43 protein-coding genes, 2 pseudogenes and 1 riboswitch (1 of these 46 running past the window's edge) are annotated in these 57,671 nt (G+C 45.7%); of the genes and pseudogenes, 10 read left to right on the forward strand and 35 right to left on the reverse strand.

The annotated features are described in order from the left end of the window. Positions 1-230: 230 nt before the first annotated feature. The 8 genes and pseudogenes from AC58UW_RS20710 to AC58UW_RS20745 all read right to left on the reverse strand — a co-directional run. Entirely contained in the window at positions 231-1,886 is a 1,656-nt protein-coding gene (locus AC58UW_RS20710) for an FAD-binding dehydrogenase (protein ID WP_497422504.1), read from the reverse strand. Positions 1,887-2,027: 141 nt separating this feature from the next. Further along, positions 2,028-2,456, reverse strand: coding sequence for a cell wall hydrolase (locus tag AC58UW_RS20715; protein WP_497422505.1), 429 nt, complete (start codon positions 2,454-2,456; stop codon positions 2,028-2,030). Between the two features lie 181 nt (positions 2,457-2,637). Next, the gene (locus AC58UW_RS20720) at positions 2,638-4,386 is read right to left on the reverse strand and encodes a hypothetical protein (RefSeq protein ID WP_497422506.1); all 1,749 of its coding nucleotides are present in this window, start codon (positions 4,384-4,386) and stop codon (positions 2,638-2,640) included. 22 nt (positions 4,387-4,408) lie between these two features. After that, positions 4,409-6,037, reverse strand: coding sequence for a DHA2 family efflux MFS transporter permease subunit (locus AC58UW_RS20725; protein WP_497422507.1), 1,629 nt, complete (start codon positions 6,035-6,037; stop codon positions 4,409-4,411). Between the two features lie 14 nt (positions 6,038-6,051). Next, positions 6,052-7,368, reverse strand: a complete 1,317-nt coding sequence (locus tag AC58UW_RS20730; protein WP_497422508.1) for an efflux RND transporter periplasmic adaptor subunit — start codon at positions 7,366-7,368, stop codon at positions 6,052-6,054. A gap of 9 nt (positions 7,369-7,377) precedes the next feature. After that, positions 7,378-8,037, reverse strand: coding sequence for an HlyD family secretion protein (locus tag AC58UW_RS20735; protein ID WP_497422509.1), 660 nt, complete (start codon positions 8,035-8,037; stop codon positions 7,378-7,380). Next, positions 8,034-8,477 carry a MarR family winged helix-turn-helix transcriptional regulator gene (locus tag AC58UW_RS20740; protein ID WP_497422510.1) on the reverse strand — a complete coding sequence of 148 codons (444 nt, stop codon included), beginning with the start codon at positions 8,475-8,477 and terminating at the stop codon, positions 8,034-8,036. The genes AC58UW_RS20735 and AC58UW_RS20740 overlap by 4 nt, the downstream gene beginning before the upstream one ends. 797 nt (positions 8,478-9,274) lie before the next feature. Then, a pseudogene (locus AC58UW_RS20745) lies at positions 9,275-10,270 on the reverse strand (FGGY family carbohydrate kinase); the annotation flags it as partial. Here AC58UW_RS20745 and AC58UW_RS20750 point away from each other — a divergent pair. Next, a pseudogene (locus tag AC58UW_RS20750) lies at positions 10,270-10,825 on the forward strand (substrate-binding domain-containing protein); the annotation flags it as partial. The pseudogenes AC58UW_RS20745 and AC58UW_RS20750 overlap by 1 nt on opposite strands. A 128-nt stretch (positions 10,826-10,953) precedes the next feature. Here the strand turns inward: AC58UW_RS20750 and AC58UW_RS20755 are convergent. Continuing rightward, entirely contained in the window at positions 10,954-11,376 is a 423-nt protein-coding gene (locus AC58UW_RS20755; protein WP_497422511.1) for a universal stress protein, read from the reverse strand. Positions 11,377-11,577: 201 nt separating this feature from the next. Between AC58UW_RS20755 and AC58UW_RS20760 the strand changes: the two genes are divergently transcribed. From AC58UW_RS20760 to AC58UW_RS20770, 3 genes are all read left to right on the forward strand, one after another. Next, positions 11,578-11,847, forward strand: coding sequence for a hypothetical protein (locus AC58UW_RS20760; protein ID WP_497422512.1), 270 nt, complete (start codon positions 11,578-11,580; stop codon positions 11,845-11,847). A 116-nt stretch (positions 11,848-11,963) separates the two neighbouring features. After that, on the forward strand, positions 11,964-12,299 hold the full coding sequence (locus AC58UW_RS20765) for a spore germination protein (RefSeq protein ID WP_497422513.1): 336 nt from the start codon (positions 11,964-11,966) through the stop codon (positions 12,297-12,299). Between the two features lie 81 nt (positions 12,300-12,380). Beyond that, positions 12,381-12,776 carry a GerAB/ArcD/ProY family transporter gene (locus tag AC58UW_RS20770; protein WP_497422632.1) on the forward strand — a complete coding sequence of 132 codons (396 nt, stop codon included), beginning with the start codon at positions 12,381-12,383 and terminating at the stop codon, positions 12,774-12,776. Positions 12,777-13,508: 732 nt separating this feature from the next. Here AC58UW_RS20770 and AC58UW_RS20775 read toward each other — a convergent pair. The 7 genes from AC58UW_RS20775 to kdpB (AC58UW_RS20805) form a co-directional block, all read right to left on the reverse strand. Beyond that, a complete protein-coding gene (locus tag AC58UW_RS20775) occupies positions 13,509-14,477 on the reverse strand; it encodes a 2-hydroxyacid dehydrogenase (RefSeq protein WP_497422514.1) in 969 nt (322 codons plus the stop codon). Between the two features lie 52 nt (positions 14,478-14,529). Beyond that, positions 14,530-15,729 (reverse strand): MFS transporter, encoded by a 1,200-nt coding sequence (locus tag AC58UW_RS20780; protein WP_497422633.1) that lies wholly within the window; start codon positions 15,727-15,729, stop codon positions 14,530-14,532. A 65-nt stretch (positions 15,730-15,794) separates the two neighbouring features. Next, entirely contained in the window at positions 15,795-16,454 is a 660-nt protein-coding gene (locus AC58UW_RS20785; RefSeq protein WP_497422515.1) for a hypothetical protein, read from the reverse strand. A gap of 124 nt (positions 16,455-16,578) precedes the next feature. Beyond that, complete coding sequence (locus AC58UW_RS20790) at positions 16,579-17,874, reverse strand: methyl-accepting chemotaxis protein (RefSeq protein ID WP_497422516.1); 1,296 nt, start codon at positions 17,872-17,874, stop codon at positions 16,579-16,581. Positions 17,875-17,900: 26 nt separating this feature from the next. After that, positions 17,901-19,919 carry a potassium-transporting ATPase subunit KdpB gene (gene kdpB, locus AC58UW_RS20795; protein ID WP_497422517.1) on the reverse strand — a complete coding sequence of 673 codons (2,019 nt, stop codon included), beginning with the start codon at positions 19,917-19,919 and terminating at the stop codon, positions 17,901-17,903. Between the two features lie 184 nt (positions 19,920-20,103). Continuing rightward, positions 20,104-22,383, reverse strand: a complete 2,280-nt coding sequence (locus AC58UW_RS20800; protein WP_497422518.1) for a sensor domain-containing protein — start codon at positions 22,381-22,383, stop codon at positions 20,104-20,106. A 17-nt stretch (positions 22,384-22,400) separates the two neighbouring features. Continuing rightward, complete coding sequence (gene kdpB, locus AC58UW_RS20805) at positions 22,401-24,437, reverse strand: potassium-transporting ATPase subunit KdpB (protein WP_497422519.1); 2,037 nt, start codon at positions 24,435-24,437, stop codon at positions 22,401-22,403. A gap of 598 nt (positions 24,438-25,035) precedes the next feature. On the opposite strand from kdpB (AC58UW_RS20805), the gene AC58UW_RS20810 reads away from it, so the two are divergent. Both AC58UW_RS20810 and AC58UW_RS20815 read left to right on the forward strand, forming a co-directional pair. Next, the gene (locus AC58UW_RS20810; protein ID WP_497422520.1) at positions 25,036-25,974 is read left to right on the forward strand and encodes a magnesium transporter CorA family protein; all 939 of its coding nucleotides are present in this window, start codon (positions 25,036-25,038) and stop codon (positions 25,972-25,974) included. A gap of 541 nt (positions 25,975-26,515) precedes the next feature. After that, the gene (locus AC58UW_RS20815; RefSeq protein ID WP_497422521.1) at positions 26,516-26,920 is read left to right on the forward strand and encodes an Rrf2 family transcriptional regulator; all 405 of its coding nucleotides are present in this window, start codon (positions 26,516-26,518) and stop codon (positions 26,918-26,920) included. A 116-nt stretch (positions 26,921-27,036) separates the two neighbouring features. On the opposite strand, the gene AC58UW_RS20820 is transcribed toward AC58UW_RS20815, so the two are convergent. Continuing rightward, positions 27,037-27,777 (reverse strand): SDR family oxidoreductase, encoded by a 741-nt coding sequence (locus tag AC58UW_RS20820; protein ID WP_497422522.1) that lies wholly within the window; start codon positions 27,775-27,777, stop codon positions 27,037-27,039. 173 nt (positions 27,778-27,950) lie between these two features. On the opposite strand from AC58UW_RS20820, the gene AC58UW_RS20825 reads away from it, so the two are divergent. Then, positions 27,951-28,532, forward strand: a complete 582-nt coding sequence (locus AC58UW_RS20825; protein WP_497422523.1) for a TetR/AcrR family transcriptional regulator — start codon at positions 27,951-27,953, stop codon at positions 28,530-28,532. 163 nt (positions 28,533-28,695) lie between these two features. Here AC58UW_RS20825 and AC58UW_RS20830 read toward each other — a convergent pair whose 3' ends face one another. The 5 genes from AC58UW_RS20830 to AC58UW_RS20850 all read right to left on the reverse strand — a co-directional run bounded on the left by AC58UW_RS20830 (position 28,696) and on the right by AC58UW_RS20850 (position 34,834). Next, a complete protein-coding gene (locus tag AC58UW_RS20830; protein ID WP_497422524.1) occupies positions 28,696-30,444 on the reverse strand; it encodes a metallophosphoesterase family protein in 1,749 nt (582 codons plus the stop codon). Between the two features lie 21 nt (positions 30,445-30,465). Then, complete coding sequence (locus tag AC58UW_RS20835; protein WP_497422525.1) at positions 30,466-31,248, reverse strand: MBL fold metallo-hydrolase; 783 nt, start codon at positions 31,246-31,248, stop codon at positions 30,466-30,468. A 24-nt stretch (positions 31,249-31,272) separates the two neighbouring features. After that, positions 31,273-32,157, reverse strand: coding sequence for a carbohydrate ABC transporter permease (locus tag AC58UW_RS20840; RefSeq protein WP_497422526.1), 885 nt, complete (start codon positions 32,155-32,157; stop codon positions 31,273-31,275). A gap of 19 nt (positions 32,158-32,176) precedes the next feature. Continuing rightward, positions 32,177-33,034 carry an ABC transporter permease gene (locus AC58UW_RS20845; protein ID WP_497422634.1) on the reverse strand — a complete coding sequence of 286 codons (858 nt, stop codon included), beginning with the start codon at positions 33,032-33,034 and terminating at the stop codon, positions 32,177-32,179. A 111-nt stretch (positions 33,035-33,145) separates the two neighbouring features. Beyond that, positions 33,146-34,834 (reverse strand): extracellular solute-binding protein, encoded by a 1,689-nt coding sequence (locus tag AC58UW_RS20850; protein WP_497422527.1) that lies wholly within the window; start codon positions 34,832-34,834, stop codon positions 33,146-33,148. A gap of 309 nt (positions 34,835-35,143) precedes the next feature. On the opposite strand from AC58UW_RS20850, the gene AC58UW_RS20855 reads away from it, so the two are divergent. Further along, positions 35,144-35,896 carry a DeoR/GlpR family DNA-binding transcription regulator gene (locus tag AC58UW_RS20855; protein ID WP_497422528.1) on the forward strand — a complete coding sequence of 251 codons (753 nt, stop codon included), beginning with the start codon at positions 35,144-35,146 and terminating at the stop codon, positions 35,894-35,896. A gap of 254 nt (positions 35,897-36,150) precedes the next feature. Here the strand turns inward: AC58UW_RS20855 and AC58UW_RS20860 are convergent, their stop codons facing one another. The 5 genes from AC58UW_RS20860 to AC58UW_RS20880 all read right to left on the reverse strand — a co-directional run bounded on the left by AC58UW_RS20860 (position 36,151) and on the right by AC58UW_RS20880 (position 46,889). Further along, on the reverse strand, positions 36,151-41,793 hold the full coding sequence (locus tag AC58UW_RS20860) for an S-layer homology domain-containing protein (protein ID WP_497422529.1): 5,643 nt from the start codon (positions 41,791-41,793) through the stop codon (positions 36,151-36,153). Between the two features lie 664 nt (positions 41,794-42,457). Further along, the gene (locus AC58UW_RS20865) at positions 42,458-43,978 is read right to left on the reverse strand and encodes a GGDEF domain-containing protein (RefSeq protein ID WP_497422530.1); all 1,521 of its coding nucleotides are present in this window, start codon (positions 43,976-43,978) and stop codon (positions 42,458-42,460) included. A 179-nt stretch (positions 43,979-44,157) separates the two neighbouring features. Continuing rightward, the gene (locus AC58UW_RS20870) at positions 44,158-45,396 is read right to left on the reverse strand and encodes a TolB family protein (protein WP_497422531.1); all 1,239 of its coding nucleotides are present in this window, start codon (positions 45,394-45,396) and stop codon (positions 44,158-44,160) included. 131 nt (positions 45,397-45,527) lie between these two features. Then, complete coding sequence (locus AC58UW_RS20875) at positions 45,528-45,983, reverse strand: CBO0543 family protein (protein WP_497422532.1); 456 nt, start codon at positions 45,981-45,983, stop codon at positions 45,528-45,530. Positions 45,984-46,049: 66 nt separating this feature from the next. Next, positions 46,050-46,889, reverse strand: coding sequence for a bifunctional 5,10-methylenetetrahydrofolate dehydrogenase/5,10-methenyltetrahydrofolate cyclohydrolase (locus tag AC58UW_RS20880; RefSeq protein WP_497422533.1), 840 nt, complete (start codon positions 46,887-46,889; stop codon positions 46,050-46,052). A 56-nt stretch (positions 46,890-46,945) separates the two neighbouring features. Continuing rightward, positions 46,946-47,024: riboswitch (ZMP/ZTP riboswitch) on the reverse strand. A gap of 165 nt (positions 47,025-47,189) precedes the next feature. Between AC58UW_RS20880 and AC58UW_RS20885 the strand changes: the two genes are divergently transcribed. Continuing rightward, positions 47,190-47,606, forward strand: a complete 417-nt coding sequence (locus AC58UW_RS20885) for a GNAT family N-acetyltransferase (protein WP_497422534.1) — start codon at positions 47,190-47,192, stop codon at positions 47,604-47,606. A 62-nt stretch (positions 47,607-47,668) separates the two neighbouring features. Here the strand turns inward: AC58UW_RS20885 and AC58UW_RS20890 are convergent, their stop codons facing one another. The 7 genes from AC58UW_RS20890 to AC58UW_RS20920 form a co-directional block, all read right to left on the reverse strand. After that, positions 47,669-48,124: a GNAT family N-acetyltransferase gene (locus tag AC58UW_RS20890; RefSeq protein WP_497422635.1), complete on the reverse strand. Its 456-nt coding sequence runs from the start codon at positions 48,122-48,124 to the stop codon at positions 47,669-47,671. A 349-nt stretch (positions 48,125-48,473) separates the two neighbouring features. Then, positions 48,474-48,674 (reverse strand): hypothetical protein, encoded by a 201-nt coding sequence (locus AC58UW_RS20895; RefSeq protein ID WP_497422535.1) that lies wholly within the window; start codon positions 48,672-48,674, stop codon positions 48,474-48,476. A 77-nt stretch (positions 48,675-48,751) separates the two neighbouring features. Continuing rightward, a complete protein-coding gene (locus tag AC58UW_RS20900) occupies positions 48,752-49,585 on the reverse strand; it encodes a nucleotidyltransferase domain-containing protein (protein WP_497422536.1) in 834 nt (277 codons plus the stop codon). Between the two features lie 22 nt (positions 49,586-49,607). Further along, on the reverse strand, positions 49,608-52,223 hold the full coding sequence (locus tag AC58UW_RS20905) for a GH116 family glycosyl-hydrolase (RefSeq protein ID WP_497422537.1): 2,616 nt from the start codon (positions 52,221-52,223) through the stop codon (positions 49,608-49,610). Positions 52,224-52,276: 53 nt separating this feature from the next. Next, a complete protein-coding gene (locus tag AC58UW_RS20910) occupies positions 52,277-53,155 on the reverse strand; it encodes a carbohydrate ABC transporter permease (protein WP_497422538.1) in 879 nt (292 codons plus the stop codon). 17 nt (positions 53,156-53,172) lie between these two features. After that, on the reverse strand, positions 53,173-54,048 hold the full coding sequence (locus tag AC58UW_RS20915; protein ID WP_497422539.1) for a carbohydrate ABC transporter permease: 876 nt from the start codon (positions 54,046-54,048) through the stop codon (positions 53,173-53,175). 91 nt (positions 54,049-54,139) lie between these two features. Then, positions 54,140-55,408: an ABC transporter substrate-binding protein gene (locus AC58UW_RS20920; RefSeq protein WP_497422540.1), complete on the reverse strand. Its 1,269-nt coding sequence runs from the start codon at positions 55,406-55,408 to the stop codon at positions 54,140-54,142. 392 nt (positions 55,409-55,800) lie between these two features. Here AC58UW_RS20920 and AC58UW_RS20925 point away from each other — a divergent pair, with 392 nt between their 5' ends. Continuing rightward, on the forward strand, positions 55,801-56,802 hold the full coding sequence (locus tag AC58UW_RS20925; RefSeq protein WP_497422541.1) for a LacI family DNA-binding transcriptional regulator: 1,002 nt from the start codon (positions 55,801-55,803) through the stop codon (positions 56,800-56,802). A 122-nt stretch (positions 56,803-56,924) separates the two neighbouring features. Here AC58UW_RS20925 and AC58UW_RS20930 read toward each other — a convergent pair whose 3' ends face one another. Then, positions 56,925-57,671, reverse strand: partial view of a discoidin domain-containing protein gene (locus AC58UW_RS20930; protein WP_497422542.1) — the 3' portion only. Its footprint extends 1,848 nt past the window's final position; 747 of the gene's 2,595 nt are visible here — the last part of the coding sequence; its start codon lies beyond the right edge, outside the window — the gene reads right to left on this strand; it ends in the stop codon at positions 56,925-56,927.

A 57,671-nucleotide genomic window follows, 5' to 3' on the forward strand; every position in this document is an offset into this window, starting at 1 on the left:
TTTGAATTCTTCATTATAACGTTTCCGTTGTTCACCCATGGGAACACCTCCTGATATATTCATTATCGAATTCTCTTATTGAGGTGTCCACTCTTTATTCTAGCTGCAAAATTCCATTTATTCATACCTGTAGTGTGTAATTCAACGATTTAGCGGTAGTATTTCCCGATAATCTAAAGAGGCGCTCCCAAAGCCCTCGGTCATTAATTGACTTTCGGAACAGCCTCCTATTAAGTAAGCTCGGCGACTATGGCTCGCCCAGCGACTCTGCCGGTGAATAGGCAGCCTCCAAGGAATGTCCCTTCCAGCGCTCGGTAACCGTGAAGTCCGCCGCCTCCAAACCCTGAGGCTTCTCCTGCCGCATATAACCCTGGGATTACTTGTCCCGCCGGGTTAAGCACCCTGCCGGAAAGATCGGTTTGAAGACCGCCTAACGTTTTGCGGCTTACGATATTTAAGCGAACGGCGATGAGAGGGCCATTCGCAGGATCCAGCAATTTATGCGGCTTCGCTACTCGGATTAATTTATCCCCGATATAATTACGCGCCCCGCGAATAGCCGTAATTTGAAGATCCTTCGTAAAGGCGTGATCGATTTCGCGATCCCTTGCCTGAATTTGCCGCTCAATGTCCGGCAGGCTCAGAAGCCCATGGCCTGTCAGCTTATTCATGCCGGTTACGAGCTCCGCCAATTGATTGGCGATTATGAAATCTTCTCCATTGTCCATAAATGCTTTGACGGGCGCTGTTGCCCCGGGCAGTACTCTGGACAATACTTTTCTTATACTTTTTCCCGTAATATCCGGATTCTGTTCGGAGCCTGACAATGTAAATTCGCGTTCAATCATTTTTTGCATCAAAATAAACCACGAATAGCTGTGACCGGACTTCTGGATAGCCTCCAGCGTGCCAAGCGTATCAAACCCTGGGAAGTTCGGCGCAGGAAAACGCTTACCATACGCGTCAAACCAAAGGGACGACGGTCCTGGAAGGATGCGAATCCCGTGTTTGTTCCACACCGGTGCCCAGTTTTTGATGCCTTCCGTATAGTGCCACATCCGATCCCGGTTCACAATTCGGCCGCCCGCCTCTTCCGTAATCGCCAACATCCGGCCATCGACATGTGCGGGCACGCCAGAAAGCATATGCGCAGGAGGTTCACCTAAGCGGCTTGGCCAATATTGGCGAACCATGTCGTGGTTGCCTCCTATGCCACCGCTGCTTACGATGACGGCTTGGCCGTGGTATTCGAATTCGCCGATGGCCTCTCGGGAACTTGCTTCTCCGCGTGCAGCATCACTCGGCACAAGCACGGAGCCGCTTACGCCAGTTATAGCGCCGCCGCTTTCCAGCAGGCGATCAACGCGGTGGCGCGGTTTGTAGTGCACCAATCCGGCTGCTATCTGCGCCCGGACCCGCTTCTCGAAAGGCGCTACAATGCCTGTGCCCGTTCCCCAAACAATATGGAACCGGGGCACCGAGTTCCCATGGCCGTCGGCCAGATAGCCTCCGCGTTCCGCCCATCCAACAATTGGAAAAAACCGAACGCCCATCTTATGCAGCCATTCGCGTTTCTCCCCAGCGGCGAAATCCACATAGGCTTCTGCCCATTTGTGACCCCAATAGTCCTCGTCTTCCAGCTTATCGAAGCCCGCTGCCCCCAGCCAGTCCTGCCAAGCTAATTCTTTGGAATCTTGAATGCCAAGCCTGCGCTGTTCCGGCGAATTCACCAGAAATAACCCGCCAAACGACCACCAGGCTTGCCCGCCGAACGAGGCTTCCGGTTCTTGATCTAACAGGAGCACCTTTTTACCAGCGTCCGCGATCTCGGCCGTTGCTACTAAACCAGCAAGCCCAGCCCCAACTACGATGACATCGAAATCCATACGCGAATTCTCCTTTGGTGGTGCATAGTGATCTATGTTTTTAACTTAGTTCATTTTGAATAAAAAATAAATAGCTGATTTTCTTGCGCGGTATGACAAAAAGGAGCCTTTCGGCTCCTTGGCTCACACCTATCTGATGGATTAGATCGTGCTGAAAATGTTGCTGCACTCTTTCGTTGTTGGCTGATAGAAGCAGTGCTTCTTCCAACGTCCTACCAGCGGTTGATTATACCACGTTGCTGGGCAATCTCCGCTAGGTCTGAAATACCACAGGCTGAATTCAGACGGCCACTGCCGCTCGCCATTAACGGATCTTCTAGCTAGCCGTTTTTCCCGATCTCTTGCTTTTTGATAAAAGTAGCCATGCTGGACAGCTTCAAATGCATGCGGCTGGTAGACCATTTGCGGAATCGTTCGAAGATTCTTGAAATCGGAGCAGTTCGCTCTGACCCGGTTAATCCCTACGTTTCCGACCATCATCATCCCTTGCTCGCCCTCACCTTCGGCTTCCGCGCGAAGCAATCTTGCCAAAAGGTCGATATCCTGATCTCTGGCTTTAACTACTGCCATGTTTTCACCTCAAATAATTTGCATGATCAATGAACCTACTCATTGGATACTGTAATTGTATGTACAGTAGGCTTTAATGGTTCCTTGGGCTTGGGGATGCAAAAACTACCGTTAATCAGCGCTGCCGGCCACTATCGCTCTCACAAGAAAAGACCCTTACTGAGTAAGGGTCACCAATTATTTATTTCAACTCTGCAATCAGTCGATCTACCTCGCCTGCAGGTGTATTCAACACTTCATATACGTTAACAATGATATTATTTTGAATTTGATCCGTCGTTAAGTTGCTAAAGGTTAACGTTTGTTTTCCATTAACTAAGCGGTCAGTGCCAGTGAATGGGAAGATTTTAGAACCCAGAATACTTCCCGAACCATCTGCCAGCTCAAACTTCAATTTGGCAAAGTTATTGTCAACCAATACCTTAGGATCACGAATGAGATCCATATATAGTTGTAATTTAAAGGTGTAATTAATAGCTATTGTTTGTCCGAGGGACGTAATTTGAGTTAACGTGTAGTCTTTCATATCAACCTTATAGGGATACAAGGATATTGCATGTCTATCCTCTGGCTCCTGTACAGTTACCTGATAAGAGGCAATCGTTGACTTGAACGTTGATTTAGTTTCTCCGCCCGTTTGTCCATTGATTTCATTTTGAACTTTCATTGTGAATTTATCACTTGTTTCAGCGACGGGTAGGACAAATGCATAACTGACGACTGTTGAGGTTCCAGGCGCAATAGACTTTTGAACATCACTTTGTCTGGATCCTGTGTAATCATAGCCAGTTGAGCTCGTCAACATGGTTTGGAAAGCTGGGACAGGGATGTCGCTTACCCCCTTGTTCGTCAACGTAAACTTAGCAAAACCCACTTTGCTGCCTTGATCTTTGTTGTCCGTAACATGAAGCTCAACCAAAGCTACATCAAGATCCTGATTAATGACGTCATTCCATTTCTCAAAAGTAATTGGCGTGCCGAAAGTATAGCTGCCAGTGGCACCTGCAGCACCCGGCATCTCAACATTCAGCTTCCCGATCGTGAATGCTGACGTTTTTACGTTACCTGCTGCATCTGCTTGCGCAAAGCTTTCGGATGTCAGCACATTCATGCTGTCCAGCACGGTATCCATATCGGCGTGAATCGCATAATGGACATATTTACTCTGGCCTGCATCCAGCAAAACAGGATCTGCTTCAACTTGTTTGCCTGCATACAGATTCGTTTTGGACTTGCCATCCAATTCAAGTGCTGGCAATGTTTCGGATTGATCGTTTGGATTGGTTACCAAAAGCTTCACAACATACACAACACCTTCATTGCTGTTGCTTTTGGTTATATCAACCGTTTTGTATTGCAATGGCGATGCCACAGTTGGGATGCTGAATGTTTCTCCCCACTTGATAGACGTCGGAGCTTTTTTAAACTCTCCACGATTTCCGTTCCATACCAGCCCGTCGATTGGAGCAGAGAAAAGGATTGTTTCTTGTTTCGGATACACATCATAGTTCACATCGATCAGTGATAAATCGCTTAGATCCACTTCTGTTTGACGGTTAATGACTTTCATATAAGTCAATTCAACATCCGACTCCGGCTGCACCCCGTGCGCATTATTGCTGCTTGGGCGTAAGGTATACACGGTACCATCTGTCGTTTTTACTTTAAGCTCATAGTCTGGAATACGTAGGGTCTGATTGCTGTTGTTCGTTATGCGAATAACAGCACCTAGACGCACACCGTTTGCTGTTTTCTCACTAGAGACACCTTCGATTGTAACTTGAAGGTTGTCGTTTATCTTGTAGACCGGTGCTGCGACTGCTTGAGCAACAGCTGCATCGGTTCCTTCTGCTAGCGCTGGGAGTCCCGACATCAGCAATGCCGATGACAGAACGAGCGTCATAGCTACTTGTTTGAATTGAATTTTCATTTTTTTGTTCCTCCTAAGCGTTTTACATTTCAATCATCACATGATGCTGAGCATCAGAATCTTTGGCGGCTTGCTGCTCGGCTGCCTGACTTTTCTTTCTCTTCCGCATAAAAATAACCAAGACGATCGCAATGAAAGCCGGAACCGCAGATACCATCAGCGTGTCTGCAATTGCTCTTGTCAAAGACTCTTTTTGAACAAGTCCGAATAAAACGCCGGTTACTCCACCGGATGCTGTACTTGCGTCCGTTCCGAGCTCTAAGTAACGATGAACAACATTTGTCTGAAAATCAGCAAAAGCAGGTGTATTCGTAGAAATGGATTCGTTGAATCTAGCTCCGAACTGCGTTGATTTGTTATTCATAATACTGGTCAGCAAGGCAATACCAAGCGATGCCATGACGTTACGCACAACATTGGATACGGAGGAAGCCCTGCCGATCAAATGGTTGGGCAATGTATTCATCCCGGCAGAAGATAACGGCATCATGCACAAACCAATCCCAATCCCCCGGATAACGAGCAAACCGCTGATCCAGTGTGTAGACGTTTGCTGAGAAAGCACATGCATTTCTAAGGTCGTAAAGCCAATAATAGCCAAACCTAAGATACTGAGAGGCACAACCCCGTATTTTGAAACAAGCTTCCCTGCTACTGGCATCATGAAAGCCATTGCTATCGATTGCGGCATCATGACAAGCCCTGTTTGCATAGGCGTCAACCCCGTTACATTTTGCAGAAAAATTGGCATCATGTAGATCCCGCCCTGCATGGAAATCATAACGAAGCTTGAGGCTGCCAGGCTTAACGTAAACACAGAGTTTTTAAATAATCGGAAATCCATAATTGGGTTCTCTTTGCCAAGCTCGATCCAAATTAAAAGGATAAAACTTGAAATAGAGATGAAGAACAGACTCACGATATAGAAAGAAGTCCACCCTTCCACTTGGCCATCCGTTAATGCCAGAAGCAGTGTGCTGAAAACAATCATACACAAGATACTGCCGACATAATCGAATTTCAGTCCTTCACGTTTCGGTGTCTCTTTCAAGATTATCAATCCAAGGCCTACGGCAATAATACCGATTGGAACGTTGATATAAAATAAATACCGCCAGCTAAAATGATCAATTAAATATCCGCTTAAGGTTGGCCCCATCGCAGGCGCAGCCATCGCCGCAATCCCCCAGATCCCCATCGCAACTTGGATTTTGCTGCGAGGCATGATCTGGTAAAGCATCGCCATACCGACTGGCATAATAAAGCCGCCGCCAAGTCCTTGAATAATCCGGAAAATAGTAAGACTCGTGTCGCTCCAAGCGATCCCACACAATACCGAGCCAACGATAAAAGCACTCACCGTTGTAAGAAACGTTGTTTTGTAACCGAAACGGTCTGCTAGAAAGCCACCCATTGGAACAACTACAGCTGAAGCGAGCATATAACCTGTGACAACCCATTCAATTTCCGTCGATGTAGAACCGAAAACGGCCATGAGTTTTGGTATCGCAACGTTCATCAAACTATTGTCCAAAATGGCTAAAAATGTGCCTAGAATGAGGACTAACAGCGCTAACCACTGGTAGACTGTGATTTTCTCCTCTTGTTGCTCAACTGCCGGAGTAGCTGTATCTGCCGTTGTTGTTGACATTGTAGCAGCCTCCTTTACTCGGCATGAACCTTAGCTCCATCTGTCAGCTTGTCACCTGGATTCAAGACGATTTTATCCCCCGGTTTCAGAGCCGAGTCTCCTTTGAGATAGACCCAGTCTTGGTTCTTATCTTCGGTCTGCAGCACAACAGATTGGACGGCGTCACCGCTTAGTTTGAAAGCGACGGATTTGCCATCTTTTTGAATCAATGCGACTTTAGGCACTTCAACGCGATTTTCACTGCTGCTGCCTCCGAAGTCAACGCTGGCTATAGCACCTGCATGTAAGGTTCCATCTGGGTTGTTTACCGTCAGCTTAACTGGGAATGTATTATTATTCGTGTCAGAAACCGGACTTACAAACGATACAGTTCCTTCGAACGTTTTACCTGGAACGCTAGGGACAATAACGTTTCCTTTGGCTCCTTGTTTGATCGAATTAATCATTCCTTCAGGCACACTAACTTCAACTTTCACTTTATCTATATTAACAACGGTCAATAAAGCAGCTCCAACTTGCGCCATTTCTCCTGCATTTACGTTCTTTTTAACAATGACACCATCGATCGGAGATACGACTCCTGCATTTTTCACAGCGATCTGAACGAGATTCAAAGCAGCTTGTTTGGCGGTTACATCCGCTTTTAATTGCTCAATTGTATTTGCCGTTGCACCTTCTCTAATCAAACCTAGCTTCGCCTCTGCTGCTGCCAATTGCGCATTCGCTGCCTGCTGTTGTGAAAGGGCGGAATCATTAGCTGCCTTAGCTTTTTCAAAATCAAGCGTTACTTTATCCAATTCGTCTGAAGTAACATCGCCTTGATCATAGAAATTCTTCGCATGATTGTATCCCTTGGTCACAAGATCGTAAGCTGCCTGCGCTTGCGATACTCCTGCTTTAGCTTGATTAACACCCGCTTTGGCTTGCTCAACACCTGACATTGCCGCCTGCAAATCCTGCGAACGGGCACCCGCTTCCGTATCAGCCAGTTTGGCTTGCGAAGCCGTCAGTCCTGCTTGCGCTTGATCCAACTGCTGGAGCAAATCTTCGGTATCGAGTTGCACAAGCAGATCGCCTTTTTTCACTTTTGCTCCTTCTTCTACGGAAACAGCGGCAATTTTACCACCTATTTTGGACACGACCTGGACGGTTTGATCCGATGCTAATTTACCGCTTGCTCCGACTGCATTCGCACTGTTGATTGTAATCACCTTGACGGAAGGTACGGTTGACTGTGCAGCGCTAGTCGGCGAGGACGTGCATCCGCTCGCAAGTATCATTGAACCGGCCAGAACACTTAAAGATATAATGACGTTAAAATGTTTTTTCATGGGCAATCCTTACTCCCCTTTGATATGGATTTTGATCGAAGCATTCATTCCCGGTGCTAGATCCAATCCCTTATGATCGTCTATAGAAATTTTTACACTCATACGTTGTGTGACTTTAGTGAAATTCCCGCTTGAACTTGTTGTAGGAAGCAATGAGAAAGTAGAAGCTGTTGCTTGACCAATTTCCATTATTTTCCCTTGGAACTCTGTTTTGCCATATGTATCAATATCAAAGGTTACCAGCTGCCCCACATGGATTTTTTTGATCTTCGTCTCGTCGATGTCTGCGGAGACGAATAGGGCGTTTTTATCCACAATCATGGCTACAGACTGCCCTGGTGCCACCACTTCGCCAACCTTAGCTGAAGTTTGAATGACGGTTCCACTAATTGGAGAGCGTAATGACGCTTGATCTAATAAACTATTCGATAAGTTCGTAATATCCTGCTGCCCAACGATTTGATCTGCCACAACCGTATCCCCCATTTTAATGCCAAGCGTATTAATTTTGCCGGCAATTCGAGGCATGACACGATAGATATCCCCAGAGATACGGGCGTTGTCTGTCGCAACGTAGTTAGCGCCTTGATACCAGTAATAACCGCCGATATAGGCTCCGCTAATGACAATAACAGACAGAATAATAATTAAAATTAATTTGCGTTTCATTCCGTTCCCTCCAGCTTTTTCTCTAAATGTTTAATCAGTGTACCAACCACTTCTTTGCAGGTCGCAATCTGCTCTGGTGTAAAGGCGTTCTCTAGACCTGCATAAAACTCATTGTTCATCGTCTCAACTTTAGATTTCTTCATCTGTTGACAGAAATCTGTCGTACAAATCCAGACCACCCTGCGATCTTGCTCATCTCTATTGCGCTGCACCATCCCATCACGTTCCAGTCGGTCAACAATACCAGATACTGTACTGTTACTGAGTTGTACGGATTGGGCAAGATCACCAAGCTTTCTTGGTTCCTTCTGGAACAATTCCCGTAAGATAAATAACTGAGGTCCCGTAAGCTCTTCTCGCTGAAGTTCTCGATACAGTAAAGAAGCCCGTACTTTATGCAGCCTTGTAAGTTCAGCTACAAGATCTTTAACCTCTTCCAAAATGCGCCCCCCTCTTTGCAAACCAAAATCTTTCGTATACGAAATATTGTAACATCACACATCATACCATGGTTTTATGAAACTGGATATATGTAGAATTGTGATTCTTAAATATGTAAAAAAAGAGCAAAACCCTGCGTTTTTCAGCTATAGAAGAAGGCATGTAAATGGAGGTTTGAAGTATTTCACATTATCTGCTTGAAAATAAAGTTTTCATGAATCTTCCGACCAGTCCCACATTACTAAGCGTTTGGGGCAGTTCAAAGACCAATCATCCATTACCCACTTTCTCGCCTAGAAACAACGTTGCGGGGTGACTTGGCATGACCGGAGATTTGGCGGGATTGTGGCTACATTTAGGCACGAGACAGCCTTTTGGGCTCTCTCGAACGGGATTGGGGGATTTTACGGCTGTGAGACGGCGTTTTTGGCTTTCTCGCTGGAGATTTGGCCGGATTGTGGCTGCATTTAGGCACGAGACAGCCTTTTGGGCTTGCTCGACCGGGATTGGGGGATTTTACGGCTGTGAGACGGCGTTTTTGGCCTTCTCGCTGGAGATTTGGCGGGATTGTGGCTGCATTTAGGCACGAGACAGCCTTTTGGGCTTGCTCGACCGGGATTGGGGGATTTTACGGCTGTGAGACGGCGTTTTTGGCTTTCTCGGCCGGGCTAAGGGGGAGGTGTTGCGGCTTCCACACGGTTTTAAGCTTGTTTTACAACGCTAACGAGAGCCGTTTGCGCGTGGCAGCTACGTTAGCGACGAAAAACAACGTTACAGCGTGTCATGGGCGTTGCACCTAAGCATTCCGTGTTAAAACGGAGGATACTGCCTTCTTCCAGCCGGAACAATGGGCTTGGCGCAGTTCCGGCAACATTTTCGGCTGATACTTGATGGAACCTTCTAGCTTTGTGCCTATCGCTTCAAGTGACGGCCAAAAGCCGATCCCGACGCCGCCCAAATACGCGGAGCCTAGCGCGGACAATTCCGCAATCTTCGATTTTACAACCATGTTACCTAACATGTCCGCATGGAATTGCATCAAATTCACATTATCAGATGCACCGCCGTCTGCACGCAGCTCTTGGAGTGCAACAGCAGTTTCATTTTCCATAAGTTTAACTGCGTCAATCACCTGAAAAGCAATACTTTCAATAGCTGCCCGAATGATATGCGCTTTCGTGGTCCCCCGATTCATCCCCGTAATGGAAGCTCTGGCATAAGAGTCCCAATAGGGGGCGCCAAGACCGACGAACGCAGGAACCAAATATACGCCTTCACTATCTGGCGTATGCTCAAGCATCTGCTCCATCTCCTCAAACGTACGAAACAAGCCCAAATTATCTCGAACCAAGGTCAAGCTGTCACCCGAGGTGCGGATAACGGCTTCAACCGCATATGTCACTTTGCCGCTTCTGCCCCAAGCAATGGCGCTCACAAGTCCGTTGCCAGAGGGGATCGGACTATCCCCTACATTCATCAACACCGAAGTGCCTGTGCCGTAAGTGGCTTTCGCCATGCCAGTCTCAAAACACTGATTGCCGAATAAAGCTCCCTGCGAGTCGCCGATCACCCCGGTTATGGGAACACGGCAATCGACGAATAATTCCTTTTCTTCCGTGTAGCCAAAAATCTCATCCGAAGCTTTGACTTCGGGAAGCAGATTTGACGGCACGCCAAAGAGACCGCACAACGCCTCATCCCACTGTAAAGAGTGGATATTAAAAAGGGAGGTGCGGCTAGCGTTCGTGTAATCCGTCGCATGCGTCTTGCCTCCGCTCAGCTTCCACAGCAGCCTATCAAGCGGGTGCTCATCTATGCGGCATTGGTCATACAGAAATTGGCAATTGGCTATATTGCTTCCAATGTTCGTATTCAGAATTTTGAGGAGCGTAAAGCCGGCTTTTATGAGGCTTTGCATGAACAGGGGCTCGAAATCCATCCCGATCACATCTTTGCTGTAGCGCCGACGATGTTATCGTCCCAAGAAGAACTTAAGAAACAAATAAAGGCGTATATGGAACCGGGCCGCCAACTCCCGACCGCGATCTTTTGCGAATGTGATTACATCGCCATTAGCGCCATGAAAACGTTGACGGAGCTTGGCATTCGAGTGCCTGAACAAGTATCTGTCGTTGGTTTTGACAATATATATGAGTCTCGCATCATTTCACCGGAGCTGACTACCGTTCACGTCGAGAAAAAACGCATGGCCCACTTAGCCGTTGATTTGTTAATCGAATCCATCGAGCACGGTGTCGAGGCCACCTCCAAAATCAGGGTGGATACCCGTTTTGTTGAGCGGCATTCCTCTCATCCGCCGCGCGGCAGCGTTAATTTTAAAGAATAGAGGCTCACAGTTCCCTCTCCGCAAAATGTCCGGCGCTCCTTTCAAAAGACAACAACGGCAATACCGCAAAAAAACTGCACCCTTTCGGCCATTTGCCGTTAAGGTGCAGCTTTTATTCATTCAAGCCCTCATTTAATGACCAAGACCGGGCAGTTCGCATGTTTGATCACACTGTGACTTACGCTTCCGAGGAGGATTTCCGACATTAAACCAACTCCACGGCAACCCATCACGATCAAATCATGGCCATCTGTCTCTGCTTTATGACAGATGGAAGTTGGCGGATCCCCGGTAACCGTCACACTTTTGAAATCGATCCCGTTCCCCCTCAATTTCGCCGCTGCAGGCTCAACAATTTTCCGTCCTTCTTCGGCCAACGTGTCATTGAGCGGAACACTTATCGGTGGTTCGTTTAAGATCAGCTGCGGATTCACATGAATGACAGTAATTCGAGCATTCGGAGATCCATGCTTGGCAAGCTTGATCGCATGATCCAACGCCCGATCAGATTGCTGAGAACCGTCGATGGGAACAAGAATGTGGTTATACATAGGTTTTTCCTCCTTCGAGCATTACAATAATGCCTCATCCTAAGTATACATACCCTAATCCGCGTTCTTTTAAACCATAAGCACGATAATATGCCAAGAAAGGGGTTGTTCTCGGTCCGTGCTTTTTTTTCACACGCATACCGCAGGAAACTTAAGGAAAAGATACTAGCACAACATCCTAGAGCTTGGAGAAAATACCATATGTTCGCTCGTTGGCTGAGCTCCAAAAAACATCCGACTCTTCTTAATGAAAGCACCATCGTAGAACCGATGGCATCTATGCCATTATTCGCAACGATTCAAGAAAACACGGATTATGTCAGGCAAGCTCTCGGCAACAGCACGGATATTGTGATTCGAGAGTTAACCTATAACTCGATTACAGAGGGCGTCGCCATTCTTTATACAGATGGCCTTGTGGATGGGAATGTCATTAATGCGAGCCATGATGACAGATTCCTTGGACATTGATCCTGCTCAAAATCCTTTTGACGTACTGGAATTGCATACGCTGACGATTGGTGAAATTCAGAAGGTCTCCGATATGAAAAAGTTGTTTCATCATATCCTATCGGGCGACGGTTATCTTGATGAACAGCTACACCACAGGGCTTGCAGCAAGCACGAAAGGCTGGAAAGACCGGGGTGTAACGGAAACAAATGTTGAAACCGTTGTCCGCGGACCGCGCGAATCGTTCTCCGAATCGATTCGAACGAATACGGCACTCATTTCATCAACACTCGGACAGAAGGAAATGTATCTGACGTTGAGTGCAAAATCAATGGTCTACCCCAATGCGGCCTACATCCATGTATGGGATCAACTAACCTGGGTACCTCTGGGGTTATGTTTCGGCTGCTTGCATCCCGCTCTTCTAATCGGTATTGGCTACTTACGCAGAATAAAAGTTGAAAAAGGCTAAACAAGGACGTGCTTGCATGGGCAAAGAGTCCATATCACTGCGGCAACTCATGATCATCGTCATTCTTAATTGCTTTTACTCGTGGTATCCAGTGTATTGGTGCTGGGGGCTGACACGACAGCCATGGAAGATTTCCCCAGTTATGCCTTGGCCCAAAGAATAAGCATCGGGAATTTCTTGCAGCGCATAGAAGTTGTCGTGGCCTTCTTGTGGCTTGTTTCCATTTTTTTAAAAACATCCATGTTTTTTCATACAACACTTAGAGGTTTAGCACACACATTCCAGCAAAGTGATTACAAATCGCTTTGTATTCCAATTGGGATAATCGTTACTGTCCTAGCTCTTATCGTTTATCCGAATGGAGCCTTTGAGCAAAAATGGGATAACCAAACATACATTCCTCTTGCCCTAATTCTAGGTGTTGTTTGGAACTACAGGATCTTAGTGGCAGTGGTGCGTGAAATGGATGTGTGCTGAGGAGTTAGCGTTGTTAAACAACCTTAACTCAGGCTTGGTGAGGGGATTACGCCGTGATTTCCCGCTGTAACGTTGTTTTTCAGCGCTAAAGTGTGCTCACCCTCGAAAAGTCTGTGTTAACGCTGTAAAACAAGCTTAACTACTGCGTGGAAGTCCCGCATCAAGCCAAACAACTCTCCGCCAACGGAGGGAGTCTCGCCTGTAGTAATGGCTGGCTAGCCCGCCTACATTGCACTTTCTGCAACCATTTGGCTACTATTGCGAGGCTTGAGTAAGCTACATTGCACTTTCTGCAACCATTTGCCCTCAAAAGCCAAATTTGAGCACAAATCCGGTGATTTCATTGCACTTTGTACAATGAAGGCTAGGGAATGCCGCGCAAAATCTAATTATGTTGTACAAAGTACAACATAGAGGAAATTGAAGCACTAAAAACTGAGGAGTTAGCGTTGTAAAACAACGTTAACTCAGGCTCGGTGAAGGAATTAGCTACTTTAAGACTGTTTTTCAGCGATTAGTGGCAGTGGTGCGTGAAATGGGGCGAGGGGATTAGCTACTTTAAGAGTGTTTTTCAGCGTTAAAGTGGCAGTAGTGCGTGAAATGGTTGTGTGCTGAGGAGTTAGGTGAACATGAGAAAAATAGGGGAACGTAGTTCCCCTGCCCTTGGAAAATGTGCCTTTTCAGGAAAATAGCGGACTGTAGTTCCCTGAAAGCCCCTAAACATTTAAATTCTCACTTCAACTCTGCAACAAGGTTCGGCGGAACTTCCCCTTGAACACCCTTCACCAAGTTATTCGCGGCAAGCATCGCCATATCAAAACGGGTTTGATGGGTGGCCGATCCGATATGCGGCAAGGTGACGACATTAGGCATTTTCAATAGCTTGTTGTCCGGGTCTACCGGTTCTTGCTCAAAAACATCAAGACCCGCTCCGCGGATATGTCCTTTTTCCAAAGCTTCAATGAGCGCTTCCTCATCAACGGTTTGCCCGCGGGACGTATTAATAAAGATGGCGGATTTCTTCATGAGCGCCAGCTCTTCGCGGCCAATTAAACGGGTCGTCTCAGGCGTTAGCGGCGTCATTAACACCACAAAATCAGACTCTTGCAGCAGCTCCTGAAGCGACACATAAACCACGCCTAGCTTCTGCTCGGCTTCATCTTTGCGGCTGCGGTTATAGTACATGACCTCCATATTAAAACCAAACTTCGCCCGTCTAGCTATAGCCTCCCCGATGCGCCCCATGCCAATGATCCCGAGCTTGGCATGATGAACATCGATGCCGAATATGTGATCATCGCTTCCTTTTTGCCACTTGCCGGCTTTCACGTAAGCGTCAAGCTCCGGTATTCGCCTTGCTGCGCCCAAAATAAGGCCGAACACGGTATCTGCCACCGTTTCATCCAGTACGCCCGGTGTATGCGTTCCCATAACACCTCTGGCTTTCATAGCCGCGGTATCTAAATTGTTGTAGCCTACCGACACATTGCTTACAATTTTGAGCTTCGGTGCATGATTGAGCAACTCTTGATCAATACTTCCGCCAGATATTAAGAGTCCATCCACATCGGACAGCTCTTCTAATAGCTGTTGACGAGGGATTTCTTCTTCCCTGTCCCATTTACGATAATCGCAGTACTGTGCTATGTACGCTTCTACTTCACTTGGAACTCGCTTTGCGAGAAAAACTTTCGGTCTCATCCTCAAAACTCCTCTCCCTCTTATGAAAGAATCGTACCACAAATTGCTAGATTCAGATAAGTTCTTTTTGCTTTAATAAGTAGCGATACAAAATGAAACTGCAAATTGCGCAGATCGCAGCGCACAGCCCAATGAAGCCATATCCGGTCTGGAGGCCTCGAATCAGGCCAATTTCGGTGCCAGGTCCCACCCATTGTTTGACCCATTCAATAACGCCGCCAATGAGATAATTGCCAATGACACTGCCGACGCCCATTAGCGTAACCGTAAACGTAATTGCCGTATCGCTGCCGTTTGGGTATCTTTTGGCAATAAAGGCCATCACGGTCGGGTAAATCATCGCAATACCGATTCCCGCTGCGGCGAATAGGAAAGCGAACGGTTCACCTCCTAGAATCGCGCCAAATGTGCATAGAGCAGAAAATCCAGAGAAAATAATCAGGGACAAATTGAATCCTATTTTATCCGTAATAGGGCCCAAAATCAGCCTCGCTAGCGCAAAACAGAGGAAAAAAGCCGACAGCATGCCGGACGCTTTAACCGCTTCCCATTCGTACGCTTTCTCTAAGAAGTTGACTAGCCAGCCTCCTACCGCCAACTCCGATACAACGCCAAATGAAAGAATAAGGACCATAAACCACAAAACCGGATCACGCATTAATGCTTTCAACGGAACCCGGTCCTCATGTGAGATCTCGTCAGAGGGAAACGAGCTGCGTAATGCAAATAGGATAGGAAAAATCGACAATGAAAGCATCACCACATACATACCGCGCCAATCGAGCGTATGCCCGAACACATTTACCGTCATAAGTCCTGTGGCAATCAACGGGGCAACCGTGGAACTGAGTCCGTAGAAGCCGTGCGTGAGATTCATCATCGTCCCCGTATTTCTCACAAAGATTCTTGCTCCCAGAATTGCGAGTGCAATCTCAAGCATCCCGTTGCCGATATACATGAGAAAGTAGGAGGAGGAAAAAATCGGAAAACTATTGGACAAATAGATAAAAATGCCAGAAAGGATCATCAGGCCAAAAGCTGCAATACTGACGATTTTAATCCCCCATAGGCGCGTTAAATAAGCCGTGAAGGAGCAGGCGATGAGATAACCCAGCGCATTGAGAGACAGTAATGTGCCAAGCTGCGATTCATTCAGCATATAATCGAATTGAATGCGCGGGATGGCGGGTCCCTTCATATTCTCTGAAAAGCCAAACACAATGAAGCCTAGAAAAATCGTAGCCAGTTGCATGGCGTAGACCTTCTTGGTCTTATCCAAACGTTGTTCCACGTTGTCATTCCTCCATGCAGCTTACTTCATTTGTAGTCTCCAATGTAATAAGCAAAGATGGGTTCAATCGGTTTAAAGTATAGATAGCCGTCTTCTTCCCAAGGCTGGAAGTGCAGATCCATTCGTGAATCCGCCCAGTTCTCGGGAGTTCCTTTCGTATTCAATCGTCCCGGCACAACGGGAACTTCTATTACCTTAGGAAATTCTTGATAGCCAAACAGAAGATTCTCGTGCATCGCGATGATTTCATACTTGTCGCCTGTGAACGACCGCTCTTCCTGAAGCTGATAATGATAATAGATATAACTGCTGATCATCTCAGGTTTCAAATGCGCCACTCTACCGACACGCCTCTCTACCTGCTCCTTGCGCAGCCAGTGTTCATAATTAGCCGGCTCATTAAAATGGAACACATCCATCATTCGAATCCACTTGCGCGGTTCCGAATGCCCAGGCCAGTCCTTCAGGTAAGGGACTGCGGCACCTGCGATATCATCGGGACTTAACTCGCCGTCCATACACTCATAATAGAGGAATAGACTATTCTTCCACACATAAGCAGCAGCCGTCATCAATTCACCCTGCACGATCCGCTGGATGGCTTGTTCACTTTGTTCCAATGCCTTTACACCCGCAGACACTTGCCCTTCTTGCCATTCCGCTCGATAGATCATTCTTGTAATCATCTATTCTACGCCTCAACTTTCCTTGAGATCATGATCAACAAAACTGATTATACCATTGTTATCCAAGACACGGCGCGACAATAAAAAAGACCCGCAGCCATGTGCTGAGGGTCTAAGGATTATTTCAAACTCTAAACATTCGAACCAAATCGTTAAGCTCATTTCCCATTTTTTGCAGCTCCTCCGTGGCTTGAAAGATGTCTTCCATAGATGACGTCTGTTCAAGAGAGGAGGCAGCTACCAAATTTGAGCTTGCCACAGCTTCTTTAGCAATCGAAGCCAACTCATTGACGGCAGAGGTAATCTGTGCAGCACGCGCGAAAGCATCATTCGTAATTTCGCGAATTTGTCCGCTGAGTGTAGTGACTTCATTAACGGCCTCGGAGATCTGTTTAAAAGCAATGCTAGCTTCTGACATGAGTTCCATCCCTGTACTCACTTCTTTGCTGCTTTGCTGCATAGTCTGAAAAGCTTGAAGGGTCTCATTTTGAATGGATTTCACAACGCTTGAGATATGACCTGCTGCTTTCTTGGAATCGTCAGCCAGCTTCTTCACTTCACTGGCAACCACCGAGAATCCCCGCCCATGCTCACCTGCGCGAGCAGCTTCAATGGATGCATTGAGTGCAAGTAAATGCGTCGTTTCTGAAATCCCTGTAATGATTCGAACAAAATTGCCAATTTCCTGCGTATGCTCACTCAAGTTCCTGACATTCTCGGCTGAGTCATCGCATACCGATTGAATCGACTTGATTTGCGTCATATTTTTATGAATAACCTCATTGCCGGCGACCGCTTCATTCATCGCATTCTGAGCAGAAGCATCGACGGTTTCGAAAAAATCAGCAATCCGGTGAAGACCACTGTTCATCTCTTCCAGCGTATACATGGTCACAGAGACACGGTCAACTTGTCGCTCCGCTCCCAGAGTGACCTGATTCATAGAGTCGCCAATCTCTTTGTTTGTCTTCACCGTTTGTTCAGCTGTAAGGTTCAGTGTTTCCACGCCTGTTGTTAATTGCTGTGAGGTAGCGGATACCCGTCGTATCAAGCTTCGTAAATTACGCGCCATGCGGCTCATAGCTTTGACAGCATCCCCTAACTCATCCCGATGACGAATCTGAGCAGAGAGTTCTTCTTCCACGATATGGCCAGATGCCATGTGCTCCATTCTTTCCGCTATTTGGACGGCAGGCCGTGATATGACTCTTGATGTCCATAACCCTATCCCCAGGATGCAAGCAAAAGAAGCCACGGTAACTCCTAATGCGAGATTCACGATCGAGGAAAAGCTCTCTGCCGAAAGGTGCTGAGCCTGAACATTTTGCGCCAAATTGTACCAAACTTGCCCAGTCACACCAAGTAAGCAAGCAGCCAACGTAAAGCTGATCATCAGCTTGGTTTGAATTGTATATCTCATTTTATGCCTCCCTCTGCTTACTGTAGTTAATAAAAGATTTGCATGATCATATCAATCGCTTTGATCCCGGCGAAGGGTACGAGAATGCCCCCGACACCGAATAACCAGATATTACGAAACAGCAGCTTCTCCGCACTCATTGGTGAATATTTGACACCTTTCACTGCAAGTGGAATTAAAATCGGGATAATGATGGCATTAAAAATTAGCGATGAGATCACGGCCGTTTCCGGTGAATGTAAATGCATGATATTCAGTGCCTCAATCTGCGGAATTTCAGCAGACAAAATGGCTGGAAGTATCGCAAAATATTTCGCAAAATCGTTTGCAATGCTAAATGTAGTAAGCGCTCCACGCGTGATTAACAGCTGCTTACCGATAAAGATCACTTGAATCAGCTTCGTCGGATCCGAGTCCAAATCCACCATATTCGCCGCTTCCTTCGCTGCTATGGTTCCACTGTTCATAGCCAGCCCAACATCCGCTTGAGCTAGTGCTGGCGCGTCATTCGTTCCATCTCCCGTCATCGCGACTAGTTTGCCTTGTGCCTGTTCTTCCTTAACGACACGAATTTTATCTTCTGGTTTACATTCTGCTATGTAGGTATCGACACCGGCTTCACGTGCAATGGTTTGGGCTGTAAGCTGATTATCCCCCGTGCACATGATCGTTTTAATGCCCATTTTACGCAAATCCTCAAACTTCTCTCGTAATCCCGGCTTAATCATGTCCTTTAAATAAATGATGCCTAACAATTGATTGCCCCTGCAAACAGCCAGCGGTGTCCCGCCTTCCTTGGCAATCTCCTCGCTGAGGAGCAACGCTTCTGAAGACCTGACGCCTCCTTGCTGCTCAATGTGCGAGACGATTTCCTCAACTGCTCCCTTGTAGTAAGTTTCATCGCCAAGAATTAAACCGCTCATTCGACTTTCGGCTGTAAAAGGAATCACTTTTCCCGCCCCGTAGTCATCCTCGTGCCATGAGATTTTCATACTCGCAGCCAATTCCAATATCGATTGACCTTCTGGTGTTTCATCGTAAATAGAGGTTGCTACAGCGGCCTGAATCAGTTCTTTTTCCGATATCCCCTGTGCAGGATCAAAACGATGTGCCTTCCGATTGCCATAGGTAATCGTGCCCGTTTTATCCAATATGATCGTACTCACATCTCCAGCGGCTTCAACCGCTTTGCCAGACATCGCAAGGACGTTAAATCGCGTTACACGATCTATGCCCGCAATACCGATAGCTGACAGAAGAGCGCCAATTGTCGTAGGGATCAGACAGATGAGCAAAGCAACGAGCGTTGAGGTTTCAATGACGACTCCCAAATAACCAGCCATCGGAATCATTGTGATCGTAACAATAAAAAAAATAATGGTAAGCACAACCAGAAGGGTGTTCAGCGCAACTTCATTCGGAGATTTCTGCCTTTTCGCCCCCTCGACCAAGAGAATCATTCGGTCCAAAAATGTTTCCCCCGGATCCGCCGTAATTCTCACCTTGATCCAGTCGCTGATGACCTTCGTTCCGCCGGTAACCGAACTGAAGTCACTCTTCGCCCTTTTTACAACAGGGGCGGACTCGCCCGTAATTGCCGACTCATCAACGGCCGCCGTTCCCTCTATGATTTCGCCATCTCCAGGTACGAGATCTCCATGTTCAATGAGAATCATGTCTCCCCTTCGTAATTCCGCAGAACTGACTGTTTCCATCTCGCCATTTTTTCGAATGCGCTTCGCTTTCGTATCCGTTTGCGTTTTCTTCAAATGATCCGCGTGTGCCTTTCCTCGCCCCTCTGCCAATGCTTCCGCAAAATTAGCGAACAAAATGGTAAATAGCAAAATGAAAAAGATAAAAAGATTATGCATCTGCCTCCCTTCAGCACCAAACGTACTCGGGAAAAGTATCATTAACAAGATCAAGAACGCCCCTGCTTCTACGACAAACATAACAGGACTTTTTAACATGATAATTGGATTTAGTTTCAGCACAGCCTCGAGCAGCGCTTTAAGGATAATGGGACTCTTTCTTTGACTTAACATGACTTCAAAACCCTCCAATGAACGAAAACTTTACGAATTCTCAGCTGTTAGAACTGTTCGATGTGCAGCAGCACATAAGCGAGGTACAGCAGCACCGCTACCGTCAATACACAAATAATAACCACGTTGAAGTCTCACTCCTTTTGTAAAATCCATCCGACTACGCCGCGTCCTCCCCATACATTTATGAAACGCCTTGAAGACTAGCCAGACGCCCCGTCATGTCTTCTTTAAGAAGCGGCTTACTAAAGAAATAGCCTTGCATTTCATGACACCCTTTATTTTTCAGAAACTCAAACTGTACTTCCGTCTCTACACCTTCAGCAATAACTTCAAGGTTCAAGCTTTGAGCCATAGCTATAATCGATGCTGCAATCGTGGTTTCACCCTGCGTAGAGGTGATGTCATTAACAAATGATCTATCGATCTTGAGTCGATCAATCGGAAAATTTCGAAGATAACTAAGCGAAGAATAGCCTGTTCCGAAATCATCGATAGACACCTGAATGCCCAGCTTTTTCAGTTCCTCCAGTGTCCCTATGACTTGCTTCGCATTTTGCATGGCGACACTCTCTGTAATCTCTAGCTCCAGATAAGCTGGATCAAGACCTGTTTCTTTCAAGATATCAGCGACAATCTGAACGATATTTGCTTGCTTGAATTGATACGCAGAGAGATTAACGGCTACCCGCATAGGATGGAATCCCGCGTCTTGCCAAGCCTTATTTTGCTGACAAGCTGTCCGCAGGACCCATTCGCCAAGGGGAATAATGATCCCCGTTTCCTCTGCGAGCGGAATGAATTCCGTCGGCGATACCAGGCCTCTCTTCGGATGAAGCCACCTAACAAGCGCCTCGACACCTGTAATCTGGCCTGTTTCAAACTGCAGTTGAGGTTGGTACATGAGCAGCAGTTCATTGCGCTCCAAAGCTTTACGGAGCTCCTGCTCAATCGTGTGCCTCTCAGAAGCTTGAGCGCTCATCGTTGGCGTGAAGAACTCGTATTGATTGCGATGACTTTCCTTGGCCCGATACATGGCCGAATCCGCATTCATCATCAACGTTTTGGCGTCAAGCCCATCACTCGGATACAGGCTAATGCCAATACTCGTTGTAACCGAACATTCAAGGCCTTCAATAAGAATCGGACGATTAATCGCCTCAATAATTTCTTTTACGATGATAAGAATAAAGCTCTCCTGCTTGAGGACTGGCAATAAAATCGTAAACTCATCCCCGCCCATACGAGCTATCGTGCCATGATGACCAACCGTGCTCAATAAACGTTTCGCTATTGTTTGCAGCAGCGTGTCGCCAAAGGCATGACCCAAAGAATCATTGATATATTTGAAACGATTTAAATCCAGAAATAACACGGCAAGCTTATGTCTACCGCGTTCCGCCTGCTCCAAGCTTTTGGTCAGGTGATCCGTAAACAATCGACGATTCGGGAGATCGGTTAGCGCATCATGATAGGCCATATGGTTGATCGTTTCCTCAGCTTGCTTATGTTCTGTAATATCTTTGCCAATGGCAAAGACACCGACCACTTGGCTGTCGACGATGATCGGAACAAATCGAATGTGCAGATCAACGGGGTAACCGCGTTTATGCGTGATTGCAATTTCAAAACTAGAGGATAGCCCTTTTTTAGCAAGCATAAAGGGTCTTACGTAGGTTGATCTTGGGAGCACGCTCAGGAGATGCGTACAGGAAGTGCCTACTAATTGATTCGCCGAATAGCCGGTTATTTTCTCCGTTGCCGGATTAATCGCTGTAACCAGACCATCCAACTCAAATGAACAGACAAGATCGGGATTATGATCAACTAAAGATTTATATCGAAATCTACTTTCCTCTAACATTCTCTCTGAATCTTTGCGGTCTGTGATGTCTCGAATAATACCTCGGAAACCAGTTGGCGCCGAGTGTTGTGCATCTAGAATAAGAACAATGGAAGCCTCCACGCACTTCCGTGTACCATCTGCTCGAATGACCTCCCATTCCACACAATTGACAGCCGTTCCCGTATGAGCTACCCATTGGTAAGCCTGTTTCAGTTTTTTTGCATCCTCCGCACTCATGAATTCCGCGATTTGACAGCCTAGCAATTCTTTCTCCGCCTTGCCCAGCAGCATGACGAGAGAATGATTAAAGACTAAGAAGTTGCCAGTCAGCGTGATTTCATAATAGCCATCTTGAATACTTTCCAGGGTTGAGCGTATTTTCTGTTCCTCTCGTATCAGCTGTGAAGTCTCCATCTGGTTAACCTTCGCTATATTGCGCTGAATCATGGTATGCAGCAGGTAAGCCGTCACAATGATCATCAAGCTGAAAAACAGATATGAAGCCCCAATCTTATGGGCAACTTGCAGCGTACAAGCGAGCAGTACATACATAGATACGATGCGAAAAGAAGTCTTTTTCCCTTCTTCTTTTTTTCTGATGTCTAGTAGCTTATCCATACTTATGTACCCCAGTCTTATAGTTGTTCAAAGAAAAAATGCAGAAGAAGATCAATCACCTTGATCCCAATGAAAGGTAAAATGATGCCTCCAGCCCCAAAGATGGCTAAATTCCGACTAAGCAGTTGATTCGCGCTCATGGGCTTGTAGGAAACACCTTTCAAGGCAACCGGTATCAAGACCGGAATGATAATGGCGTTAAAGATGAGTGCGGAAAGTACAGCGCTCGTTGGTGATTGCAAATGCATAATATTAAGAACCTGCAGTTCCGGTAGGTCGCCCGCAAACATGGCAGGTATAATCGCAAAATATTTGGAAAAATCGTTGGCAATGCTGAACGTCGTCACGGCACCTCGCGTAATGAGCAGCTGTTTACCAATCGAAATGACATCCAGGATTTTCGTTGGATCCGAATCCAAATCGACCATATTGGCTGCTTCTTTGGCTACTGACGTCCCGCTGCTCATCGCAATACCAACATCAGCTTGAGCTAAAGCCGGGGCGTCGTTAACCCCATCGCCCGTCATGGCGACAAGCTTCCCTTCGCTTTGCTCCTCACGGACAATTCGTAATTTATCCTCCGGCTTACTCTCGGCATAGTACGTATCAACGCCAACCTCTTTCGCAATCGTAGCTGCGGTCAGTGGATTATCCCCGGTACACATGATCGTTCGTATTCCCATTTGATGCAGAAATTGCAATCGTTCGCGAATGCCAGGCTTGATTGTATCTTTCAAGTAAATAAGCCCAAGAATGTAATTATCCTTGCTTACCGCAAGGGGAGTCCCGCCTTCCCCGGCAATAAAACCATTGATCTCCTCCAGCTCCTCAGGAATATGACCGCCTCTTACCGTGATATAGCTGCAAATGGCGCTAACCGCCCCTTTTCGAAAAAAGCTGCCATTCAAATTTAATCCGCTCATCCGCTCCTCAGCCGTGAAAGCAATCACTTCACCCTGATAGGCTCTGAGATCGCCTGTTATATGATGTCGCTTGGCGAGGTCTACGATAGACCGCCCTTCCTGCGTGTCATCAAACAATGAAGTGAGCACGGCTGCTTCCATAAGCTGCTCCTGGGTGGCGCCGGCAACGGGATAAAAGGCGGAAGCCATCCGGTTACCGAAAGTGATTGTTCCCGTCTTGTCCAGAATGACGGTGTTAATATCACCAGCCGCCTCAACGGCTTTCCCCGATTTCGCCAAAATGTTGATGCGGGTGACACGGTCAATTCCCGAGATGCCAATGGCGGACAACAAGCCTCCGATTGTCGTTGGGATTAAGCATACGAGAAGCACAATTAACGTGGACACCTCCAGATGAACGCCCACAAATGCAGCTAATGGATACAAGGTAACCACGACAATTAAGAAGATAAACGTTAATACCGTAAGCAAGGTCGTCAATGCGATTTCGTTCGGTGACTTCTGCCGCCTGGCCCCTTCTATCATCTGAACCATCCGATCCAGGAAGGAATGGCCAGGGTCTACGGTAATCTCAACTTTAATCCAATCACTAGCCACGATGGTCCCGCCAACTACAGCACTATGTTCACTATTCGCCTCTTTAATGACGACCGCTGACTCCCCATTCACCGAAGATTCGTCGATAGCAGCGATACCTTCTACAATCCTGCCGTCTCCGGGGATGTAATCTCCCATTTCGACCAGAACAAGATCGCCTTTGCGCAATTCCGTTCCGGCAACCGCCTGGATACTGCCATCTTTGGCTATCAGCTTGGCCTTTAATTCCTTTCTCGTTTTGACCAAACTATCCGCATGTGCCTTGCCTCTCCCCTCAGCCAGCGCCTCAGCAAAATTCGCAAATAAAATCGTAAACAAGAGCATAAAAAATACTGTGATGTTATAGGACGTTTGATTCTCGGAGTGAAAATAGTGTGGAAATAGAATGAGTAAGCCAATGACGAAGGTAGCTGTTTCCAGTACGAACAGCACTGGATTCTTGATCATTACTTTTGGATTCAACTTCAAAAAAGGCTCTACAAGGGCTCTAACGACCATTTTCGAATGAAATAAATGCTTCAACCTTTGATTCATGCGGACCCACCCTAGTAAGAGACTCCTCAAATTTTTGAACAACAAAAAGAAGCCTAAGAGCAGAGAATCTCTACTCTCGAGCTTCTTAGCAACGTTAGAACTTCATAGGAAGTTCTTGGAACGAATGTTACGCCTTTCAGCAATCTTTGTAAAACGCTGTCGTTGGACTTTAATCATCCTTTTTGACGTATTTGGCATATGAAAACGCGTCCAATTGGCGGGCACTTTCATTTTCGATGAAAATGCTTTGGTTTGCTTCTGTTTTTTATAAATTGTGCCAAACCTGAACCCGAACATTATTGCATCAAAATTCAGGTAACAGTCATTTTTATTGTATTTTTATACGCATGCTATGGATTTTTTACCTCATTTTTATAGGATTCTGCGTTACAATTATTCAGTAAATTAGGCACAACATTGATCCCATCAAAGGAGTTGAAGGTTTAATGAGAAGTCGAAGGTGTAGTGAACCTGAACCCGAGCATACCCACGGGGAAGTCATGAATGCGTCTCATCATGAGAGACTGATTATGGTTAAACATCAACTCTTTTACGAATGGGTTAATGAATGACTTCCTCATAGAGAGGAGGCTGTCTTATGTATAACATTTATTCCAACAATGAAAACGGCATTTTGTGTAAAAATAATCAGATCGGTTATGGGTGCTGGATTCATATGGTCGCTCCAAGCGGGCAGGAAATGACGCATGTTGCTCATACACTTGGCATTCCAATTGAGTTTATTAAAGCGCCATTGGATGAAGAAGAGCGTTCTAGAATTGAAAAAGAAAATAATCATACGCTAATCATTGTTAATATGCCTAATCTTACAAAAAACGAGGACAATCAACTTATTTATGAGACTGTCCCTTTAGGTATCATTCTAACTGGTGATTGCATCGTTATGGTCTGTTCAACCGAACATCCGATCATGAATCAATTTATTCATAAAAAAGTTAAGCCATTCTATACTCATAAAAAAACGAAATTTTCGCTTCAAGTCCTATATTTAATCTCCATCCTTTTCTTGAGATATCTGAAACAAATCAGCAAAAAGATCAATGAAATTGAGAATGAATTGCTCCAATCCAAGAAAAATAAAGAACTATTTTCCTTACTAAATTTAGAAAAAAGCTTAATTTACTTTACGACTTCGCTCAAATCTAACCAAATGGTCATGCAAAAAATGCTTCGACATCACTATTTGAAAATGTGTGAAGAAGATCGGGAGCTGCTGGAAGATGTGATCCTTGAGAATCAGCAAGCTATTGAGATGGCTGAAACGTACAGCACTATTCTAAGCAGTATGATGAATGCTTTCGCTTCCATTACTTCCAGCAATTTAAATGTCGTGATGAAATTTTTAACTTCGGTGACCATCATTTTGTCATTGCCAATGATCGTTGCAAGTTTCTATGGGATGAACGTACCGATCCCGTTTCAGACTTATCCCCATGCCTTTTTGGTGGCTATTTTGATCTCGATACTTCTTTCTAGTACAACTGCTTTTATATTTTGGAAAAAAAGGTTTTTCTGAACAAAGAAGATCGAAATAGTGCAACCCAGTGTAGAGCAACTCAAAGTAAATTAGAGAAAACCGAGCCATGGGGCTGACCCGAAAGTCATTTAATGACCGAGAGGCAGCCCTTTTTTTGACTTTTGGGAGCGCCTTTTCAGAATAAAGGGAAATAGTACCGCTAAATCGTTGAATAACACAGCTCAGACATGAATAAATGGAATTTCTCCAGTTACTGCGGCCGATTGAGCTTGGAAACAGGGTTAAAGGAGTTAATTAACAGGAGTTTTTCCAGTTATTAGGTTTATATAGCAAGGACTCGCTTGAAATAAAGGGAATTTTTCCCGCTATTCGATTCGGCTCCATATAAACAGGGACTATCTCAAGTCATCTAATGCCCGAGGGAACGCAACTTTTTGAACCTTCTGAGATAGATACCCTCTTGTAGCGGTGCCATGACAGCGGAGAAGCTAGAAGCTAATTTATCTGCTATAATAGGGGAAACATGTCGGATGGAAAGAAACCTCATTCTTTCATAATGACACATAGTGAGGTGATATTCATGGTTAACACGCGTCTCTCCGTTGCAATTCATATTTTGTCATTAATTCATACGAACCCTAAGGCTTCTTCCGAAATGATCGCTGGAAGCGTCTCTACGAATCCAGTTGTTATTCGACGAATTACCAGCATGTTGAAAAAATCCGGATTACTATCTTCAAGAGTAGGCGTTGCCGGGTTTGCCTTAACGAAAAGTCCAAACGAAATCAGCTTATATGATATATATAAATCCGTCCAACTGGAGTCAGAGATTTTCAATATCCATGAAAATCCCAATCCGAATTGTACGGTAGGCAGGGAAATTCAACAAACCTTGGATATAACCTTTGAAAGTGTGAAATTAGCCATGGAGAATGAGCTTAGGAATAAAACACTTCAAGATGTTATTTATCATATTTTTAAATAGTGCGTTTGTTAGAAGTGTATCCAAAGTACAAGAAACAATGTACACCTAGTAGAAAAAGGCTGCCGATACTTTGTTGTCGGCAGCCTAACTTTGATGATCAACATGCTTGGAGATGGTCAAGCTAACGCGGTCGGCCTTACCATAATTTCGCTGATAAGCGTGTCATCAGGTTCATTAATGGCAAACGCGATGGCTCTAGCAATGCTGTTAGGAGAAATTCCTAAGCCGCTTATTTTACCCGCTATCGCCTGTACTTCCGGGCTGGTAATGCTGTCAAATAGTTCGGTCTGCGTCAGACCTGGAGCAATGACCGTAGATCTAATATTCGAAGACGCAGATTCTTCAAGTCGCAGTCCTTCTGAGATGGCTCTAACCGCGAACTTGGTAGCCGCGTATACAGCCGATGTTGGTGAAACTTGATAGCCGGATGTAGAGGATAGGTTGATAATATGACCGGAATGCTGCTCCCTCATAGTTGGTAGTACCGCTGCGATGCCGTATAAAACACCCTTGATGTTCACATCGATCATTTGATCCCACTCTTCTACTCTTAATTCGTTCAGCCTGGAACTCGGCATGACGCCTGCATTGTTCACCAATACATCAATTCGGCCATACACACGCAAGGCAAACTTGGCCAATTGCTGCATATCTTCAGCAGAAGCGACGTCTGCTTTTACAGAAACAGCCTCTCCTCCCCCCTGTTTGATTTCAGCAACAACCGCCTGCAGACGTTCCACTCTTCTCGCTGCCAATACCACCTTTGCGCCATTTTGCGCTAACAACTTCGCTGCAGCTTCACCTATTCCGCTCGATGCTCCAGTAATAATGACCACTTTATCTTGTATGTTTTCCATCGTTAAACGCTCCTTCATTTTCTATTTATCAAACGCGTGTTGAATATTTAACGGCCGTTGATTAATATTATAGACAGAAGCCCGGATTACTCAATGGTTGATTGATGCGTATTTGTTACATATCCAACATCACACACACTATTGTTGATTATCGGAAGGAGGTAGCGAAAGATATGGAAACCACTGTAAAAACCGACCGTCGCATTCTCAGAACGAAGCAATCCATAATCAAGTCTTTTCTGGAGCTTTTTTCGGAAAAAGATTTTGAACAAATCACCATTAATGAGATTGCTGAGCGCGCCAATGTGAACCGCGGCACCATATATCTGCACTATAGTGACAAATACGACCTTTTGGATAAATGTATTGAAGATCACATCAACGAATTGATCTCGCTCTGCAAGAACCGGGAAGACAATACGGTTAACCAAGGAATGGTGCAGGAGCCCAAACCGATTTTTGATTATTTTCGCGACAATTTCCCGTTTTTCTCTGCCATGTTTTCCAATCAAAGAGCTTTTCTATTCCGAGAACAATTACTGAACTTTATTTCCGTCAATCTGATGGTTAAAATGGAAAGGCCGGACAGTCAGCCCGATATCGATCTTGAGTTAAAAGCTGAGTTCATGGCCTCTGCCTTTATTGGCATTGTGGAGTGGTGGATTCGTCATCAAATGCCGCATTCCACACAATTTATGGCCGATCAGGTTAGAAATTTATTTGAGAATAATCAAGTTTATTCGAAGAGTAATTGAAGGTGTGTTAGCTGCTTCTAAGATGCGGTCCTTTTCCATGATGTACATAATGCCCATGCGATACGGGGAAACTAGCCATATGAGGTGACGCTTTATACTCGACAGGCGAGGTCCCTGAATACGCCAAAAAAACCGCGATCTACGCGGTTTTTCGGGTTTTCAACTACTGGTACGATATCTCCCAGATTTGTACTTGCGAACGAGGATCCTCATCCGCAGCTTCCAAAGCAACAGCAAAGTGAAGTGGACTTAGTCCAGGAACCCTAGAAATCGCAGTTACTAAACGACCGTGTTTCTGCGCAATCCAGCCTGTACCGCTGCTCCATGCATACACTCTCCCAGCGCTTAGGAGAAGAAATCTCTCTTCACCTAGACAGATCGCCTGCATGGGTTCACGCTCATGAGAATCCCCATCGGGTATCTGCCACTCTATATCCCTAATTTCTCCATTTGCGAGAATCCAACCGTTTTCCTCTTGCATTACAATTTCTTCACCCTGATACCGATCCCATGCGATAACTGCGGTCTCATAGGTAGTACCATCCCGTTTCCTCAGATGACCCTGTTCGTCTAAAAGAAAAAGATTCCCATCCTCGGCAATTATTTGGATAATTCCTTCTGTGAACGTTTGAACTAGCGAATAGGTTGATCCTATGATTTCAAACAGATCTCTGCCGCAAGCTGCCCAAACTCCTCCTCCATGGCGCTGTCCCAATGCCGTAACGTTCCTTGGGAGAAGAAGCGCCTCGCCTACCTCCGTATCTGTCAGTTCTCGAACAAAGCGGTAAAGATCATGTGGATTACTTTTAATCAAATATCTCCCCCATGCCTTCCACAGGCCATCTTTAGCCGATACAACAGCTTTAATCGGATCGCCGATATGATGGGTTCCAAAAACAGCTTCTAACTTATAATCAACTTCCCATATAAACCCATCATTCGTTACAGCTAACAAGCAATTTTCATTCATCGGGACAAGCCATGTTACGATGGTTTCTCTTTGACCGATGCCGCATGAGAGTTCTCCGCGAACCTGCTCTACCGAGTTTCTACCAAAGCTGCCGTCATCCGTACTCCACATTTTAAAAGAACTGGACCAATCCGGCTTCGTTCGTATATGACCATTCTCATGATCCAGCGTGGAAACACGAATCGCGCCATCTTCGATATCAATGACACGCGAATGTCTCTTGCCATCCCGACTATAAGTGCTGTGCACACCGGTATGAAAAAATGTAACGCCGTTCCGATACGTGCTAGAATCTTCAAAATCATGTCCTAGATGATAATGAGCAGAGAACCACATTTTAATAGAAGGATAATCCTGAATTAGCTGAGGCCATCTGTAAAAGTTATGATTCTGATCCAAATAGGCGTTGGTCGCCCGAACATGCACAAGCGGAACTGTCCTTAATGCAGCGCCAACCGGAGGGGCATGAGTAAAGAAGATACAAGGCACCTCCGGTCGTTCTTGCAGCTTCGCCTCGATCCACGCAAAGTGTTCATCCGTAACATAACATTCTTGTATCTGATAACAGGAGTTCTCCGGTTGAGGATCCGTTCCCACAAAAAATAGCCTAAACTGTTCAAATTCCAGCACGCCATTTTCGGCATCAACTTGATATAAGTCCGCCAGCTTTCGCGCCATGGTTCCCTTTAATTGCTTACCGGGTCCCGTCTCTCTTTGAAGATCATGATTGCCCAGAATCGGGCGAATCTGCGACTTCAATTTCCTCAGAAATTGATGTCCCTGCTCTAGTCCTTCCACACCGCCTATCGTAGAATGGCACCCGAAATCACCTAACGGGACTACCAAATCCGGTTTACAGCTGTTTATATGCTCGATAGCTTCTTCTGTCAAATGATGCTCTTTCGGATGGATATGAAAATCCCCAAGGACGACGATACGCACGATGCCACTTCCTCTGTAAAATCAAATAATAACCGTATTTCCTGCTGCCGGCCAAATAACCTGGCCTTCAAAAATACGCTTAGCAGCCTGAACACATTCCTCCGAACGTTGAATACTGGTGTGAATCAAGTAGAGTGTTTCCACGCCAGCCTCTACCGCCACTTTCGCTGCGTCGACTGCTCCGGCATGCAAATATTTATTATTGCCTGGGTCAGCTGCAAGTGGTCCCATGGCTGTCTCGTGAATGAGCATGGAGCTGCCCTTCACATGCTCGATGATGCGCTCGGAATAAGCCGTATCGCCTGTGTAAGAGAAGACTTTCGCTGATCCACGATCCTCGAACCGATAACAAAGTCCTGCCACCGGATGAATCGTCCGGCAAGTATGAATATGAAAACGCTCTGTATCAAAACTTTCACCCGCTCTTAAAGGAACCAGCTTTGGCCGTCCTTTATGCGAAAATCCCTTCTCATTTTCCAAAAAAGCCAAGGCCAATCCGACGATTCTTTCAAGATCTTCAATAGGGCCGACTATGGTTAATTGACTTAAATGTTCCCCCCTGGACATCCAATAATAGAGAACCGAGGGTAGCGACATGTAATGATCATGGTGTAAATGAGTGAAAACCAAATACCGAATTTCCAGGGGATCGAATCCCAATGTCCGCATCGTATGGATCGAGTGCCATCCCGTATCTATCATCATATCGCGATTAATAATCAGGCATGGGGAATCATTTCCACTATCGGGGATAGCACCTGTTGTACCTAGGAAAGTCAAACTGTTAGAAGCTGTTTCGCTCATGTCTCCACCTCGTTTAATAATGGTTTATTCCTTAACGCTGCCCATGACAATTCCGTGTATAAAAAAACGCTGAAGGAAGGGATACACAAGTAGAATCGGTACCGTTGCCACAAAGATTTGTGCGGCATTGTTCGTACGATTCGAGATGTGCTCCATCAATTCCAAATCCGCCGGGGTTAAGAAGCGGGTATCATTCTGAATAATGACGGTTTGCAAAAAACTCTGCAAGGGATAATGCTCCGGGGAGTTCATGTAAATGAGTCCATCGAAATAAGCATTCCAGTGGCCAACAATGCTAAATAGCCCAATCGTGGCTAAAGCCGGTAAGGATAATGGCAGATAGATGCTCCAAAGAATGTGAAACGGCCCGGCACCGTCCATTTTCGCTGACTCCTCTAGTTCCTTAGGAAGTCCTCTGAAAAAGTTTAACAGCAACACAATGTTATATGCGGGTACGGCTGAAGGCAGCACTAAAGCCCAGAGTGTATCCAAAATGCCTGTAGTTTTGATTGTCATATATAGCGGGATCAAACCGCCATGAAACAACATCGTCAAGACAAATACCCAAACATAAAATGTTCGCCATCTGAACACTTGGACTTCTTTAGAAAGGGGATAAGCTACAAGCACAGTCAGAATGAGATTAATCGAAGCTCCCAGCAGCACTCTTTGAACCGAGACTCCGAAAGCACGCATGAACTCTACTCTTTGAATCACGTGCTCATAGGAAGCAAGTGTAAATTCGACTGGCCACAGTTTAACTAATCCTGCCGAAGCCGCCGCAGATGAGCTTAAGGAGATAGCCAAAACATGCAAGAAGGGAACTAGGCACAACAAAGAAAGCATAGACAAGAACGTATAATTGAAGATAGCAAAAGCTTTCTGACCGAAGGAGTGGGTAACTCCCATTGCATGTCCTCCTCCATCCTTAGAAAATCCGGTAGTTCGCAAAACGGTACGCAAGGAGATAGGAAAGGGTCATCAATATTAAGGATACGACCGACTTAAACAATCCAACTGCGGTGGCAATACCATACTGAGATTGTTGGATGCCGATTCTGTAAACGAAAGTATCGATAATGTCCCCGCTTTCGTACACTGTCGTATTGTACAAATTAAAAACCTGATCGAAACCGGCATCGAATACTCTTCCCAGTGATAAAGTCGCCAGAAGAATAATAATTGGACGAATTCCTGGAAGCGTGATATGCCAAGTTTGCTTTAAACGGCTTGCTCCGTCTATTTGAGCGGCTTCATAGAGAGCTGGATTAACGCTTGTTAAAGCGGCTAAATAAACAATGGTATTGAAGCCGAATTCCTTCCAAACGTCCGAGGACACGAGTACGTAGGGAAACCAATGATTATCGCCAAGAAAGAAGATCGGTTGAATTCCAAATGCAGCCAACAGTTGATTCACTAGACCAGATGATGGGGACAAAATGTCGATTAGGATCCCGCCTAATATGACCCATGAAAGGAAATGGGGCAAATAGATCATCGTTTGAATGCTTCGTTTGAACCTTTTGTTTCTTACCTCGTTCAACATCAATGCAATCCCGATGGGGACAAATAGATTAGCCACAACCTTCATAACGGCAATGTAGGAGGTATTAAAAATGATCTTATACGTATCTGGAACGGTAAGAATATACCGAAAATTATCGAATCCGATCCACTTGGAGTTGAATATGCCTTTGGCCGGGATATACTTTTCAAAGGCGATAACCAGCCCGAACATGGGGACGTAACAGTAAATTAGAACGATAATTAACCCAGGGATGATCATCAGATGATAGGGCCATTCCTTAGCCCGGGCTCTTTTGAACAACGATGCTTCCTCCTTACAATGAAATCGGTGGAACTGTGTACACAATTCCACCCGATTGGTTCATACGACTTACTTCTTCTTCGAAGCTTCATTGACTTCTTTCGTTAAGTCGTTTCCGCCCTGTGCCTTCCAGCTTGTGACAAACTTATCAAATTCGTCAATCGATACCTTGCCCATGATGATGTTTGTGAATGTCTCCGTCTCTAGTTTGTCTAGAAGCGGCTTCTTATCAGCCATAGACGGTGTTGGAGACCCTATGTAGCCGTTATAAAGGTAACGATTTTCCTGTTTATACTGGTTTAGGATTGAATATGAACCCTTGCCATTAACCTTCATCCATGTTGGCCAGAAGTCGGCAGCCCCACCCAGGTACTTCATCATTTCCTCGTACTGCAGTGTGCGAATCGGCAGATCTCCCACAAGCTTGATATCCTTCGCTTCAACAGCTTTTGGAAGCAAAATACCACTTTCAACTTCTACATCTTGCATAGCCGGCGTGATCGGGTTCAATTTCCAGTAGTTGTTGCCGTCTTTCAAATTTTTACCCTTTTGATACACTTGCACTTCGGGACTTCTGTCATCTTTAATTGTATTCAGAACCCATTTGTTCAGAATTTTGATGACAGCTTCCGGATTTTTGGCTTGCTTGTTAATGACATAATACCCACTGCCGTTCATTCCGTCGCCTGTCAAACCTAGTCCGATTTGTGCCATCGCAGGCTTGCTATCAACGGAAGGAATCGCATAAACAGCCCAATCCGATGCGACCTTCCCATTCTTCACCACACCTGTTTTCATCGGCCAACCTACAAGAAAGTTCAGCCCGTATACAATGCCTAACTTATCGTTTGAAATCAATTCTGTCACTTTGGCATGATCCTTGGTGACAAACTCTTTATCAATTTGACCTGCCTTGAACATATCTTGAAGCTGCTTAAGCGATGTCTTCATTTCTGGCGTTATGCTGCCATAAACTAAATTTCCTGATGCATCTTTCAACCATGACTGCGGATAAGCATGATAGCTATTGAAAAAACCGAGTAATCCATATGACGTGTTATAAATTTCTTTCATCAAACCAATGCCATAGCTGTCAGCTTTACCATTCCCATCGGGATCTTGCGTTGTAAAAGCTTCTGATATTTTCAGTAGATCCTGCATCGTCTTTGGCTCGGATAGACCTAGCTTGTTCATCCAGTCTTTGCGTACATACACCATTTGTGCATTGTTATACGGACTGCTGGTATTCGGGATGCCGTATAGCTTGTCACCCACCTTAGCAGAATTCAGCTGCTTTCCTCCATCGGAGCTAAGGTACTTTTTCGTCTCAGGTGAAGCCCATTTGTCATAAACCCCGGAAACATCCATAACCAAATCAGACTCAATAAGCATCTGAAGCTCACTTGCGCCCACCTCGAAAAAGTCAGGTAAGTCACCAGAAGCAATACTCACTCGCAGCTTGTCTTGATACTGCTTGCCGTCTACAACCCATTTGTTCTTCAGTTGAATATTAAAATCTTTCTCATACGCATCATAAACCGCGTTCTTCTCGTAGGACTCTCCTTCATCGAACTTAATGTTCGTATCACTTTTGCGGAAGGTCGAAAGTACTACCGGCTGCCCATATTTGCCCAAAGGTTCTACTTTAACGGGCTCAGCCGTACTTACAGCTGCGGGCTTGTTATCTCCTGCACAACCGGATATCACCATCATGCCGGCAGTAATTGCAAGTGCAAGGCTTTTACTATTCAGTTTCATGTTTCAAGCTCCCCTCATTATTCTTATTCGCACGCAAAATGATTCATTTAGATCATAAATTGATTCATTTCGATTAACTTAATCTTATATACAGGGTAATTCCTTGTCAATCACTTCATAAATACTTAAAATTCGATCGTTATCATCATAAAAATGATCAGCATTGATCAAAAATGCGGATTTCTACGAACATAAACAGCAAAAATCACTAGTTTTAATCAAAAGCAAAGGATTCTTTCTTGATTTTTTTCAAATATGTACGGTATATTTATTAATAATTGATTAATCCTCTAAGGATGGAGTCCCTATATGAAACATCGCCATCAGCAAATTATTGATTTATTAACGGAACGAACCTTTATGAAAATTGAAGAGATATGTACGGAGTTGAACGTCTCCCCGGCTACCGTACGACGGGATTTATCCCAAATTGAGGAAACGGGCGGGCTGCGACGTATTAATGGCGGCGCTATTATCCAGCAAGTATCAACAAAGAATATTCAGATTTATAAGAAAGCTAATATCGATGAGAAGAAACGAATAGCCGAAGAAGCCGCAAGCTATGTCAAGGAAGGATACACCATCTTTCTGGATTCTGGTTCAACGAATTCACTCATTGCCGACAAGCTGTCTCAGCTCTCCAACATTACAGTCGTGACGAACAGCGTTGAAATTGCCTATAAATTTATTAATCGCAAAGAAATATCGGTCATCATATGCGGAGGGGCTCTTGGTGAAGTCAACCCGGATAGTATTGTAGGACCGGTGGCAGAGAAAATGATTTCAATGTTTCGGGCGAATCTATGTTTCCTTGGCACATCGGCTCTTCATATTAAGCATGGCATTACGGATACGCATCTCTCCTTGGCCCGAATCAAATCCAATATGATCGAACATTCTACTCAGATTATCTGCGTAGCCGATCATAGCAAGTTCGGCACCATTAACGCCGCGTTCGTTTGCAATATGGAACAAATCAATCACATCATAACGGGAGTAGAAGCTCCCAAAGACGATATAGACTACTTGCGGCATAGAGGAATTAGAGTAACTACGGTGTAAATCGACATGAAAGAGCGCTGAAATTTGACTGCACAGTCAAATTTCAGCGCTCTATTTGATTGATTTTAATCGTTTTAGATGAAAATATTGTAAAAGTTTGATCACTATAGACATGTTTTCATCAAAATGCTACGATAAAATTCACCACTGGGAATTTCATCCACGTGGTTTGGCCAAGCAATTAATCGAATACAAATGCAAAACGATCGCTCCGGAGAGCGATCGTTTTGTACATTCATTCAAACATGCATTTCTTAATTTTTCTTTTCCATTGCTTTGAGCAACGTCGCTAGCATCTTAGCTGCTTCAGCTCTAGTTGCGCTCTTAGCAGGTGCAAATTGGTTGTTCGGCAATCCGTTAATAATCCCGGCTTGTTGCGCGAATTTCACCGCTTCAACAGCATAAGAGGAAATACTCGCTTCGTCCCCGAACTGATTCGGTGTTACGTTGCTTTCCAACTTATATCCAACGAGATTTGTTAATCGGATAAGGATGACAGCCATTTGTTCCCTGGAGATTTTCGCATTTGGTGCAAAAGATTCTGCGTCGATCCCATTGACTATTTTATTTTTCTCTGCCCATGCAACGTACGGCGCATACCAATCAGTAGACTTAACATCCGCGAATGTGCTGTTCGTATAGGCGGATACATCCACACCAGCGGCACCTGCGATAAGTTTTACAAATTCGCCACGCGTAATGTCATTATTCGGAGAGAACTGATTGTCGCTTACTCCGCTGATAATGTCTTTGCCAGTCAGATAATAAATATCCGATTTTGCCCAGTGCTCATCAGCATCTTTGAAATCAAGAATTTTTTGCGTCGTCAACATATACTCAGCTGCTGTTGACGTTGTGAACGGAATCGCAACTTCTCCATTTTCGTCCACAGTAAGCTCGGATACGAGTACAGGAGCTTGATCCGCGGAATTTACCGCGTAGAAGAACAGCTTTTTGCCTGCTTGTTCTTTGCTCGTCGGGATTTCAAGCGTCATCTTACCTGGAAGAGCCCCGTTTTGGTTGAGAGACAAGCCCATAACGACTTTCTTTGTATTGACTTGAACAGGGGTCGAAACTTTCCCTGCGGGAGCTTGATTTTTGACGTTAACACCCAAATCTACGTTAGCGTTAGGATTCGTGATGTCCGAGCCATTGACTTTCCATTTGTAGCCGTTGCCCACGAACGTCATCGTCGCGTTCTTGTCTTTCGCGAGCTCCGCGAAGACGTCGGATTTCACGACGCTGTCCTTCGATAAATCGACGGTTTCATCTTTTCCGCCTACAGGAGGTGCTGCAGGAATAGATCCACCAGAGCCATTATTATCATCATCATTATCAGGGATGTCAGCCTTCGGCGTAATTGTTACTTTTGCTTCAGCTGTCAAACCGTCTAATGTAGCAGTAATTTCCTCTTCTCCTACTGCTTTCGCAATCAACATACCATTTTCTTGAACGATGAATCCATTCTTAAAGCTGAAAACAACGTCTTTCGTATCAATATCAGAAACTGTACCGTAAGCATCGGTTCCTTTAATCGTTGGAATGACTTGTTTACCAAGTTCAATAGATGGATCAACGGACATCTCGATCTTGACTGGTTTTCCTGGAGCTGGAGGCGGAGTCGGTTTAGCAATGATTTTCGCGATGGCCGTCGCATTCAAACCGCTAAACGTAACCGTAATTTCTTCGTCGCCTTCGGCATCTGCCATGATAACTCCGTCATCTTGCATGTGTGCTTTTCCGTTCTTAAAGCTGAAGGTAACGTCCTTCGTGTCAATGGCGTAAGCCACGCCGTAAGCGTTGGTCGCTTTAATCGTCGGGATGAACGTGTCGCCCACTTCAGTTTCCGCAGGAACGGACAAATCGAGCTTGACCGGTTTGACGTCCGCCGGCTTAACCGTCTCGACCGAAATAGAATTGCTCTTTCCTCCGGATGTTGCCGTAATGATTGCCGTACCGGAAGACTTTGAAGTTACAACGCCATTTGTATCCACGGAAGCTACGTCTTCGTTGCTCGATTTCCAGTCAATCCCAACTAATTTGCGGTTATTGATTTGAGTCAAGTAATTAGCAGGATACTCTCTGAAGTCCCCGAACAAATCCATTTGGACTTGGGATCCGATGACAGTGTTCATTTTGCTCGAGATAATCGCGTCGTTATGAATGTAAACCTTCGTCAAGAGAGGGTCGAAAGTGTACTTCATTTTACCGCCCGAAACCGTCATTTTACCTGTGCCCAGCAAATCTCCATCGCTATGCGGGAGGTACGTCTTGTCGGCGCCGTTACCCGTAATGATGTATTTGACTCCGCCGACTTCCCAATTTTGAAGAGAATGCAAATGTCCGAAAATGCTGTAGATATCCGTGTCCGGATGCTCGAGCTTATAATTGCTTAGAATAGACTCGTATTTCGCTGCGTCCTTCGGATCCATTTCATGCTTGGTGCCGAATGCGTCGCGCGTAATCACATGGTCAAGAACGATAATGTTTTTCTTCGTATTCTTCTTCAAAACTTCTTCCAACCAATGGAACTGGGTGGAATCCGACAAGGTAAGACTTTGGATGTATGCCGAGTTCAACATGATGATCAGCGTATCCCCATAGTCGAAATGCATCGTCGGAGAACCGAATTTCTTATAGTAGATATCCAAGGTGTTCTGGAACGCTTCATGATTACCCGCCAATACGAAGAACGGCTTAGAACCTGGGTCCCCGAAATACTTGTTGACGAAGCCCGACGCTTGATCGTATTGCAGTTGGGAACCGTCATCCACGATATCGCCCATGTGCAGGACTAACGAAGAATCATCCGCTGCAACCTTAGCGAACAATTTATCGGTAAACGCGTTGCCTTGCGTATCCGGAATAAGCGAGACTTTGAAATTATCTCCATCTTGCGGTTGCGGGATCGAGGCCAGAGACAATTGATCCTTATAAGTCGGCATCGCGTTCCCGGCTTTATCCCGAGCATTGATTCTTAAGGTATACTCGCCATTCGCCAAGCCGCTTGTCGGTTCGGCATATCCCCAACCCGTGTTGGCGTCGTAATACACAGGCAGATCGATATTATTCATCCTAACGGAGATGCTCTCCGGATCCACTTGCGATTTGCTGTCCACTAGCTTGAACGTGACCCTCGGCGTCGGAATTTTGACCTTGACGTCCTTCGTAGGCGTTACGTCTGTCATCGTCGGAGCTTCCTCGTCCGGAGTCAAATCCACATGATACGTTTTGTCGATATAGGGAACTGATTCGTTGGGGGTTAACGCTTTGTCGTAGGCGTCTACGAATACTCTATAATCCCCTTGGGTTAGATTTTCCAACTTGAAGCTAAGACGACCCGTGACTTTATCGTACGTGTAATCCTTATAATCTGCGTCATTGATTTTAACCGTTATTTTGTTCTCGTCTACCCCGGAGAGACTATCGGTAATCGTAGTCGAGAAATCAAGGGTATTGCTGAACAAGCCATCCGACGAAGGACTTGTCTCGGTAAACTCCGGACCGCTAGTATCCGTAACCTCGTCCGTATAAATAAATTTCATATCATCGAAATAGACCGTTCCGGAATATGCCGGCTTCGATTTCGTTGTCTCAACCATATACAAATAGTTAAGCGTAATCGGTAACTTCCAGCCTTCAGGGAAAGGAACTTCTAAATACTTCCAACCAACCCAGTTAATATCGTCTGTTTCCGTTGTTAGGTCGAGCGTTTTATCCGCGCCGCCGGATGAATCTTTAAATATCGCCCTTAACCAAGGAGCCTTGCCGTCCCCGTATACCCAAATGCCGAATTTTTTCGGATAAACATCGGTCTTGTACGTGGAAAGCATTTGATCCGCAAGAGAATCGGACCATTTCGTGCCCTTATACCAGTGCGGGATCCAGTTTAGCGTCCCGTTCGAATTTTTGTTCGTCCACTTGCTGAGGTCATAATCGAATTTAAAGCTTTTGCTTCCCGAATGCTTAACCGCCGTCGAGATGCTCAAGTACGGGCTTGTTCCTGCGCTTCCCGCATATTGAGAGACGCTATTAAAACCGATTCCGCTTAGATGGTAGCCTTCGATCGGGTACGTCTCGAAATTGTCGATGACCTGCTCTTTGATTCCGACCGTTATGAGCGTCGTTAACGTCTTGCCCGCAACGGTTACCGTAAGCGTTGCCGTTCCGTTACTATCGTTGGAAGTGACCAAACCGCTCTCGTTCACAGTACCGATACTGCCGGAAAGGCTCCACGTTGCCACGGAAGGGTCGATGTAAACCTGCCCCCCGGCTGCATCGGTAGCAACAAATCCGAATTGCTTTTTCGCGTTATTGTTCATAACCACGTTGGTGCTCGTCAAAGCAACGGTAGCCACGGAAGCGACGACCTTCACGTTCGCGCTGCCCTTCACGCCGTCGACCGTTGCGGTTACTTCGCCGCTTCCGGCTCCAGTATTCGCGATAAAATGACCGTTCTCGTCTATGGTTCCGATTGTCGACTCCCATTTGACGGGACGATTGCCTTTGTCGATCGGGTTGCCGAATTCATCCGTTAGCCGGATAGAAAAATCGGTTTTAGAACCCTGCAAAAGCGTCGTGTTCTTATCGACGACCACATTGCCGATCGTCGTTCCTTTCGTCGCCGTGCTGACGAACAACAAGGAGCTGGAAACGAGTCTGGATCCGTTGACATCGCTAGGATGGCTTACGGTTACCGGACGATCGCTGCCGGCTTGGCGTGCGATCATTTCCGTTGAACCGCCGCCATCCAGATTAAGCGCATTGACCGCTCCCGCGTCTTGCAAATATTTCCCAAGATCAGGAAGGCCCGTTCCAATGCTGCCCGTATAACTAGAGCCCGGCTTGTCTACGGTTACCACGATAAGGCTTCCGTCCGCCTTCATGCCTAATGCCGTACGCGCGTTAGCAGCAGGGTCGCCGGTCGGCAGCGCTACGCCGTCGCGTACAAGCCATGCGTTAGAGGTGATCGAAGTCACGATATTGTTGTTCAAGATATCTTTGTTCTCAGCGTCTTTACCTGCGTACAAATTGTAAGTAAAACTCACTTCGGCGTTCTGCTGCAACGCCTGGACGATCGGCTTCGATGTCCCTACGCCTTCCAAGACGACGGAGTCGTCGGGAATATCGAACCCTTCCGTCGACGTTACGTTAACAACGGTACCCGTGTAAGTTTGCCCCGGATTAACGCCGCCGTCGAAATTGTTGACGCGGATTAACGCAAACACGGATTTACCTTTGTCAGCGGCATAGTTATGCGTCATTTTGCGCGTTTTCGTAATTTCGCTCGTATGGATAACTAAAGCGTTACTAACGGCTTGGTTTCGATTCAGCAGGTTTACGTTGTAGACGGCGCCCGTAACCGTTAATTTACCTTCTGTATGAATTTGAGTAATGCCGGGCTTATTCGCGTTATCCATGTAGAAGCTGGTGCGATAATTAGCCGCGGTTTCGTCGGGCGCTTGGCTGATTAACAGCTCGCCGTCCTTCATGATCATTCCTAGCGGATTCCCGGATGCCGGATCGATATCGTAAAAATCGCCGTCGACTCCTGCAATGACTTGATTCCCTTTCAAAATTTCCCGGTTTGCCTGATCGCCGACCGTTTCCACGGCACTGATCGTATCGTAAGCCTTGGCGGTGATGATTCTCGTATTCGAATCGGCCGGATTAATATCCAGACGGTTAACGACTACTTTATTGTTCGGTTTATAGTAGTTATTGTATTCCTCCGAAGTAAAGTGGACGCCAGAGGAAATTTTCTCGCTTTTCAGTACGTTTACTTCTCCCGGCGGAGCTGCATTGGCCGTCAAAGCGCTAATGCCTGATAAATTCAGTACCGTCGCGAGTACCAGCAACATCGCCGGCAATTTTTTGTTTCTAATGATTCTTTTCATACAACTCTCCCTTCAATCGTGTAAGACGGTTACGAACTGGTAAATAATAAAACATGAATAAAGATGTAGCGCTTAATCAGGAAGAGCAACACGCTTCCTACTTCTTTTTCCCTCCTAACTAACCTTTTTACAATAGGGTACTATACGGCTTAATAAGGCCTCATTCAATACAATCGAAGTAAAGGAAACATGTTGATTTTGTAAAAAGAATTGCGAAATTCAAATAGCATTGTGCAAAACTATTTCCTTACTAAGCAGCTTCGGAACATTTATAACCATAAATATGGCACTGTAAGATTTATTTGGATATGTAACAAACCTCTTATATTTTCAATAAAACGCTGTCATATGCGACGGCAAAGAATTCTAGTTACGCCTCTGATAGCCTTGTAATATGTATACGAAATTGCAACTCTGTATTAATTTAGTTAAAAAAAATTCATAATGCGAAAAATCGCAACACCACAAATGTGGCAGTTCAATGAACTTGTAAAGGTTATGTAAACTACTACTTTATTAACAATTGTTCAATTACGTGCTTAATCACGCACAAATAGCGCTAATATTTACCAATATATACAGTGAATTATGCAAAAAGAGGCCGCTCGCAAGGTAATTACCTTTTGAGACAACCTCTTTTTTTATACAACTGTGTTGAACTTAATTAATGACCTGCAACAGAAATCGCATTTTTCCCGCTTCTCTTCACCTCATACATCGCTTCGTCCGCCTTTTGCAGCAAACCCGTAAGATCCGAAGCATGGTCAGCGAATAGACTCACTCCAGCACTAAAAGATACTGGAATCAACATTTGATTGATACGAAAAGGTTTAACGGATAGCGGAAATAAACGCGAATGTGCTTCCTCGTACACCTGCATGTGAGCCGAGTCGAAAGGCATTAGCAGGACAAATTCATCCCCGCCGATTCTTCCTACAATATCTCCTCTACTTGCGTGCAATTCCAATAAATCCGCAATATGCTTTAGATAGTTATCACCAATCAGATGCCCATGGGTATCGTTCACTGTCTTAAAGTTATCTAAATCAACTAATATGAGAGCGAACGGCTCCTCTTGAGCAATTTTACGATTCGCATGTTCCTGCACAGCGGCTCGATTCAAGAGACCCGTGAGCGGATCATGATAAGCCAAATGACGATACTTCCTTTCCGATTCAACCAACTGGCGTTCCGTAGCTTTGAGAGAGGTAATATCCGTCAAATGCAGGATGACTAATCCCTCCTCTGCCCCTTCAATAGTTTCCATGCTGACGATCATATCTAACTGCTCTTGATCTTGAATTTTCAATCTCATCTCCCAATTGATTTTATTCGTCAGTTTCATCCGAAGCTCAGCCCATCTCTCTTCAAGGCTCGTATCATCTTCAAAAGATAGGCTTGATATAACATCCATACGATCTATGCCGTTCCCTTGTAAGCCAAACAAACCCTCCGCGCGAGGATTCATCTCCTTGACTATCCCCTGCCTATCCAATAGAAAAATGGCGGTAGGAGCGGATTGGAATAAAGTGTGAAACAGGTCGCGGTAACTAGGCAAAAAGTCGTATTTGCTAATGAGTCTTCTAAGCGACACAACCCACAGAAGAGTTCCGGAAAAATAAAGAGCAATAGAAATAGAGCTCGTAATTAGCGCTAGAGATAGGAGGAAAGTCACGACAAGAATCCAGCCAAAAAGCGATAGCAACCCTGCTAGAAGTCTCACGAGCATTTTTTTACGTTTCAAATGTTGGGTAGTCAACCAGGCAATTAACAAAATACCCACGGATAAAAGGATATAGCTTCCTACAAAAAAAACCGCTAAACCAAGCATAAGCGGACTTAAAGGACTAGGTCCATCTATCCTTGGCTGGTAGAGATGCTGAGGACCATAGTACAGCAGCAACAGCGCCAACGAAAGCAGCGGAGTCATGTAGATCCATAAGACAAACTGCCTTATTTTCGAACCCGTCATACCAGCAACAAGCACACAAAGATGTACAAGGTTGCTAATCGTAAATAGCAGCATTGGAGCATTCCAATAAAGAACAATCAGTCTTTCATACTGCGGGAAAAGCGCTGTTTTGATATATTCTCCTAGAAAATAAAAGAGTAATGAGAGCATGAGCAGCGAGGCTACACGATTCACCAAGCTTTGCTTATTCCGGGCATACATAGAAATAGCCATATAAAAAAACATATAGGATGGCAATAAAATCGTTAGAAAATCAAGCGATATTTCGTTCATCTGAGAGTCCTTTTCATGGAGATTAACACGATCATTTATCGTTTAATGTTATTCCAAATCTCGCAAAAATACAACAACCCGAACGCTAGAAAAGCGAACGGGCTGCATGAAATTTGACACTATCGATGAGGCTCATACCAAGCCAAAACCGTGCTCCAGTTACTCCATCCATAATAAGGAACGCCTACATCCAAATGAGGGATGCAGATCTCCGCATAACTCCCATCTGGATTCGAGCTCCACACCTCCGCATGATTTCCATCAGACCGAATCCACGTCAGTTTATTACTCTTCCTGAGCATGTACGGTCCGAAGTCTCCGTTTTTTTTCGGTGGGTTCGTGAGTTGCTTCTGCTCTTTATTTGAAAGGCTCACCTGATACAAAGCGGGAAGCGGCCACGCGGCATCCTCTTTGGACTCCTTAGACCTTGAAACAATAATCATTCGGTCATTTTCCCATGTAAAATCACGATCAGCGAATCCTTGCGGCGTAAAGGAAGCAGGCTTCATAGCCGGGAGGTCCTTGAGCTTCAAATGTTTATTCTGCACGGCCATTCGGCCTTCCCCTGCAATATAAGCAAGTCGGGCCTTCATAGGCGACCACGCAAACCACTGCGGGTAATGAAGCATGTTATCCAACTGCTGAAACTGGTTGCCATCCGCAGACAACACGCATAAGGCATTGCCGTCAGCTGACAATGACGCCGTCGGATTCGCGGTAAACGAGATCCATTTCTTATCATTTGACCACTTAAATATGCTAGTGCCGACGGCGAAAAAGCTAGGTGATTCCGTAGGAAGCGTATAAAAATGCTTACTCTTATTGGGGTCCATTTTGGCATCTGCCGGAACCATGAACAATTCAACATTCGTCCACCCGGATGGGCGCAGTTGAGCCGGTGAAGATACCAGAAATCCGCTGCCATCAGGCAGCCATGAGTAGTTATCCACACCGAGAGTGACGTTCCTAAAGGGTTCCACTTTATCGCGGCTAACCCTTGCGATATTCAAAACGCCATCTATTTTAAAAGCAAGATCATTCTTATCGGGAGACCACTGAAAATTGTCACCGCCTGGATACACACGGCGATGTTTTTTCATCTCCATGCTGTACACCCATATCTCATGCTGCTGTTCGCCAAGGGCAAGAGAGTAAGCAATGAATCTCCCATCCGATGACCACTTGGGCTCGCTCACCTTTTGATTTTGCGTTACTTGCAGCTCCTTGTCGTCTTTAATGACCCAGAGACCGCCGCCGCGTACAAAAGCAGCTTGTATGGAATGCTTTGGTTCAGCAAATCCAGCATGACACCATAAGACTGAAATCAACAGGCTGATTAAAATGATTTTTATTTTCATCTGTTACCCCCTCTTTAAGTGGTACAGGAGTATTTTTAACATGTTGATCCAAATTATTCCTGAATAAGGGGCAACAAAAAACTCTTAACAACTCCCTCTGAACACAGGTCCGAAGAGCCATTAAGAGTTTTTCATTTGAAATAGCCGTATCTTACCAAGAGCCTATAGTACAAATAAACTAGGCCATAAGCAAGGATATAGGATACAAAGGTCCAACCTATATTCCAGTGATTGCTGTATTCTACTTTGTCAAACATATATGCCAAGTATTCCAGAGCCGTCGTAGCCAGGCAAAAAAAGCCTATTTTCAGAAGCGCATGCCGATTATTTTTTCTAATCCAATAAATCATATATCCCGCCATTACGGGATAAAGACCTAGATCAAGCGGAAGTGCCGATAGTGTCTCATCATTTTCAATCAATGGTGTAAAGTCCCAGAATTCCAAATGATACCCTGTATCGTTGATCAATCCAGATATGGTGACTGTAATTGGACTTATAAGAAATACAATAATACGAGACTTCCTATACAGATAGATGCCAAACACCCAGGGGATTATAAATCCTACAATAATGTTAAACAGCATGATTTGATTTTCACCTCATTACTCTAGATCCCCTAGTATTTCCAGTTGTTGGTGAAAATATGATGTTTACATTTTTTCAGCGGCATCGACCGTATGTTTAAGTAAGGTTGCAATGGTTACTGGACCGACCCCGGCTGGAACCGGTGTAATGGCCGAGGCCACCTTGATACAAGCCTCATAATCGACATCCCCGATGTTCCCGGGATTGTAACCTGCATCCAAAACAACCGCCCCTGGTTTTAGCCAATCACCTTGAACAAATTGCGGTTTACCCACTGCAGCTACGACAATATCCCCTAATCGCACGATATCGGCCAAATCCGTTGTTTTCGAATGGCAGGTCGTAACCGTTGCATTTTTATTTAGAAGCATCAAGGAAACAGGTTTGCCGAGAATTGGACTTCTGCCAATGACAACCGCGTGTTTACCTTCTACAGGAATTTGGTAATAGTCTAAAATAGCAATTATCGCCGCTGGCGTACAGGAAGGGAACTCAGCAAATCCAAAAGCATTCTGAGCAAATCCCAATGTCGTTACACCATCGACATCTTTATCGATATGTATCGCCTCAAAAGCTGCCCTTTCATCGATCTGCTTCGGGACTGGGTGCTGCAACAATATACCATGCACGCTATTGTCATCATTAAGCTTGTTAATTGCTGCAATTAACTCCTCTGTTGTCGTTTGCTCAGGAAGAACAACACGAATAGATGCAATGCCGAGTCGCTTGCAGGCATTTCCTTTCATCCGTACGTAAGTGGCTGAAGCAGGGTCATCACCGACTAGCACAGTCGCTAAACAAGGGACGATTCCTTTTTCGGCCAAATTGGCTACTCTGCTGAGCAACGATTCCTTTATGGCGTCTGCGACTCGATTACCATCCAAGATTACTGTTTCTGTTGACATGTTGATCATCCCTTTTGAGTAAATTTGAAACGCAAAGAGGTAAGGGGTTATCCCCTTACCTCTGCCCAGGCGTACGGCTGATTATCTATGTGCTCCCTCATGGTTACCCATGTTCCGCCAGTCACACACAGTTGCTTGTATGAATTCATGATAACAACGAATGACATAGATTTCAATGCGTATGAAAAAAAACTAAAACTGTACAAAATGATGCTGTATTGTCTTAATGAAAATAACTAGTTACAATTTATGATAATAAAATGACGTTAAAACATGTATCATTCAAAGGAGAATTCATAGATGTCCACTATTCGAGAAATGACAATTGAGGATTATGAGCAAGCCTATTTACTCTGGAGTCAGATTGAAGGTCTTGTATTAAGTGAAGCAGATTCTAAATCTAATATCGGGAGCTATCTGCATAGAAATAAAGGATTTTGTTTCGTTTGCGAAGCGGACAGTAAGGTCATTGGAACTATTTTAGCCGGACATGATGGCAGAAGAGGGTTTATCTACCACTTAGCTGTAAATCCTGAAAATCGAAAACAAAGGATTGGGCATCGGCTCGTAGAGAAGAGTTTGGCTCAGTTAAGAGAAATAGGCATTGAGAAATGTCACATTTTTGTACTCGAAAATAATGATCTTGGTCATTCTTTCTGGACGGCGGCGGGCTGGGAAAAAAGAAGCGGATTTTTCGTTTATTCGAAAACGCCTTAAACGTCCTCTTAAAAGGCACATAAGAATAGGCTGCCTAGACCTATTGGTCCAGCAGCCTTTTTTTATAATTTTAATGTCATAAATGAACTAAGAGGGTCATCGGTGTAATCTGCAAACGGCAAACAATATTCAAACCCGAAGTTTGCATAAAGTCTTCTTGCAGGTTCGAAGGCTTCCATGGAGCCTGTTTCCAGACTTATTCGTTGATAGCCACGTTGCTTAGCTTCCCCAATAATGTGTTCTAGAAGCTGTCTGGCAACCCCTTTTCGTAGATGGGCTGAAGCAGTTCGCATGGATTTTATCTCACCGTGTTCGGAGTCAAGTTCTTTCATCGCACCGCATCCAGCTAGTTGTCCCTGATCCCATGCACTCCAAAATGTGACTTTTGGTGATTTGAGCCCATCGATATTCAGGGCATGCATGCTTTCTGGTGGTGAAAGCTCTGACATCCCTTTCAGATGTTCAAGGATTAATGCTTGTACCTCAGGACCTGTTAAATCATCGATTTTAATATCCAAAGCTGCCATTCTGAATCTCTCCTTATTCTTACTCTCTAATTCTACGTTATATTGTACATGAATTTGCCTAAGGTCAAAACCCTTTTGTTAACGAAATTTTAAGAAGGTGCATCTGCGAAGAATTTATTAGAGAATCAATAAAAAACCTGACGGATCCTACTCCGTCAGGCTTCAAGCTAGCTACTTTATCAGTCACATCATCCCATCACACTATTCACCAATACAACCAACTTCCACCACACCCGTCAGTAACAAATTCTAAGGCATCAAACTAAGGAACAGGCGAGGTTTTCGATTCACCGTGGACAGCTTTAAATAGAATAGATGGAAAAGCTACCGTTATTCTGAGCTACACGGTCGCAGGGACCGAAATAGCGGTAGTAACTCCAGTTAAATGTTCCGTAGCTACCCGAAAATGTACTAGATTGGCGAAATTAGTGGTAGAAAATCCAGTTAATTGATAATAATTGGAGCAATTACGGAAAATAGCAGGAGTAATCGGCGTTAAGTACAAGTAATCCACCGCATCCTCGCGGTTGCCCGCTTCCACAAGAGCTGCCCCCTTGCAGCCAATAAATGCGCCTTTTCAGCGGAATAGCGGCCTGTAGTTCCGCCTCCTAAAACTCCCTAACCAGCAAGCGCCTGAACCTCACCAACAAGCGCCGCAAAAATAGCAATCGCCCTCGCTAAATCCGAGCGATCGGCCGTCATGCAAGCGAATCCCTCCTGGATTCGCCTCTCGAAATCAGCAGGAGCTGCTGCGAAATGACTGCACTGAGCGACGGCCCCTTTTTCGTTCAGCAAATACTGCCCATTGCACGCGAACAAGACTTGAACCAAGCAGCTTACGGTTCGAAATAGATGCCCTGCTGCGTAGGAAACATCGTTACGCCCCAAAGCTTTTTTAGCGTTAGCTATGGAGAAATCAGCTTCCCACATGAATTTCGCGATTGTCGCTTGCCGCAGCGCATCCGGATACGGAGTTGTCTTCACCTTCATTTCAGCGACGAGACCATCCGGATCCCAGAGCGGCCGGCAGCGCGCGACTTCTCCCATGTAGATCGATGTGCAGAAGCCATGCGGATGACCTGGCTGATAGTGGATATCGATCCGGCCCTGCCGGCAGTCCTCAATGACGCCCGACACTTTCGCGGCATCCCGATACAGCACATCCAAGGGAAAGCCGCCGCTGTTAAGCCAACCGCCGCCATTGATCCACGGCCCCCAGCCGCCGATTGGCGTGATAAGTCCGCTGCGGTGCTGATCATCGAGCGACCCTGCAGCTTTCTCCAAAGCTGCAAGGTCAATCGGCTGATCTGGGCGATAGTACACGCCGATGTCAATATCTGACTCCGGTGTTTCGGTGCCGCAGGCACGTGAACCGCCTAATACAATAGCAGCGATTCCTTCAACTTTTTGCAGCTGCTCTACGGCCGTTTGAATAACTTCATTGGCTTCCATAGACGAATCACCTTCCTTGATACTAAAACTTTACGATAAGGGGCTTCGCTGGATCAAGAGTGATCTTTTCTTTAAATAATACTTTCCCCTCTGATCGAACTAGGGCTACCTCGTCTCCGCCAAGCCAGACGCTTTGAATGTCGCGCCCTTTCAACAATTCGCTGCCGAAACTGGATAACGACAGTGTCCCCATCTTAACCTCCAGCTCCAGCTGTCCAGCCTTGCTGCGGAACTCACCCCAACCGTCGTTCAAGCTCCAGAAACTGCGGAATTCGTCTTCCTGCCATTTCGGACTAAAGCCAATATGTCCTTGGACCATATCATACTCAAAACCGCTTAGCGCAAGCAGTAATCCGAAGGAAGCCATCGAGCGTGCGTAATTGCTGCCGCATTCGAATTCATTCCACGGATTACGGCGTTCGCCATCGTATCGGTCGCGAATTGCCTTCACCACACGAAGCCCTTCCTTTACATATCCCTCATAAATCATATGGCAGGCAGCCTGATATTCGAAGCCATTCATGCACTCTTCCGCGTAGGGAACAGGCACAATCGGAGAGTTCGCATCCGGCCAAGAGCAGATGACGAGACCGGATTCGTCATTTAACCCATAAATTCGGCAGGCATTCGGATGATCGCCTAAATTTTCAATGAAATTGTTCTCATAAATAGATTGAACCGCACGCTTAACCTTCTCAGAATCCAGTACGTACCCTATGCCAACGAGATGAGCAAACCACTGTCCGAGCACCTGATCAATGCCGCAGCCCTCACCGATTTGATACTTATGCTCCCCTGCCTCTTCATTCCAGTACACGGTTTCCGCACCATACTTTTCGAGCACGGTACGATCTTTGAGATCGACCAGTTGATGAAAATAACGCCCATTAAACAAATGCTCATTCGTCCATGCCGAGCCTTTCACCCTGATCGCATCGTACTCCGCCGCTGTCTCTGGCTCCCCTAATGCATTAGCCATCTCGGCTGCAGCCTTCAAAGCAGCCAAATACATGCTCGTCAGCCAGGAATTCGGGCCGAACAACTCCATATCGAGCGTATGGTGCTGCCGCCCTTCCATGACGCCGTCCTTGTCGGCATCCCATTGGTCTTCGTTGCTTGGCTCCCAGGCAAATTCGAGCGCTTTGCGAATGTTAGGCCACAGAGAGCGCAGCCACTCTGTATCGCCGGACACTTTCCATTCGCGATATGACTTGATGATACCGCCCATTTGACCATCGGCAGCGGCCCTGAACTTGTTATCGCGCGTTGTCCGCTCTGCTGGCAGCATGAGACGGAACGCCATTTTCCCATTTTCAAACTGGGCATAGGTATAATCGATCTTCCGCATCGAACGTGCCAGAGCCGGGAACAAGAAAGCAGTCGCTTGCTCGTAATTCCATACGTGTGTGCAAGAGCCTTCGCACGAACCTTCATTCGTATGTACACCTTCAAACCCGTACAAAGTCCCATCTGTTAAACGCAGTACAGTAGGAGATTTTAAAATAGAAATATTGCTGCTAATGGCATCAACAACCGTATCAGGCAGTGTAGACCCGAATAGCGTATCCTTAAACATTCGCGACTCCGCATGCAATCGCTCGTAGTTAGTCATCACGTATTTAGCCGTATCGGTAGAATCCTGAAATAGCGTCGAATAATAATTTTTCCATGAAGGCAGTTGATCGCCGCCTGGATTCCAGAAGTTAACATAATTCGGAAAACTCCATGATAAGATGAAACGAAACGTTGCTTTACCGCCAGGAGGTACGGTCCGATGCCCACTCAGCAATCCGACATCCTGGTGCTTTTCATGCACTCTTCTCGGATCCAACTCGCTGGAAGCTTCGTAATTTCTTTCCTGAAAGCGGCCTGGGCGGCGAAAATCTTTCCAGAATACGGTCAAGTTATCGAACCAGCTTCCACGGAACCAATACGATTGATAACTGACGTCATCATGATCGGCAAGCAGCGTCAAATCGCCGAAGTCAGCTTCATCTTCCTTGTACTGCACAGAGGACATCCGAATCGCTCTTCGCCCATCTACCTCGGTGGCTTCGTTAATAGCTCCTTTGCGAAGAGGGTTCGTCAAGTTGCCTACCACACTGAGATCTAATTCATCCGCAGAGCGGTTCGTTACTTCATATTCGAAAATGGCACACGGGATCGACGAATCCCGATCGTTCAGCGGTATGAACGGATTGAAGGCTGTCAACTTGACATGGATGGGATCATCTTGATCATCAAACGTCATCTCCGCAAACGGAAATTCACCACGAAACGATGTATTCTTAAAATGCGGGAATCCAGACATATTCTCACGTCTAGGACCGTAGCCGTAGCCTTCATATTTCCCTTTTCCTTCACCCGTATAAGGTGCCTGCAGATCCCCGTTCAATACTTTGGTCAGGATCACCTCGCCTTGACGCTCCGCCTTTACAGCGAAAAAGGAGAATCCGTTAAAGCTCAGCTTATTCGGACGATTGAAAATCTCCCAATCGATCAGCCGCCCATTCCCGGCCAGACCGATGCTGCCCGTCCCAATACCACCAAGCGGAAACGAGATTTGACTCGTTTTGGCACCTTGATACACAAAATTTTTCTCCATACCGAACTGTTCATTTGACTGATTCGTACTCATATGACGGCCTCCTCAAACTCCTCATGATTTCAACATAAAACCTTCTTGCCTAACTACATTTTAAGTCCACCGGCCGTAATGCCATCGAGCAAATATTTTTGTCCGAAAATGTAAAAAAGCAGCGGCACGATGAGCGACAAGGTTACCCCTGCCAGGATGGCAGAAAGGTTCCCGGTGCCAAACGCTCCGGTTAATGCCGTCATACCAATCGGCAGCGTCATTTTTTCAAATGAATTTAGAAAAATCAGCGGCCGGAAGAAATCATTCCAATGCCCAATGAAGCTAATAACCGAAGTGACGGCCACGGCTGGATAGGACATCGGAAGAATGACCTTAAGAAATACCCAGATACGGCTGGCTCCATCCATATAGGCAGCTTCATCATATGCGCTAGATATCGACATCATCGTCTGCCGAATCATGAAAATGCCGAACGGATTAATAAGTCCCGGCAAAATAAGCGCCAGATGCGTGTCAACGAGACCCAGCTTCGACATCAGAATAAACTGCGGAATGATCGTTACTTGTCCCGGAATCATCAATCCGGAAAGAAAAATGAGAAATAGCGCGTTGCGTCCCGGAAAAGCGATGCGAGAAAAGGCAAACGCCGCCATGCTGGAGATGAAGATATGCCCGAGCACGATGATCAAGCAAATTTTCATGCTGTTGGAAATAAAATCGAAAAACGGTACCTTCGCAAACACCTCCGCATAATTGCCAATATGCCACGCTGTCGGAAAGATGGCAGGCGGCAGCGAGAACGAATCTTTTGGCAAGCGCAGCGAGGTTGAGAATATCCAAAGGAATGGGGTCAGCATGAGAAAGGATAAGAGCAGCAGCACGCCATCTAATAGAATACGGCCCGGCTTAAATCCCCGCATGGCGCCCGTTCTAGTCCCGGTCCCTGCTGCCTGAAGATTGGATGCCTCCACTTGTATCAACTCCTCTTTTAATCCCGGTCATAGTTGACCCATTTCTTACTAATGGAAAATTGAAAAACCGTCACACACAGGATAATTAGGAACAGACTGAGCGAAAGTGTAGACGCGTATCCCATCTCATGATGCTGGAATGCCACTTCATAAATATACATATTCACTGAACGAGAAGCGTCTCCTGGTCCGCCTGACGTAATGAGATACGGCTCATCAAAGATTTGGGTCGCACCAATCAGAGTTGTCACTAAGACAAAGAAAATCGTAGGCGATAGCATGGGCAGCGTGATGGAGAAAAAACGCTGTGTCTTATTCGCTCCGTCTATTTCGGCAGCTTCATATAGGGCAGCAGGTATGCTTTGAAGTCCAATTAAGTAATACAGGAACGCATTACCGATAAATTTCCAAAAGCTATATATCGCTACAGCCACGTATACCCAGTGAGGAGATTGCATCCACGCAATTGGACTGACGCCAAATTTGCCTAACAAGTAATTCAATATACCGAAATCCTTGCTGAAAATGAACTGCCAGGCGACCGCAACCGCAGCAGAAGTCGCGAGTACGGGGAAATAGAAAATCGTACGGTATAAGTATTTCCACCCTTTGCCGATATTCCTATTCACCGCTAGTGCAATCAATAGACCGAGAATCGCGTGCATAGGGGTTAAAATCAATACATACTTGAGAGTGTTCCCATACGTTAGCCATAGGCGATCATCCGCGAACAAATGCTTGATATTGTCAAGACCGATCCATTTGGCTGGTGTAATGACATTGTATTTTGTAAAGCTTAAATAAAGAGTAGCCACAACCGGTTCGCCAATAAAGAGTACAAAAAATAGTAAGGCTGGAGCCAGAAATAACAGGCCGACAACTGTATTAGACATCTTGCGATAGGTTCCCACGCTAGACTCCTCTCATGAACTGTGCAGCCAGGCGACCCCTGCGGATCGCCGACCGACTGCCAGCGATTCAGTGTCATTTTTTCAGGATAGCGTCGATTTCTTGTTTCGCTTTTTTCATGGCTGTCGCCGCATCGGATTGATTAGACAGAATCTCCGATACGTGACGGTCGAATACGCCTTGAATTTCGCCATATTGCATAGGTGCTTCTACTGCTTTGGCGATATCCGCGCTTTCTGCGTACACCTTCCAATTTTGAGCCGGTGTTTTCGGCAGTACTTCGTTCATGACAGAAATGCGTGTAGGAATGGAGGTATTGGAAAGCGTTGTTTTCTGTGAGTAGACACCGCTCAGGAAAGCAGAAAGCTTATAGGCGGCTTCCGGATATTTGGTTGATTTGAGTACAGGGAACGCCCCTGAACCAAAGATCACTTTGTTCGTCTTGAATGTCGGTAGGAACTGTACATCGATATTCGTGAACTTATTTTTGTCATACGTACCAAATGGCCATTTCCCGGCAGAAATCATAGCCACCTGACCATTCATTAGCATTTGAATTTGATCATCCTTGGGACCTGGTACTGGCGCAACTTTATATTTATAAATGAGATCCTGGAAAAACTGCATCAACTCGATAGCGTTCGGATCGTCCAATTTACTCGTTGTCATCTCGTCATTCAGAACACTTGCGTTATTATTAAACAACCAGGCGGAAGCTCCGAAATAATAATTTGGAATCGCAAAACCGTATTGCTTCTTGCCGTCTTTTTCCGTGGTCAGCTTCTGCGCATATTGGAGGAAATCGTCCTTCGTCCAGCTTTTATTCGGCATTGTCAAGCCAGCTTGCTTGAGCATATCCGTGTTAAAATGCATCACGACATTGTTCCAGTCCCATACAAAACCGTACGTTTTCTTGTCGATGACAAAAGGCGACTGAAGTTTTGGATGCAAATCACTGTAATTATCCAGTGCTGCCGGATCCGCTTTCATATATGTATCGAGCGGGAGAAGCAAATCCTGCTTCGCAAACATTTGAATGCCTTCGATTGCAACGCGAATGACGTCAGGCGATTTGCCGCCGGCGATCATCGTCTGGATCTTATTGAAGTAATCTGCCCAACCGCTGCTGACGACTTCCACCCTTTTGACGGTGATATCCGGGTTTTGCTTATTAAATTCAGCTAAAATATTCGTTAATTGCTCATCAGAGGCTTCATTCTTACTCCAAACTAACGTTAATTCGGCTTTGCTTGATTTCGATGAGGTTGTTGTAGAATCTGAGCTGCATGCGACTAGTGACCACCCGAGTGCAAAAATTAATAAGAAGACCCAAACCTTTTTCATACAGGACACCATCCTTAACAGAATGTGACGCCGCGCTCCCGAATTGATATAACCGGTGCGGCCTGCTGCCTTTCTACGTTGTGATTCATGGTCCGATGCTATCTCCGTGCACGTGCACGGTTAAGACTAAAAAAATTTGCAACAAAGCAACCGTGCCGTTAAGGGCGTCCCCGCTTCGGCTAATCCTGCATTGGAGCTCCACTCACCTGAATCGTGCACGTGAACGAACTCATCTTAACAAATAAGTTTCAGTTTGTAAACGCTTTAAATAAAATTCGTTCCTAATGCCTATATTCACGCATTCCCTTTACGTTCACGAGCACGGGTATTGACCTGCACGCTGAGTTAAGCTACGATTAGACCACTAGAGCCTTTACCGGAGGTCCATTCCTATGAACGTTACCAGCAAACAAATCGCCGAATTGTGCGGCGTAACCCGAGGGACCGTCGATCGCGCATTGAACAATCGTCCCGGCATCCATCCGGACACCCGCGAAAAGATTATGCGCGTCGCCGAGGAACTCGGCTACCGGCCGCATTTCTTGGCTCAGAGTCTTGTAAAAGGACATACAAAAACACTTGGCATCGTGTTATTCGACATACATAACCAAATTTTCTCCCAACTCTTCCATGCCTTCGAGGCAGAGGCTCGCAAACGAGGTTATATCGTTTATCTGGTGCTTTCCAATCGGGACAAGGAGCTCGAAATGGAATACATCAACAACTTGTTTGATCGTCGTGTCGACGGGATTGCCCTGTTGCCGGCGAATGACAACAAGAAGTTCGAGTCCTTTCTCCTTCGCTCACGCACACCGATTGTCACATTCGGCAACCGGCTATCCGGTCCGTTTCCCTACATTTGGATTAACGATAAGCAAGCGATCTGTGATTCTGTTGCCTTTCTTGCCGACCAGGGCTACCGCCATCTTATCTATCTAAGCCCTCCATTGATGCGCAGAGGCAAAGAAAATATTTATGTGCCTGAGCAGCGTTATCAAGGTTTTATGCAAGCCTGTGCGGAGATTCCAGAAATGCAGTTTAACGTTATTGCGCAGAAGCATTACTTGGATGAATTAGAAACGTTGATGGATACAATCGACAGCAAATGCGCCATCCTCTGCTCCAGCGATGTATATGCTCTGGAGGTTCTGAAATGGCTAAAAGCGCGTAAAATCCGCGTGCCCGACCAAGTAGGCCTCATGGGCTTCGATAATATTGAGTTTCTGAAATATATTAACCCCTCCTTGACGACGGTGGATTATAATGTGAACGACATCGGTACGAAGCTCGCTGATCTGTTAATTCGCCGCATTAACGATGATGAAGTGCCGGCCGAGACATTGATCGATCATCATGTTCTGCAAGGGGAGTCCGTGATGTCATTTACTGACTAGCTAGTGGACCAGACAAAAGGCAGATTGCATCTTGCAATCTGCCTTCCTATGTTTACTTTGTCGGATCTGGATAAACATCGACCGTAACGGTTTACCCTGACGCTGTGATCAGCTTTACTGTGTCACTTCTGAATGTTGCTGACTGCCCTGGCGCCAAGACGATCTTGTAATTGTTGTAGATATAAACTTCGAGGCGTTACATGCGTGCCAAAGCTTTCCCAATACGCTTCATGCCTTGGTCTAGGGTCATATGGATTAGGCAGCAATGCCTTCCCTTTCTTCCCTACATGTCCTATCGCATAGTTCTGCGCAGTCGGCGGTTGTTGGGAAACGAGCTCATTGCTGGTATTCCAGGTGACATAGTTAGCCCCTGCCCATCCATGTCCGCTGCCCAACCAGGCTCTATCTTGAATGTGGATACGCCCATTCACATTGTCATACAAACAGCCCACCGACCATCGATGATGCGGCTCGCTGGTGTTATAATCCTGTTTGGATTCGCAATCGAGGAACACATTGGGACCTGCAACACGTGAATCCACAGCAAAAGCATGTCTAGCTGCTTCCGAATAAACACGTTGAACCAATGTTAACTCGCCAACAAGATGAAACGAATAACGGCGTCCGCCGGTTATCATGCTGATAAAGTCGGATACGGCACAATCTTGAATAGTCGTCCATTTGGCATCGCGTTCAACTTGCACGAGGGCATGCTGTAGATGAAAGCCGACCATATTGCGGACCCAAGCATGCTTAACACGGTCCATATATACACCCGTAATCGCGTGATTTTCATCGGCAAAGTACTCGGCGCTTCCCTCATTGCCATCAATTCTCGTTTCCTTGATGCTCGGATCGTAGGTCACATC

Source organism: Paenibacillus sp. J22R160 (genome assembly GCF_059692135.1).

Coding starts and splice junctions, on each gene's coding strand:
- AC58UW_RS20730 (WP_497422508.1), bottom strand. CDS start 7,368: ATGAAAAAACATTTTAACGTCATTATATCTTTAAGTGTTCTGGCCGGT.
- AC58UW_RS20835 (WP_497422525.1), bottom strand. CDS start 31,248: ATGAGCGAAACAGCTTCTAACAGTTTGACTTTCCTAGGTACAACAGGT.
- AC58UW_RS20725 (WP_497422507.1), bottom strand. CDS start 6,037: ATGTCAACAACAACGGCAGATACAGCTACTCCGGCAGTTGAGCAACAA.
- AC58UW_RS20720 (WP_497422506.1), bottom strand. CDS start 4,386: ATGAAAATTCAATTCAAACAAGTAGCTATGACGCTCGTTCTGTCATCG.
- AC58UW_RS20710 (WP_497422504.1), bottom strand. CDS start 1,886: ATGGATTTCGATGTCATCGTAGTTGGGGCTGGGCTTGCTGGTTTAGTA.
- AC58UW_RS20820 (WP_497422522.1), bottom strand. CDS start 27,777: ATGGAAAACATACAAGATAAAGTGGTCATTATTACTGGAGCATCGAGC.
- AC58UW_RS20885 (WP_497422534.1), top strand. CDS start 47,190: ATGTCCACTATTCGAGAAATGACAATTGAGGATTATGAGCAAGCCTAT.
- AC58UW_RS20845 (WP_497422634.1), bottom strand. CDS start 33,034: ATGATCATCCCTGGGTTAATTATCGTTCTAATTTACTGTTACGTCCCC.
- AC58UW_RS20760 (WP_497422512.1), top strand. CDS start 11,578: ATGTTCGCTCGTTGGCTGAGCTCCAAAAAACATCCGACTCTTCTTAAT.
- AC58UW_RS20815 (WP_497422521.1), top strand. CDS start 26,516: ATGGTTAACACGCGTCTCTCCGTTGCAATTCATATTTTGTCATTAATT.
- AC58UW_RS20840 (WP_497422526.1), bottom strand. CDS start 32,157: ATGGGAGTTACCCACTCCTTCGGTCAGAAAGCTTTTGCTATCTTCAAT.
- AC58UW_RS20865 (WP_497422530.1), bottom strand. CDS start 43,978: ATGGCTATTTCTATGTATGCCCGGAATAAGCAAAGCTTGGTGAATCGT.
- AC58UW_RS20825 (WP_497422523.1), top strand. CDS start 27,951: ATGGAAACCACTGTAAAAACCGACCGTCGCATTCTCAGAACGAAGCAA.
- AC58UW_RS20875 (WP_497422532.1), bottom strand. CDS start 45,983: ATGCTGTTTAACATTATTGTAGGATTTATAATCCCCTGGGTGTTTGGC.
- AC58UW_RS20870 (WP_497422531.1), bottom strand. CDS start 45,396: ATGAAAATAAAAATCATTTTAATCAGCCTGTTGATTTCAGTCTTATGG.
- AC58UW_RS20780 (WP_497422633.1), bottom strand. CDS start 15,729: ATGCAACTGGCTACGATTTTTCTAGGCTTCATTGTGTTTGGCTTTTCA.
- AC58UW_RS20905 (WP_497422537.1), bottom strand. CDS start 52,223: ATGAGTACGAATCAGTCAAATGAACAGTTCGGTATGGAGAAAAATTTT.
- AC58UW_RS20920 (WP_497422540.1), bottom strand. CDS start 55,408: ATGAAAAAGGTTTGGGTCTTCTTATTAATTTTTGCACTCGGGTGGTCA.
- AC58UW_RS20735 (WP_497422509.1), bottom strand. CDS start 8,037: ATGAAACGCAAATTAATTTTAATTATTATTCTGTCTGTTATTGTCATT.
- AC58UW_RS20925 (WP_497422541.1), top strand. CDS start 55,801: ATGAACGTTACCAGCAAACAAATCGCCGAATTGTGCGGCGTAACCCGA.
- kdpB (WP_497422519.1), bottom strand. CDS start 24,437: ATGAATCAAAGGTTGAAGCATTTATTTCATTCGAAAATGGTCGTTAGA.
- AC58UW_RS20790 (WP_497422516.1), bottom strand. CDS start 17,874: ATGAGATATACAATTCAAACCAAGCTGATGATCAGCTTTACGTTGGCT.
- AC58UW_RS20755 (WP_497422511.1), bottom strand. CDS start 11,376: ATGTATAACCACATTCTTGTTCCCATCGACGGTTCTCAGCAATCTGAT.
- AC58UW_RS20800 (WP_497422518.1), bottom strand. CDS start 22,383: ATGGATAAGCTACTAGACATCAGAAAAAAAGAAGAAGGGAAAAAGACT.
- kdpB (WP_497422517.1), bottom strand. CDS start 19,919: ATGTTAAGTCAAAGAAAGAGTCCCATTATCCTTAAAGCGCTGCTCGAG.
- AC58UW_RS20860 (WP_497422529.1), bottom strand. CDS start 41,793: ATGAAAAGAATCATTAGAAACAAAAAATTGCCGGCGATGTTGCTGGTA.
- AC58UW_RS20850 (WP_497422527.1), bottom strand. CDS start 34,834: ATGAAACTGAATAGTAAAAGCCTTGCACTTGCAATTACTGCCGGCATG.
- AC58UW_RS20855 (WP_497422528.1), top strand. CDS start 35,144: ATGAAACATCGCCATCAGCAAATTATTGATTTATTAACGGAACGAACC.
- AC58UW_RS20900 (WP_497422536.1), bottom strand. CDS start 49,585: ATGGAAGCCAATGAAGTTATTCAAACGGCCGTAGAGCAGCTGCAAAAA.
- AC58UW_RS20715 (WP_497422505.1), bottom strand. CDS start 2,456: ATGGCAGTAGTTAAAGCCAGAGATCAGGATATCGACCTTTTGGCAAGA.
- AC58UW_RS20915 (WP_497422539.1), bottom strand. CDS start 54,048: ATGTCTAATACAGTTGTCGGCCTGTTATTTCTGGCTCCAGCCTTACTA.
- AC58UW_RS20785 (WP_497422515.1), bottom strand. CDS start 16,454: ATGATTACAAGAATGATCTATCGAGCGGAATGGCAAGAAGGGCAAGTG.
- AC58UW_RS20880 (WP_497422533.1), bottom strand. CDS start 46,889: ATGTCAACAGAAACAGTAATCTTGGATGGTAATCGAGTCGCAGACGCC.
- AC58UW_RS20810 (WP_497422520.1), top strand. CDS start 25,036: ATGTATAACATTTATTCCAACAATGAAAACGGCATTTTGTGTAAAAAT.
- AC58UW_RS20775 (WP_497422514.1), bottom strand. CDS start 14,477: ATGAGACCGAAAGTTTTTCTCGCAAAGCGAGTTCCAAGTGAAGTAGAA.